Origin of the sequence: Bradyrhizobium elkanii USDA 76 (genome assembly GCF_023278185.1) — a bacterium.
In the GTDB taxonomy this organism is placed as follows: Bacteria; Pseudomonadota; Alphaproteobacteria; order Rhizobiales; family Xanthobacteraceae; genus Bradyrhizobium; species Bradyrhizobium elkanii.
This window is the reverse complement of record NZ_CP066356.1, coordinates 1-55,085: the sequence shown is the minus strand read 5'-3', so window position 1 is coordinate 55,085 and position 55,085 is coordinate 1. Positions and strand designations below refer to the sequence as shown.

Sequence of the window (55,085 nt, the reverse complement as noted above, 5' to 3'; positions counted from 1 at the left end):
CTCAATCACGCACCGGAACAGCCGACAAACCTTCGCGCGAACCGGTATCCACTTCGCTCGAAAACGCTCTGATAGCACATGATGGCGATCATGCCTCAGACGGTCTTTTCCGGCCATCGGCAGAGATCGTTGATCAGGCATACGTCGCAACGTGGACCACGGGCGAGGCAGGTGTAGCGGCCATGCAGGATCAGCCAGTGATGGGCGTGCAGCATGAACTCGGTCGGGATCACCTTTTCCAATCCCAGCTCGACTTCGAGCGGCGTCTTGCCGGGCGCGAGCCCGGTGCGGTTGCCGACGCGAAACACATGGGTGTCGACCGCCATCGTGTGCTCGCCGAATGCCATGTTGAGCACGACATTCGCGGTCTTGCGGCCGGCGCCGGGCAGCGACTCGATCTCGGCGCGCGTGCGTGGCACCTCGCCGCCGAACTCGGCGATCAGCTTCTGCGAGAGCGCGATGACGTTCCTCGCCTTGTTGCGATAGAGCCCGATGGTCTTGATGTAGTCGCGCACTCTGTCTTCGCCGAGCTCAAGCATCTTCTCCGGCGTGTCGGCGACCGCGAACAGCGCTCGCGTCGCCTTGTTGACGCCGGCATCGGTCGCCTGCGCCGACAGCACCACCGCAACCAGCAGCGTGTAGGGGTTGAGGTGCTCGAGCTCGCCCTTGGGCTCGGGATTGGCTTTGCGGAACCGGTCGAAAGCCTCGTAGACCTCCTCCGATGTCCATGGCTTGGGCTTTGCGGTTCGCTTGGCGGCCTTCTTGGCCGCCTTCTTTGCCCCGGGTTTGGGCAGCAGCGTTGCCGCTTTCGCGGCTTTCTTCTTCGGTGCGGAGCGAACGCTTGACGTGCTGGCGCGTTGAGAGCGGATGATTTTGGCCATGAACCGGATATACTGATACGTCATGACCGCAGGCAACGACTTTGATCCGGGCGAAGACCTCATGGCCGATGACCTTGCGGCTGATGCCGCTGAGGCCGAGCCCAAACTGTTCTCGGCATTGCTGACGCCGCACCGCTCGCTGAATCGCACCGGCTTTATCGTGCTGATGTCGTTCGTCACCGCGGTCAGCTTCATCGCCGGCGCAGTGTTCTGGTGGCTCGGCGCCTGGCCGATCTTCGGCTTCTTCGGCCTCGACGCGCTGGTGATCTATTGGGCGTTCAAGGTCAATTTCCGCACCGCCAAGGCGAGCGAGGAAATCACTGTCACGCCGTCGGAACTGCGGTTGCGCAGGATCAGCCATCGCGGTCATGTGGCGGAATGGGTGCTCAATCCGCTCTGGGTGCGGTTCGAACAGATCTCGCATGAGGAGTTCGGCATCGAGCGACTCTATCTGGTCTCCCGGGGTCGCCGGGTCAGCGTTGGCAGCTTCCTGGGACCGGACGAAAAGGCCAGTTTTTCCAAAGCCTTGACGGCGGCGCTCAACGCCGCGAAACGCGGTCCGACTTACAACCCCATCGCCTAGGTCTTGTTTGAGCATGATCTTTTCGGAAAACCGGTCTCCACTTTTCCGGATCATGCTTTGTCAGAAATCGGGTGGTTTGGACGCGCCATGGCTCCTAAATCAGACACCATGATGACACTCGCCATACACGACCAGCGCCTGGCCAAGCCAGGCCTCCAGAGCGCCGCGCTGCGCGACTATGACTCGGTTCGGCGCGCCATCGCCTTCATCTCGGAGCATTGGCGCACACAGCCGACCATCGAGGCGATGGCCGATGCCGCCGCCGTCACGCCGGATGAGCTGCACCATCTGTTCCGCCGCTGGGCCGGGCTGACGCCGAAGGCCTTCATGCAGGCGCTGACCCTGGACCACGCCAAGAACCTCTTGCGCGATTCCGCCAGCGTGCTCGACGCGGCACTCGACTCCGGCCTGTCAGGGCCGGGACGGCTGCACGACCTGTTCGTCACGCATGAGGCGATGTCGCCGGGCGAATGGAAGACCGGCGGCGGCGGCATGACGCTGCGCTACGGCTTCCACCCCTCGCCGTTCGGCACCGCGATCGTGATCGCAACGGATCGCGGGCTCGCGGGGCTTGCCTTCGCCGACCACGGCGACGAGCAGACCGCATTCGCCGACATGAAGCGGCGCTGGCCGAACGCGACCTATGTCGAGGACACCGACGGCACCACCGCATTGGCGCAGCGCGTGTTCGATACAAGGTTGTGGCGGGCGGACCAGCCGCTGCGCGTCGTCTTGATCGGCACCGACTTCGAGGTGCGGGTGTGGGAGACGCTGCTCAAGGTCCCGATGGGCCGCGCGGTCAGCTATTCCGACATCGCCTGCAAGATCAACAGCCCGAAGGCCTCACGCGCGGTCGGCGCGGCAGTCGGCCGCAATCCGGTGTCGTTCGTGGTGCCCTGCCATCGCGCACTCGGCAAGAGCGGCGCGCTGACCGGCTATCACTGGGGCATCACCCGCAAGCAGGCGATGCTGGGCTGGGAAGCGGGACAAGTGGGATTGCACTAAGCAACCGTTACCCGTCACCCTGAGGAGCGCGAAGCGCGTCTCGAAGGGTCGACGGCCACCAGCCGGGCCGTGCATCCTTCGAGACGCGCTTCGCGCTCCTCAGGATGACGGGTTGAGCGGTTGAGCGTTGTTTAGCCTGCCAGATCGACCTTCGATGCAACGGTGGAATCGGCATTGAGCCGATAGATCACCGGCGCGCCGGTCGCGAGCTCGCGCTTGAGGATCTGCTCCGGCGTCAGCTTCTCCAGCACCATGATCAGCGCGCGCAGCGAATTGCCGTGGGCGGCGATCAGCGTGCGCTGGCCGCGCAGCACGCCGGGCAGGATCTCCTGCACGTAATAGGGCAGCGTGCGCGCCAGCGTATCCTTCAGGCTTTCGCCGCCGGGCGGCGGCACGTCGTAGGAACGGCGCCAGATCAGGACCTGATCCTCGCCCCACTTCTTGCGGGCGTCGTCCTTGTTGAGGCCGGAGAGCTCGCCGTAATCGCGCTCGTTGAGCGCGAGGTTCTTCGTGGTCGGCAAACCGGTCTGGCCGATCTGCTCCAGCATCAGCTTCAGCGTGTGCTGGGCACGGATGAGATCGGAGGTGAACGCGACATCAAACGACAGGCCCTGCGCCTTCAGCTTGCGGCCGGCCTCCTTGGCTTCGTTGACGCCTTGCTCGGTGAGATCCGGGTCCTTCCACCCGGTGAACAGGTTCTTCAGATTCCAGTCGCTCTGACCGTGACGAACGAGCACAAGAAGACGATCACTCATTTCAGATTCCGTTTTCGCTTAGCTGGATTTCCGTCGAGCGGCGTCAGTCGCTCAACCCGAGGACGTCGGCCATCGAATACATGCCGGGCTTCTTGCCATGCGCCCACAGCGCCGCCTTCAGCGCGCCCTGCGCGAACAGCGCGCGATCTTCCGCATGGTGCGAGAGCGTGATGCGCTCGGAGGGGCCGGCAAAGATCACGCTGTGATCGCCGGCCGCAGTGCCGCCGCGCAACGAGGCAAAGCCGATATCGCCCGCGCGTCGCGCGCCGGTGAGACCATCGCGACCGCGCGCCGAATGCTGGTCGAGCGCGATTCCGCGTCCCGCGGCCGCAGCTTCACCGAGCATCAAGGCGGTGCCCGACGGCGCATCGATCTTGGACTTGTGGTGCATCTCGAGAATTTCGATGTCAAAACTCTGGTCGAGCGATTGCGCGACTCGCTTGACGAGCGCGGCGAGCAGATTGACACCGAGGCTCATATTGCCTGATTTCACCACGATGGCGCGGTTGGTCACGCTGCGGATCACCGCATCGTCGGACGGCGACATGCCGGTGGTGCCGATGACGTGAACGAGGCCGCGCTCGGCCGCGATCGCGACATTGGCGATGGTCGCGGCCGGCACGGTGAAATCCAGGATGCCGTCGGCGCCGGCCGACATCGACCACAGATCGGCCGACAGCTTGACGTCATTGGCGGGGAGGCCGGCGAGCACGCCGGCATCCTTGCCGAGCAGCTCCGAGCCCGGCGCTTCCAGCGCACCGACCAGCACCGCCCCCGGGGTCTCGGAAATCACCCGCGTCAGCGTGCGGCCCATCCGGCCGCCGGCTCCCGCAACAATCAGACGCATGTCAGCCATGGCTCACCTCTCCACGCGATATAGCGAGCCAAGGCTGTTCCGGCAACCGAACCGGCCACCCGCGATCAGGGCTACGGGCTGTCGTGCCCCTCAATGATGATGAGGTCGGCAATCGAATGCGGCTGCCGCACCTTGACGTTGGCCTGGTATTCCGGCGACTGGTAGCAAGCGAGCGCGGTCGCGTAATCGGGGAATTCGATCACGACGTTGCGCGAGCGGCTCTGGCCCTCCACGCCGGTGAACTTGCCACCGCGCACAATGAACTTGCCGCCGAATTTCTGGAAGATGGCAGGATTGGCCGCCATGTAGGGCTTGTAGCCCTCCTCATTGTGAACGTCGACGCGTCCAATCCAGTATCCCTTCGCCATCTCTGTTCTCCCTCTTGTTGTTCAGGCAAGCGCCTGGGCGATCTCGGTGTGAATGGCTTCGGCTGCGGCCTTCGGATCGGCGGCTTCCAGCACCGGACGTCCGACCACCAGATAGTCGGCGCCGGCGGCGATGGCGCGGGCCGGCGTCATGATACGCTTCTGGTCGCCGGTCGCCGAGCCCGCCGGGCGAATGCCCGGCGTCACCAGGTTCATCTGATCGCCGACGATCTTGCGCAAGGCGGCGGCCTCCTCGGGCGAGCTGACGAGGCCGTCGACACCAAGCGCCTGCGCCTGTTTGGCGCGCGCTTCGACGAGATCGGAGACGTTGAGGCGATAGCCCGCCGCATGCAGGTCGGTGTCGTCGTAGGAGGTCAGCACCGTCACCGCGAGGATTTTCAGGCCGGAGCCGGCGCGGGCCTCGACCGCTGCCTTCATGGTCTGCGGGTAGGCATGCACGGTGAGAAAGGTTGCGCCGAGCCCGGCGACGCTTTCGACCCCACGCGCGACGGTGTTGCCGATGTCGTGCAGTTTCAGATCGAGGAAGACCTTCTTGCCGCTGCCTGCAAGCTGCGTCGCCAGCGAAAGGCCGCCGGCATAACCGAGCTGATAGCCGATCTTGTAGAAGGTGACGGCATCGCCGAGCCGGTCGATCATCGCCTCGGCGCTGGCGACGGACGGCAGATCGAGCGCCACGATCAACCGGTCTCTTGGAGCGATCCTGGCTGGCTGCATGTCACCTCACATCATGCGTTGGGAATGGTCGATCAGCTGCCGCACCAGCGCGCGCATCGTGTCGATGTCGGCCTGGTGCTTCAGATGATCCATATCGTCGTAGGCCTGCTCGGCGAATGACAGCGCGAGCTGGTTCGGGATCACGGTGGCGTGGCACGCCGTCAGGATCAGCCGCAGCGCAGCCAGCGCGCGGGTGCCGCCGAGCCGGTTGCCGGATGCGGCTGAAATCGCGAACGCGCGGCCGTGGAACACCTGACCTCGCACCTCATGCGGATCCTGCACGCGGCTCACCCAGTCGATCGTGTTCTTCACCAGCGCCGGCACCGAGGAATTGTATTCCGGCGTCACGATCAGCACGCCATGATGGGCGCCGATCATCCGCTTCAGATTCACGGCATGCTGCGGCACGCCGGATTTCGCCTGCAGGTCGCCGTCATAGATCGGCAGCGGAAAATCGCCGAGCGAGATGCGGGTGACGTCGGCGCCGGATTGCGCCAGTTCGTACGCCAGCACGGCGGCGAGCTTCGCATTGAGCGAGCCTGACCGAAGCGATCCGGGGATCACGAGGATTTTCAGCGCGGACATTTTGAAATCGCAGGTATTCGTCGCACGCCCGGCGCGACGGGCGCTGGGTGGTTAGCCCTTGCGATACACCCAGACCCGCGCGGGCGGAAGGTTCATCCAGATCCGCTCGGAGGCCTCTGTGGACACGCCCGGCAGCGACTTCGGAATCGGAGGCACCACCGAATAGGTGAACTGAATGAACGGCGCGCCGGGTGCGAGCGCCAGGAAGGCGTCACGGACCAGCCTCAGGCGGGTCAGCATCGGCTTGGTGACGAGCGGCAGGCCGGAGACCACGGCTGAGGCGGGAGATTTAAGTACCTCCCACAGCGTATCGCGCAGCGTATAGGCATCCCCCTGGACGACCCTGGCGTGCGGATAGCGTTCGCGCAGCAAGGCGCAGAAGCCGGGATTGTATTCGACCAGGACGAGACGCTTTTGATCGACGCCGTGCTCGATCAACGCGTTGGTGATCGCCCCGGTGCCGGGTCCAAGTTCGACGACCGGCCCCTCGGCGTCGGGATCGACATATTGCGCCATGGTGCGGGCGAGCAGCCGTCCGGACGGCATCACCGCGCCCATATGCAGCGGCTTCTCCATCCATGAACGGAGAAATCGAACCTCGTCGTCGAGACGGAGGGGCTTCTTCGACGCACGCACGGACGATTGCAAAGGCATGTCGCTACCAGGCGGGGACCGCACAATCGAGCGGTTGTCAGAAAACAGTCACAAAGACGTATAGGTCGAAGTCGTTACGGTCAAGCATAACGACTGCGGCTAGACGGAGCGATTGCCAAAGAAGTCCTTGACCTTAGAGAAGAAACCCGCGGCCTCCGGCTGGGTTGCGCCGGACGACAGCTTTTCGAACTCCATCAGCAGTTCTTGCTGCTTCTTGGTCAGATTCTGCGGCGTTTCGACCACGACCTGGACATACATGTCGCCGGTCTGGCGCGAACGGAGCACCGGCATACCCTTTGATGCGATGCGGAATCGCCGGCTGGACTGGGTGCCGGCCGGCACCTTCACCTTGGTCTTGCCCTTGTCGATGGTCGGCACTTCGAATTCGCCACCGAGCGCTGCGGTCACCATCGAGATCGGCACGCGGCAATGCAGGTCGGCGCCGTCGCGCTGGAAGAACTGGTGCGTGGTCAGCGACAGGAAGATGTAGAGGTCACCCGGCGGTCCGCCGCGGACACCGGCCTCGCCTTCGCCGGCGAGACGAATCCGGGTGCCGTCCTCGACGCCCGGGGGAATGTTGACCGAAAGCGTGCGCTCGCGCGTCACCCGGCCGGAACCGGCGCAGGAGGTGCAGGCATCCTCGATCATCTGGCCGCGACCCTGACAGCCGGGGCAGGTCCGCTCCAGCGTGAAGAAGCCCTGGGCCTGCCGGACACGGCCGGCGCCGCCGCAATGCGAGCAGGTCTTCGGCTTGGTGCCGGCCTTGGCGCCGGTGCCCGAGCAGGATTCGCAGGTGACCGAGACCGGGATCTCGATCTGCGCGGTCTTGCCCTGGAAGGCCTCCTCGAGCGTGATCTCCATGTTGTAGCGCAGGTCGGCGCCGCGCTCGCGGCCGCCGCCGCGACGCTGCCCGGCCATGCCGAACAGGTCCTCGAAGATGTCGGAGAAGGATGAGGCGAAGCCGGCGCCGAAGCCGGGGCCGCCACCGCCCATGCCCTGCTCGAAAGCGGCATGGCCGAAGCGGTCATAGGCGGCGCGCTTGTCGCCGTCCTTCAGGACCTCATAGGCTTCGTTGATTTCCTTGAACCGGATTTCGCTGTTGGCGTCGCCCGGATTCTTGTCCGGATGCCACTTCATTGCGAGCTTGCGGAAAGCCGATTTGAGCTTGGTCTCGTCCGCGTTCCGCTCAACCTCGAGGGTCTCGTAATAGCAGCGCTTGGTGGACATCCTTCAATTCCGTCCGAAGTTCATCGCGATCGCCAAAGATTGCGCTGAGGATCGCGTCAAGGATTGCGCCTGTCTGGAAGATGCAGCGATCGCCTTAAAGAAAAATGACCCCCACTCCTCCGAGACGCGGCGCGTGCTCATTGGTGTGAGGGTCATGATCGCAAATCCGCTTAAGCAGACTTCTTGCTGTTCTTGTCGTCATCGACCTCGGTAAACTCCGCGTCGACAACGTCATCCTTGGCAGCGTCCTTGGCCGCATCGGCCTCGGCCTGCTGCTTGTACATGGCTTCGCCGAGTTTCATCGAAGCCTGCGCCAGCGTGTTGGTCTTGGCCTTGATCGCCTCGGCGTCGTCGCCCTTCAGCGCTTCCTTGAGGTCGCTGACGGCGTCTTCGATCGCGCGGCGCTCGGTGTCGGCGATCTTCGAACCGTGTTCGGCCAGAGCCTTCTCGGTCGAGTGAACCAGACCGTCGGCATGGTTCTTGGCGTCGACAGCCTCGCGGCGCTTCTTGTCCTCGGCCGCGTTGACCTCGGCGTCCTTGACCATCTTGTCGATGTCGGCCTCGGACAGACCGCCGGATGCCTGGATCCGGATCTGCTGTTCCTTGCCGGTCGCCTTGTCCTTGGCCGAGACGTTGACGATGCCGTTGGCGTCGATGTCGAAGGTCACCTCGATCTGCGGCATGCCGCGCGGAGCCGGCGGAATGCCCATCAGGTCGAACTGGCCGAGCATCTTGTTGTCGGCCGCCATTTCACGCTCGCCCTGGAAGACGCGGATGGTGACGGCGCCCTGATTGTCTTCGGCGGTCGAGAACACCTGGCTCTTCTTGGTCGGGATCGTGGTGTTGCGGTCGATGATGCGGGTGAACACGCCGCCCAGCGTCTCGATGCCCAGCGACAGCGGGGTCACGTCGAGCAGCAGCACGTCCTTGACGTCGCCCTGCAGCACGCCGGCCTGGATCGCAGCGCCGATCGCGACGACCTCGTCGGGATTGACGCCCTTGTGCGGCTCCTTGCCGAAGAACTGCTTCACGACTTCCTGGATCTTCGGCATGCGGGTCATGCCGCCGACCAGCACCACTTCGCCGATCTCGCCGGCGGTCAGGCCGGCATCCTTCAGCGCCTTGCGGCACGGCTCGATGGTCTTCTCGACGAGGTCGGCCACCAGCGCCTCGAACTTGGCGCGGGTCAGCTTCATCGTCAGATGCTTCGGACCGGTCTGGTCAGCCGTGATGAACGGCAGGTTGATTTCGGTCTGCGTGGTCGACGACAGCTCGATCTTGGCCTTTTCCGCAGCCTCCTTCAGGCGCTGCAAGGCAAGCTTGTCGTTGCGCAGGTTGATGCCCTGCTCCTTCTGGAATTCATCGGCGAGATAGCCGACCAGGCGCATGTCGAAATCTTCACCGCCGAGGAAGGTGTCGCCGTTGGTCGACTTCACCTCGAACACGCCGTCGCCGATCTCGAGGATCGAGACGTCGAAGGTGCCGCCGCCGAGGTCGTACACGGCGATCGTGCCCGACTTCGACTTGTCGAGACCGTAGGCGAGCGCGGCAGCCGTCGGCTCGTTGATGATGCGCAGCACTTCGAGGCCGGCAATCTTGCCGGCGTCCTTGGTGGCCTGACGCTGCGCGTCGTTGAAATAGGCGGGAACCGTGATGACGGCCTGCTCGACCTTCTGGCCGAGATGCGCCTCAGCGGTCTCCTTCATCTTCTGCAGGATGAAGGCCGAGACCTGCGAGGGCGAATAGGTCTTGCCATCGGCTTCGACCCAGGCGTCGCCGTTCGATGCCTTGACGATCTTGTAGGGAACGAGCTTCTTGTCCTTCTCGACCATCGGGTCGTCATAGCGGCGGCCAATGAGGCGCTTCACCGCAAAGAACGTACGCTCGGGATTGGTCACCGCCTGGCGCTTCGCCGGCTGGCCGACGAGGCGCTCGCCATCGTCAGTGAAGGCAACGATCGACGGCGTCGTCCGCATACCCTCGGCATTCTCGATCACCTTGGCGTTCTTGCCATCCATTACGGCGACGCACGAATTCGTGGTGCCGAGGTCGATCCCAATGACCTTACCCATGGTTTTGATATCCTCTTTGCTACGGCAGGTTGGTTGGGCCCTGACGGCGCTCCGTACCGAACCCCCAGACGTTCACATACTCGCGATATTGCGACGGTGAGCCTGATATAGGAGAGAGGGTCCTGCCCGCAAGGACTGGACGCAACGTTGAGGCCTGAAAAGACTGACGTTTGAAAGATTGTGTCAGCCCGGCTGCAGCGCCGGTTCAAGCCCGGTCCAAGTTAACAAATCGGCAATGATGCCGCCCGCCGTCGACCGCGAACATCCGCTACACGACGTCCGCGCTGTTGAGTGAATACTCACAAACGTCGTATGCGGGAGCGGCGCACAGGCCGAGGGCGCGCTGTTTGGCCGCTGGCGGCCGATCGTCGGAAACGTCGGGAAACTGGAAAGTGCCAGCCAATCGGGACGAAAAGCCCATGGAATCGGGCCTGCAGGCCCGGAGCGGGGCTTTGGTGGCCTGTTGCAGGGTCATCAAAACCGCTAAAAGCGGTCCGACTGAAAGAGGCCATCCAGCCCTGCACCGGCCCCGTTGCGCGGCCACCAAGCAAAACCGGTAGATCCCCATGACGCCTTTTCGACTTCTCGTTGCGGTTGCCTTGCTGCTTGCTGCCACCTGTCGTGGCTTTGCCGCCGACGTGGTGTTTCCGCCGGGCGCGCATGTCGGGATGAAGCCGCTGGTGGGTCTCAACCGCGCCAAGTCGTTCATCGGCTTCGAGACCGAGGACCAGGGCGTGAAGGTCTTGATCGCCGATCTGCCCGCGGACGCCTACAACGAGGTCGTGAGCGCCTTCAAGGCCAACCCGGCCGGTAGCGGAAACATCAAGCCGGAGAGCCTCGAGACGCCGGCCGGCCTTGCCTATTACACCGTGGAGAGCGCGCGTGACGGCACCACCAATGTGCGGCGCTATTCGATGATCCTGCCGGGACCGACCTTCTCAGGCTATGTCGCGGTGCAGGTGCCGGAGAACGCGAGCAAGATCTACACCGACGACGCCGTGCGGCAGATGTTCGCCACCGCCCAGATCCGCAACGAGGTGCCGGTCGACGAACAGCTCGGCATGATGCCGTTCAAGGTCACCGAGCTCAGCAGCTTCAAGAATGTCCGCATGCTGGCGCCGGGCGCGGCGCTGCTGATGGCCGACGGCGACGACAGGGGCCTTGAGACCAAGCCCTTCATGCTGCTTGGCATCATCGGCTCGGCCCCGGCCACACCGGATGATCGCGGCCGCTTCGCGCAGCAGATCGCCACCACGATCCCCGGCGTGCGCGACGGGCGGATCACCATGTCCGAACCGATCCGGATCGACGGCCAGCCCGGCTTCGAGACGCGGATCGACGCGGTCAGCGGCAAGGACAACACCCCGGTGACCATCGTGCAGTGGCTGCGGTTCGGCGCGCAAACATCGATGCGCATCATCGGCAGCTCCCCGCGCACCGATTGGGAGAAGGCCTTCCCGCGCTTCCGCGCGGTGCGCGACGGCATCCAGCCGCGCGGCTGACAGGCCCGCCGAAAAATCGGACTTTCGCAGCTCCACGAACGGAACTAGCCTCCTCGCACGGTTATCGGAGCGAGGAGGGGCGCGATGTTGGATCGACGACAGGTCGTTGCAGGACTCGGTACGCTGGCGCTTGCCGCGCTGGTTCCAAAACATCTCTGGGCGGCTGCGATCAAGCCCGACGATAGCTCCGCGCTGCTCGTGATCGACGTCCAGAACTGCTTCCTGCCCGGCGGCAGCCTCGCGGTGAAGGACGGCGAGCAGGTGGTGCCGGTGATCAACCGGATCGCCAGGAGCTTTGCCAATGTGGTGATGACGCAGGACTGGCACACGCCCGGACACATCTCCTTTGCCTCGACCCATTCCGGCAAGAAGCCGTTCGAGACCGTCGACCTTGCCTATGGCAAGCAGGTGCTGTGGCCCGACCACTGCGTCCAGGGTACCGATGGCGCTTCGCTGTCGAAGGATCTCGCGATCCCGCAGGCCGAGCTGATCATCCGCAAGGGTTTTCACAAGGACGTCGACAGCTACTCCGCCTTCACCGAGGCCGACGGCAAGACCACCACCGGGCTCGCCGCCTATCTGAAGGCGCGCAACGTCGAACGGGTTTTCGTGGCCGGGCTGGCCACCGACTTCTGCGTCGCATGGACCGCGCTCGATGCGCGCAAGGCCGGCTTCGAGACCTATGTGGTGGAAGATGCCTGCCGCGGCATCGACACCCAGGGATCGCTCGCCAAGGCCTGGGACGACATGGCCAAGGCCGGCGTCAAGCGCATCCAGTCCTCGGACATCGCGTAAGACGCAGCCTCGCGAGATCCGCATGGCCGCGTCTGCGTCACCCCTGGCATTCGATCTCGCGCAGCGCCTGCCATCGCCGCGCCTGGCGGGCCTGATCGTCCGGATCACCGGTTATCGCGAGACCGCGACGGGCCGGTTCGCACAACGGCAGACCGCGCCGCTGATCGTCCCGCTGATCATCAGTTTCGGCTCGCCGTTCCTGATCGCGCTGTCGCGCGAGCCCGGCGCGGCCGATCGTCAGCTCAGCTTCGCCGCCGGCCTGCATGCCGGGCCGGTTTACATCGAGTCCGACGGCCGCGCCGCCTGCGTACAGGTCGATTTCACCCCGCTCGGCGCCTACAGCTTCTTCGGCGGCGCCGTGACCGACCTGGTCGGGCGCATGGTCGATATCGACGATGTGCTGGGCCATGATGGCCGTCGTCTGCGCGAGCAGCTCGGCGCCGTGACGTGCTGGCAGCGCCGCTTCGACCTGCTCGAGGCGTTCGTGCTGCGCCGCGCCGGCCGCATGCCATCTCCCGAAGTCGCGTTCGCCTATCGAAAGCTGGCGCGTTCGGCCGGCGCTATCAGCATCACGGCACTGGCCGACGAGATCGGCTGGAGCCGCAAGCATCTGGCCAGCCGGTTTCGGTCCGAGCTCGGCCTCGCCCCCAAATCGCTGGCGCGCATGATGCGGTTTCACCGGGCGAGCCAGCTGGCACAAAGCCAAGCCGCGCTTGGCTGGGCGGGGATCGCGGTGGAAAGCGGCTATGCCGACCAGGCCCATCTCGCCCGCGAGTTCGTCGAATTCGCAGGCGAACCGCCAACCGCCTGGGCGCGCCGCCAGGCGCTGACCGACCGCCGGCTGGTTCACGCCGGCGATGGGCTGGCGGACTGGTAACAAACCTTCAAGCCGACGCCGCGCTGCCTCGTGCAGGATGGCGCCGTCAGCCAAGGAGGTGAGCGACCATGACGCACGACATCGAACCGCCCCGCATCTACCCGACCCTGCGCTGCAAGGACGCCGAGGCGATGACCAATTGGCTTACGACGGTGCTTGGGTTCACCGAACACGTCGTCTACCGCGATGGCGGCGTGATCCATCACGCCGAGCTCGCCTATGGTTCCTCGATGCTGATGCTGGGCCAGGGCCGTGACGATGCATATGGCAGGCTGGTCGGCGACCTCGACAACCGCCGCACGGACTCGATCTATATCGCCGTCGACGATCCCGACGCGCTGCACGCGAAGGTCAAGGCTGTCGGCGCAAAGATCGAGATGGAGCTGCGCGACACCGACTATGGCAGCCGCGACTTCGCCTGCCGCGATCCGGAAGGAAATCTCTGGAGCTTCGGCACCTATTGGCCGAAGGCACACGAAAAGCCGCGACCGTGAGCCCGCGCAATCCGCGAGCTCACAAACGGGCAGCCGGGAGCGGACAGATCAGGCGGTGATGTCGGCGCTCGGGGCGGCCTTGGCGCCGCCCTTCGAGACGCCGACCAGGGCCGGACGCAGGATGCGCTCGCCGATCATGTAGCCGGCCTGCACGACCTGCACCACGGTGCCCGACGGCACCGACGGATCAGGCACCTCGAACATCGCCTGCTGGAAGTTCGGATCGAACTTCTCGCCGATCGGGTCGAACTTCTTGACGCCGTTCTTCTCCAGCGCGTTGAGCAGCGAACGTTCGGTCAGCTCGACGCCTTCGATCAGCGCCTTCAGGCCGGGATCGGCGGCTTCCTTGGTCTCGGCCGGCACCGCATCGAGCGCACGCTGCAGGTTGTCGGCGATGTCGAGCACGTCGCGGGCAAAGCCGGTGATGCCGTAGGTCTTGGCGTCGGCGACCTCGCGGCGGGTGCGCTGACGGAGATTCTCCATCTCGGCCAGCGTGCGCAGCGTCCGGTCGCGCGCCTCGGCGAGTTCCTTGGTCAGCGCCTCTGCCGATCCGGCCTCGGGCTCGTCAGGCATGATGTAGGGCTTCGAGACCACGGGCTCACCCGTCGGCGCCGAATTCTCGGTGTTGTCATTGGCCCGGTTCGGATCGGTCATGGCTTGCCTTCTCGAAAACTCGCGTCGGTTCAAATCTTGGGGATTGCTTGCCGGGATATCGTGCTTTGGGCGGCGAAAATCAAGCGCAACATACCGGTCTCGGGAACTGGGATCTCCGGCCTGGGTGAAGAAAACCCGTCAAATGAAAGCGAAATCGCCCTCCGGTCAGCCGCCCAGCATCTTGCTGACGATGCGCGCGGCATAATCGACGGTCGGGATCACCCGCGCATAGTTCAGCCGCGTCGGTCCGATCACACCGAGGACGCCCACGATCCGGCCCTGGGCGTCGCCGTAGGGCGCGATGATGGTCGAGGAACCCGACAGTGAGAACAGCTTGTTCTCCGAGCCGATGAAGATCCGCACACCCTCGCCGCGTTCGGCGCGGCCGAGCAGATCGATCACGCCGCGCTTGGTTTCGAGATCGTCGAACAGCGACTTGATGCGCTCGAGATCGTCGAGCGCATGCAGGTCCTCGAGCAGATTGGCGTGACCGCGCACGATCAGCTGACGGTCCTCGTTCTCGCCGCCGGACCAGCTCGCGATGCCCGCCGCGACCACTTTTTGCGTGAGCTGATCGAGCTCGGCGCGGTTTTGCGTCAATGCCGTCTCGAGCTCGAGCCGCGCTTCAGCCAGCGTCCGGCCGCGGATCCGCGCATTGAGGAAGTTGGTCGCCTCGGTGAGGGCCGAGGATGGAACACCCGGCGGCAGCGCCAGCACGCGGTTTTCGACCTGGCCGTCTTCGCCGACCAGCACGACCAGCGCCTTCTCCGGCTCCAGCCGCACGAACTCGATGTGCTTCAGCCGCGCATTCGACTTTTGCGTCAGCACCACCGCCGCGGCACGGGTCAGCCCCGACAGCCGCGTCAAGGCTTCGCCGAGCGCGGCCTCGACGGATTGCGCGCGGCCGACGGCAGCAAGCTGGGTCTGGATCGATTGACGCTCGGCCTCGGTGAGGTCGCCGACCTGCATCAGCGCATCGACGAAGAAGCGCAGCCCGAGTTCGGTGGGTAACCGGCCGGCGGAGGTATGCGGCGCATAGATCAGGCCGAGCTGCTCGAGATCCGACATCACGTTGCGGACCGAGGCCGGCGACAGCGGTAATGCGATCAGGCGCGAGATGTTGCGCGAACCGACCGGCTCGCCGGTCGCGAGATAGCTTTCGACGATTTGACGAAAAATGTCGCGCGAACGCTCGTTGAGCTGGGCGAGCCCGGCATGCGGCGCAATCAGGCCAATCGGATCGTGGTGAGTCACACTCCAGTCCCTCACAATTACTGCATAATTTGTCGATCCGGGAGGCCGATGACAAGCATGCATTCGGTCCCCTCGTACCGGACCATACCGGGGCCGAAAACCCTTGCCGCTGCCCCTTCCCGCTCCTACAAGCACGGCCAGCCAATTTTCTCGGATTTCTGGAGGATTTCATGCGGCCAAGCCGCCGTGCACCCGATGAACTGCGTCCCGTGTCGCTGGAACGCGGCGTCGTCAAATATGCCGAGGGTTCCTGCATGGTGAAGTTCGGCGACACCCATGTGCTGGTGACCGCCACGCTGGAAGAGCGGTTGCCGCCGTGGCTGAAGGGCCAGGGCCGCGGCTGGGTCACCGCCGAATACGGCATGCTGCCGCGTGCCACCCTGGAACGCACCCGTCGCGAGGCCTCGGCCGGCAAACAGGGCGGCCGGACGGTCGAGATCCAGCGGCTGATCGGCCGCTCGCTGCGCGCGGCCGTCGATCTCGAGGCGCTCGGCGAGCGTCAGATCACGGTCGATTGCGACGTCATCCAGGCCGACGGCGGCACCCGCACCGCCTCGATCACCGGTGCCTGGGTGGCGCTGGCCGACTGCATCAACTGGATGAAGACCCGCAACATGCTGAAGACCAATGTGTTGCGCGACAACGTGGCGGCGATCTCCTGCGGCATCTACCAGGGCACGCCGGTGCTCGATCTCGACTATGCCGAGGATTCCGAGGCCGACACCGACGCCAATTTCGTCATGACCGGCGACGGCCGGATCATCGAGGTGCAGGGCACCGCCGAGAAGACGCCGTTCTCGGAAGGCGAGTTCCTGGCGCTGATGGCGCTGGCGCGCAAAGGTGTCGCGCGTCTGGTCGACTTGCAAAAGATCGCGGTGGCGTAGTCAGATTGGTCATGCATCGCCGAATCACCGGAAGGCTCGTCATCGCCACCCATAATCCCGGCAAGCTTGCCGAGATGCGGGAACTGCTGGCGCCGCACGGCGTGGAGGTGGTGTCGGCTGGCGAGCTTGACCTCACCGAGCCCGAGGAGACCGGCGACAGTTTTCGCGCCAACGCGGCGATCAAGGCGATCGCGGCGGCGAGGGCGACCGGGCTGCCCGCCTTCGCCGACGATTCCGGCATCGTGGTCAACGCGCTCGACGGCGCACCCGGGATCTACTCGGCGCGCTGGGCCGGCGAGGGCAAGGACTTCATGGCGGCGATGACGCGGATCGAGCGGCTGCTGCAGGAACGCGGCGCCACCGCACCGGACCGGCGCAAGGCACATTTCGTGTCGGCGTTGTGCGTGGCCTGGCCCGACGATCATCTCGAAGAGGTCGAGGCCCGCGTCGATGGAACCCTGGTCTGGCCGCCGCGCGGCACTGCCGGCTTTGGCTACGATCCGGCCTTCCTGCCCGACGGTTACACGCGGACCTTCGGCGAGATGACCAGCATCGAGAAGCACGGCCTGCCGCCGCTCGGGCTCGGCCTGTCGCATCGCGCCCGCGCCTTCGTGAAGCTCGCGGAGATCTGCCTTGAGCCACGCTGACCGAGAAGCCTTCGGCGTCTACGTGCACTGGCCGTTCTGCCTGTCGAAATGCCCGTATTGTGATTTCAACAGCCACGTGCGGCATGCGCCCGTCGACGAGGATCGTTTCGTGCGCGCATTCGCCCGCGAGATCGAGACGACGGCCGCGCGCGTTCCGGGGCGGCAGGTGTCCTCGATCTTCCTCGGCGGCGGCACGCCGTCGTTGATGCAGCCGCAGACCGTCGGTGCCGTGCTCGATGCGATCGGCAAGCACTGGCAGGTCTCGCGCGATGTCGAGGTCACGCTCGAGGCCAATCCGACCAGCGTCGAGGCAACGCGCTTTCGCGGCTATCGCGCAGCCGGCGTCAACCGCGTCTCGCTCGGCGTGCAGGCGCTCGATGACGCCTCGCTGAAGGCGCTGGGCCGCCTGCACACCGCGCGCGAGGCGCTCGACGCGGTCGCGATCGCGCGTTCTGCATTCGACCGTTATTCGTTCGATCTGATCTATGCGCGGCCCGACCAGACGCCGCGGATGTGGGCCGATGAACTGAAGCAGGCGATCTCGGAAGCGGCCGAGCATCTGTCGCTCTACCAGCTCACGATCGAGGAAGGCACGCCGTTCTTCGGGCTGCATGCCGCCGGCAAATTGCAGACGCCGGATGAAGCGACCGCGCGCGCGCTCTACGACGTGACGCAGGAGGTCTGCGCCCGCGAGGGATTGCCGGCCTATGAGATCTCCAATCACGCCCGCGCCGGCGCCGAGTGCAAGCACAACCTCGTCTACTGGCGCGGTGAGGAATATGCCGGCATCGGCCCTGGCGCACATGGAAGGCTCGACATCGATGGCGTCAGGCACGCGACCGCAACGGAGCGGCGCCCCGAGGCGTGGCTGTTGAACGTCGAGGAGCGCGGCCATGGCGTCGTCAGCGATGACAGCCTCAACAGCGAAGAGCGCGCCGACGAGTTTCTGCTGATGGGGCTGCGGCTCGCCGAGGGCATCGATCCCAAGCGCTATGCGAAGCTCTCCGGCCGCCAGCTCGATCCGCACCGGATCGCGATGCTGCGCGAGGAAGGCGCGATCGCCGTCGACGCCGACGGACGACTGCGCGTCACGAAGTCGGGATTTCCGGTGCTCGACGCGGTGGTCGCGGATCTCGCCGCCTAGACTGAAGCGCGATGAGATTAGGTTGAGCTGGAACGGCGTCGAAATTTCACCTCTCCCTTGGGAGAGGTCGATTTGCGCAGCAAATCGGGTGAGGGGTTACGGTCTATCGAGAGAGCAAGAGCCCTCACCCGGATTGCTTTGCAATCCGACCTCTCCCCGACGGGGAGAGGTGAACTGAACCCGCGGCAAGCCGATTCAACCAAAAATCATCCCGCTCTGGGTGCACGGCGCCAAAATATCGAAAACAACCCCATGCACAGTAGCTGGCGGGTGCTTTAAAGCGATTTCAGGCCCGCGCCCGACGAAATTAAGCGCCAAAACTCTTCGGCGAGCCTGCGACCGGCGTGCTGCCGCCTGAGGCCACCTTCATGACCGCAAGGCCGCGCTCATTGGTGCCGTCGGAGCGGAAGCGGAACAGACCGTCGATGCCGGCGAAGCCGGACGGATTGGTCAGCGTCTCCGGCGCAAAGCGCTGCGCGCCTTGCGTGCGCGCGAGCGCCGCCATCAGCGCCACGGCATCATAGGCGAGCGTCGCGGTGCGCACCGGCTCGCCGCCATATTTGCTGCGGTAGCGGCCGGCGAAGCTGCGGAAGCCGGACGGATCGGGCGCGGCGTAGAGGCCACCCTGCAAGACCGGGCTCGCGAACACCCGCGGATTGTCCCACAGCCCGGTGCCGAGCAGCTGGATGTTGCGCAGATTGGCGCCGGCTGCGGTCAAGGCATCGGCGGTCGCGACCACCGAATCGCCATCGTCGGCGATCAGCAGCGCGTCGGCCTGGCCGAGCGCCTGCGCCACGGTTCGCGCCGGCGTCGCGCGATCGGCGCCATATTTCTCGAATGCGACGACGCGGCCGTTCTTGCGGCCGACCGCCTGCTTGAACGCGGCCTCGACCACATTGCCATAGGCATTGTCCGGCACCATCGCGGCGAACGAGCGCTTTCCGATCCCCGCCGAGTAGTCGACGATGCGATTGATGTCGGATTCCGGCAGGAAGCTCAGCAGATAGACGCCGCGCCCGGCGACGCTCGAATCGGTGGAGAACGCGATCACCGAGGTTCCGCGCGGCCGCGTCAGCTGCGCGACGGCCGGCACCGAGCCTGCGAACAGCGGTCCCAGAATGATTTCGGCGCCTTCGGACAGGGCCTGCTGGGCACCCTGCGATGCGCCCTGCGGGCTGCCGCCATCGTCCTTGATCAGGAGCTGGATGTTCGGGTTCTGAAATTCCGCCAGCGCCATTTCGGCCGCGTTCCGCATCGACTGGGCGGCAAGCCCGGCATTGCCGGAAGCCGACAGCGGCAGGATCAGCCCGATCTTGACCTGCCCGGTGCCGACCGCCTGCGGCTGCTGCTGCGGACCGGCAGGACCGCCTTCCTGGTTGCCGCTAGAAAACTGGCTCAAGCTCTGCTGCACGCCGGAACAGGCCGTCAGCAGCGGCGCGCCCACGATGAGGCCGAGCGCGGTCCGCCGGGTGGCGCCCGACGGCGGGGACTTGCGGTAATGCGGGCCTTCCATCGTCTCTCTTCTCTTGGCCGACCGTGATCAGCCAGGACTCCATCCAGCTCTGATGAGGCGGGTGGATTCAGGCATATTCTCGGCGAATAGTTAACTAAAACAAAAGGATTATGGCCCCGCGGCGCCCTTGCCGCGGCCTCCATTCCCCTCCCTCAGGCAGCGTTCCGTCACCGCCCTTTGCGGATGTGGCGCTAGCGCCGCCATCCCTCTAGAGCTTATCCCGTTCCGATTGAATCGGAACGGGGCTCTAGATTCTCGGTTTGACGCGTTTTCTTCACGCGAACCGGTACCCACTTCGCTCGAAAACGCTCTAGATTGGCATTATGCGCGCAAAAGCCAGTTCCCTCCACCATTCGGATGCCACAACAGGCGCTGCCGCCAAAACCTTTTCGATCGGCGGCCAGCAGCTGGCCGCGCCAAGGGCCGCACCCGGGCTCCATCTGGTCGCGACCCCGATCGGAAATCTCGCCGACATCACCCTGCGCGCGCTGGAAACGCTGGCCGGTGTCGACGTCATCGCCTGCGAGGACACAAGGATCACCCGCCGGCTGACCGAGCGTTATGCGATCGCCGCCGAGCTCGCGCTCTACCACGAGCACAACGCGGCCCAGGCCCGCCCCAAAATCCTGGAGCGCCTGGCGCAGGGCGCCGCGATCGCGCTGGTTTCCGACGCCGGCACGCCGCTGATCTCCGATCCCGGATTCAAGCTGGTGCGCGACGTCTGCGCCGCCGGGCATGCCGTGATCGCGGTGCCGGGGCCATCGTCGGTGCTGACCGCGCTGTCGGTCGCGGCATTGCCGACCGACCGGTTTTTCTTCGAGGGATTTTTGCCGGCCAAGGAGCACGCGCGCCGCGCACGGCTCAATGAGCTGGCGAGGGTCGATTCGACGGTCGTGATGTTCGAATCGGGCAATCGCGTGCAGGACACGCTGCGCGATCTCGCCGCGATCATGGCCGGCCGCGATGCCGCGATCTGCCGCGAGCTGACCAAGCTGCACGAAGAGATCACGCGCGCGCCGGTCGCCGAGCTGGCGGCCAGCGCGGACGCGCTGGAGACACGCGGCGAGTTCGTGCTGGTCATCGGACCGCCGGCCGATGATGCCGGGGTGATGGACCAGGATAAACTCGACGATCTGCTGCGGGCGCAGCTCGCCCGCGGCAGCGTCAAGGACGCGGTCGCCCATGCGGTCGAACTGTCGGGCCGGCCGCGCCGCGAGGTCTATGCCCGCGCCCTCGAGCTTGCGAAGACCACCGGGGACGGCAATGGCGAAGACTGACAGCGCCTCGCCGGAGCGCGTCGCGGCGTTCCGGACCGGTATCTCGGCGGAGAGCCGCGCCGCAGCCCTCCTGATCGCCAAGGGCTATCGCATCCTGGCACGACGCTTTCGCACCCCCTTTGGCGAGATCGACTTGGTCGTGCGCCGGCGCAACTTGCTGGCCTTCGTCGAGGTCAAGGCCCGTGCCAGCCTCGACGACGCCGCCTATGCGGTGACGCCGCGGCAGCAGCTGCGCATCATCAATGCCGCCCAGGCCTGGCTGATGGCGCATCCCGAACATGCCGAATTTGACCTCAGATTCGACGCCGTGCTGATTGCGCCGAAGAGCCTGCCGCGCCATCTGTTAGCGGCATTCGACGCCAGCCCTGATTAACCTCAAGACCTCGCGGGACACGCTTATGAAATTGAAGATCGCCGTCCAGATGGATCCCATCGCGCGCATCAATATCCGCGGCGATTCGACCTTCGCGCTGCTGCTCGAGGCGCAGAAGCGCGGCCACGGCATTTCCTACTACACGCCCGACAAGCTGTCGCTGCGCGGCGAGGAGCTGGTGGCGCCGGTGCAGCCTCTCACCGTGCGCGACGAGGTCGGCGATCACTTCATGCTGGGCGAGGCGAAGCGCGAGCCGCTCAACGGCTTCGACGTCGTGCTGCTGCGGCAGGATCCGCCGTTCGACCTCGCCTACATCACCTCGACCCATTTGCTCGAGCGCATCCATCCGAAGACGCTGGTCGTCAACAACCCGGCCAGCGTACGCAACGCGCCGGAAAAGCTGTTCGTGATGAATTTCCCGCAGCTGATGCCGCCGACCCTGATCTCGCGCGATCTCGACGAGATCAACGCATTCCGCGACCAGCACGGCGCCGTCGTCATGAAGCCGTTGCACGGCCATGGCGGCGCCGCCGTCTTCCGCGTGATGCCGCAGGACATGAATTTCGGCTCGCTGTTCGACATGTTCTCCGTCACCTTCAAGGAGCCCTGGGTGATCCAGCGCTTCCTCCCCGAGGTGAAGCATGGCGACAAGCGCATCATCCTGGTGGATGGCGAGTTCGCCGGCGCCGTCAATCGCGTGCCGGCAGCGGACGATCTGCGCTCCAACATGGTGCGCGGCGGCGCGGCCAAGGCGACCGAGCTCTCGGATCGCGAGCGCGAAATCTGCGCCACCGTTGGGCCCTCGTTGCGCGAACTTGGTCTGATGTTCGTCGGCCTCGACGTGATCGACGGCAATTTGACCGAGATCAACGTCACCTCGCCGACCGGCATCCGCGCAATCCAGCGGCTCAATGGCCCCGACGTCGCGGCGATGATCTGGGATACCATCGAGAAGAAGCGCGCCGCCAAGTAACCCTCCCTTGTGCGCCGCACAGCCGGCTGAAATTCAGCCGGCGTGCGATCGCGCATGCGTTCTCCTTATTCTTCTTGCCAGCTTGCGCGGGCGAGGGCAGCATCTTCTTGCCTGCGTCAGGTCAAGCGGCGGGTCAACGCGCGGGCAACAACGCGAAAATATCATAAAAATTGTGGAGGAAGACGTTATGACGCTCAATGTCTCACGACGATCCTTGCTCGCGCTCGGTGCCGGTCTCGGCGCCAGTACCCTGCTCGGGGGCACCGCACAGGCACGCGCGCCGAAGCTCGGCACGCAGACACCCTATTGGCACCGCTTCATGCTCGGCGAAGCCGAAGTGACCGTCGTATCCGACGGGCCGCTTCCGCTCGGCGACCCCTCCGGCACCTTCACCGGTGTGCCGAAGGAGGAGGTGAAGAAGATGCTCTCCGACAACTTCCTCTCGCCCGACAATGTCGTGCTCGAGCAGAATTCGCCGATCGTCAACACCGGCGACAAGCTGATCCTGTTCGATAGCGGCATGGGCACCTCGAAGGCCTTCGGTCCGACCACCGGCCGGCAGCAGAAGAGCATGAAGGAAGCCGGCATCAAGCCGGAAGACATCGACGCCGTTGTGCTGTCGCACGCGCATATCGACCATATCGGCGGCATTGTCGGCGCCGACGACAAGCCGCTGTTTCCGAATGCACAGTACTACATCGCCCAGAGCGATCTCGAGTTCTGGACCGACGAAGGCAAGATGGGCAGCCCGTTGAAGGATTTCATCGTGCATGCCCGCAAGAACCTGCTGCCGGTGCGCGACCGCATCGTGTTCTTCAAGGACGGCCAGGAATTCCTGCCCGGCGTGACGGCAATCGCAGCGCCCGGCCACACCGTGGGACACACCATCTTCATGGTGAGCTCGGGCGGCAAATCCTTCGCCTTCCTCGGCGACCTGTCGCATCACGCGGTGCTGCTGCTGGAGCGTCCGCGGATGGAGTTCTCCTACGACACCGATCCGAAGCAGGCGGCGAACTCGCGGGTCAAGCTGCTGGAGATGCTGGCCGCGAACAAGACCGCCGTGATGTCCTATCACTTCGCCTGGCCGGGCTACGGCCACGTCGCCAAGGTCGGCGAAGGCTTCCACTACTATCCGGAGCCGATGCAGATGAACCTGTGACGGACTGATTGCGAAGACGGACTGCCTCGGGAGCGGCCGCCGCCGCTCCCGAATGCATTTGCCGCCCGGTGCAAGGAGCCCACCGGGCGCCCGACCTATTCCGCCGGCGCAAGGCGGCGCTCGGGGCGTGTGCGCACCGTCTCTCGCGCGCAAATCCGCGCACGACGTTTGCGCCACCAGATCACGACGCCCGTCACCGACAGCGCCGCAACCACCAACCCCGTCAGCGAGATCAGGATGCGCCCGGGCAAGCCGGCGATCCGGCCGGAATGCAGCGGAAACTGCATCTGCACGAACACGTCGGCCGCGGTGCCGACCCATGGCAGCCGCTCGCCGAGCGGACGGCCGTCCTCGCTGTCGTAGTAGAGTTGCGCCGGCCCGACGCCCGCGGCGCCATGTTCGTCGCCCGGCTCGAAGAACGCGACCGCATAGACGCCATGGGCCGGACCATAATTGATCGAACCGATCGGTGCGGTCCAGCCGCGCGCCTTGCCGTCGGCCGCGGCCCGCGTGGCGATCTCCGCATAGGTCATCTTCGGCTCGATCGGATCGTCGAGATGACGGTATGGCCGCTGCTCGTAGGGTGTCGGCGTGTAGTTGGACACGGTCTTCATCAACGGCGAGAACACCTCGAAATAGAGGTTCAGCGAGAATGCCGTGAACGCCATCACGAACAGCAAGGCCCAGGTCCACAGGCTGAAGGCGCGATGAATGTCGAAATTGATTCGATAGGCACTGCCTGAGGTCTTGATCTTCCAGGCCGGTGCCCAGCGGCTCCAGAAACCCTTGCCGCGCGAGCCCGATATCGCCGACGCCCGCTCCACCCTTGCGCGCCGCCGCGACGGCAGGGTCAGGTAGAAGCCAACGAAACAATCGATCGTCCAGATCACGGCGATGACGCCGAGGAAGCGCATGCCCCAGCGATCGCTGCCCCAGAATTCGGGGATATGCATCGTGTAGTGCAGCTTGTAGAGGAACGAGACGAAGTTTTCGCGGGTCACCGGCCAGACCGCACCCCAATAGCGGCGGCCGAGCTCGACGCCGGTGTTGGGATCCAGGAAGACCTGGTTGTAGTCGAGCGTGTAACGTTTGCCGGTCGCCGGATCGATCCGCGGCAGCACGAAGAACCACAGCGACTCGCCTTTCTCCGCCGTCATGAACATGTGGACGACGCGGGCGCGGGGATCGCGCTGCTCGATCAGCCGGGCGAGCTCGACCGACGGGATCGCTGGTCCGGAGCTCGTCACCTCGAGCAGCTTCCTGTTGAGCACATCGTCGATCTCGTGGTCCCACGAGATGATCGCGCCGGTGACGCCCGAGAAGAACAGGAAGGCCGCGGTGAGAAGACCCGCCCAGCGATGCAGTCGTCCGAAGATCGGTCTCATGGGGATTTCAGCAGATTGTCTGGGGTGATCACCAGCGATAGGTCAGCTTCGCGATCGCCTTGCGGCCCTCCGCGTAGAAGCAGCTGGTGTTGCCGTAGCAGGCTGCCACGTAGCGCGTATCGGCGAGGTTGGTGACGTTGAGCGAGAGGCGATAATTGTCCCTGGTATAGGCGACGAGCGCATCGACCACCGTCGATGCCGGCACCTTGAAGGTGTTGGCGTCGTCGCCGAACGTCGATCCGACATAGCGGACACCAGCCCCGAACTGGACGCCGGCGAGCGGGCCACCCTGAACGGTGTAGTCGCCCCACAGCGAGAAGCGGTTGAGCGGGACCGTGGTCGGCGCCTTGCCGACATTGACGGGATCCTTGGTGACGACCGCGTCGACATAGGCGTAGCCGCCGCGGATGTTGACGCCCTCGACAAGCGTCGCGGTGCCTTCGAGCTCGATGCCGCGCGACCTGATCTCGCCGGTCTGCTCGGCGAAATAGGACGGCGGGGCGTAGGTGACGACGTTTGATCGGGTCAGGTCGAAGGCGGCCAGCGTGATCAGCGCATTGATGCCGACGGGCTGGTACTTGACGCCGACTTCGTACTGGACGCCGGACTCCGGCTTCAGCAGTTCGCCGGCGGCGTTGATGCTCAGCACCGGCAGGAATGATTCCGAATAGCTGAAATAGGGCGCGATGCCATTGTCGAAATTGTACATGACGGCGGCGCGGCCGGTGAATGCCGAAGCATCGGTCGAGGTCGACGTCTTCGCGAGATTGTTGTCGAGGTCGGTGGTGACGAAATCCTGCCGCCCGCCGAGCAGGAACGACAGCCGTCCGAGCCTGATCTGGTCCTGCAGATAGAGGCCGGCCTGCGACTGCTTGATGCCGGTGTCGTCATACGGTCCGTTGTTGATCCAGCTGTTGGTATAGACCGGCGCGAAGACGTTGAGCTTGCCGGTGCTGTAGCTCGAGGCCATGTCGCGGAACGAGGTGTTGCGGTAATCGACGCCGAACAGCGTCGTGTGGCTCAGCATGCCGGTGACGAACTTGCCCTGCAGCTGGTTGTCGACCCCGAAGGAATCGATCGTCGAGCTGCCGCCGGCGCCGCCGCGCGACAATAGGCCCGCGGCTTCGTCGGCCGCCGACGCATAGCCGGTGCCGTAGAAGCTCTTCTGCTCGTTGTGCATCCACGAATAGCGCAGGTTCTGGCGGAAGGTCAGCGCCTCGTTGAAGTCGTGCGACAGCATGTAGCCGACCGAGGACTGCTCGGTGTCGAACTGGTTGAAGCCGGGTTCGCCGACGAAGCGCGTGTTCGGAATGTAGCGGCCGTTATTGGCCCAGACGGTGCCGGACGGCGGCAGGAATTGCAGGCTCCAGCCGGTGCGTTCCTTCTGGTAATTCGCAAGGAAGGTGATCGTGGTGTCCTCGTTCGGCTTCACGGTGACGGCGGGCGCGATGAAGACGCGATTGTCCTTGGTGTAGTCGACCTGGGTCTCGCCATCGCGCGCGACGCCGGTCAGGCGCCACAGCACCGTCCCTTCCTTGTTGGCGCGGCCGCCGATATCGAACTCGCCCTGATAGCGGTTGAAGCTGCCGCCCGAGAGCGACACTTCCCCGAACTCGCGCGCGGTCGGCAGCTTGCTGACATAATTGAGGATGCCGCCGGTGCCGCTGCCGCCGAACATCGCCGAGGACGGTCCCTTCAGGACCTCGAGGCGCTCGGCGCCGTACGGATCGAGCCCGAGGAAGTGCACATAGTTGCTGCTCGGCAGCCGCAAGCCGTCGAGATAGAGGCCCGGCATCGTCATGTCGAAGCCGCGGATCTGCAAGCCGCCGAAGCGGGTGTCCGAGCCGCCATTCACGTCGCCGCTGACGCCCGCGGTGTAGCGCAATGCCGCGCCCACCGATTCCGCACCCTGGTTCCTGATCTGGTCCGTCGTGACGACCGAGATCGATTGCGGAATTTCGATCAGCGGCGAGTCGGTCTTGGTCGCCGTGCCCGAACGCGTGGCAACGAACCCGACCACCGGACCGCCGGCTCGCTCACCGGCGCCGGCACCGGATCGTGCCGCCGCTGGCGGCGTCGCCTGCCGGGATCGAGCCACGCGATTGGCGCGGCTCGCGCGTGCGGTCACCGGACGACGAACCGGTTTTGCATTCGCAGCTGCCGCGCGTTGCTGAGGCGCGTCCACGCTCACCGGCGGCAGTTCCGATTGCGCGTCGGCGCGTTCGATCGTGACTCCTGCGGCAAGGACGGCGGCGGTACATAGACCGATCGTTCGCAGTCGCGGATGTTGACGGGTGGAATGCGAAGCAAGTCGATCGATCACGCGAAGGCGCCCCTGATATCAGCCTGGATGGATTTGTGATCCGGCTCTACAGCGCGGGGCTCGCGAGTACAGACCTCGGCAGTTGGAATAGATCGAGACTGCGCGCGCGATCAGCGTGCGATCGCTGAAACAGCAAGGAAATCGGCGACACGCTGCGACAATAAGCGCGATGCTCGTGCGTGCTGGAATGATTCTTGAAAATGATTCCTGCAGTTGTCGACGACGCGAGCTGTGTTCGATCGCGCGAGGCGCGCGTCATCGCGAGCGACGCCCGACGCTTCCGCACCGGCCGGGAGCGGATGTGCCGCGCGGTGAATTGGTACCGGACGAGCCGAGCCAGCTGACCCGAATGTTCCTGTAATGTTCTTGCACTCGCCGGGTAATGCCTCAGTTTGAAATTCGGGCCTCTTGACCGGCCTCTCTCCTGATCTTCTCCCCGTGGTATCCTACATCCTGACAAACAGGATGATTTGACCTCATGCCCAAAGGCCCCAAGGGCGAGAAGCGCCACGCCGACACCGTACAGAACGCGATACTGATCGGCCGCATTGCGACCGGCGAGGTTGAGGACACGCATCTCGTGAAGAATCAGACCGCTTCAGAGCTTGGCCGCAAAGGTGGCCTCAAGGGTGGCCGCGCCCGTGCGGACAAGTTGACTCCAAAGGAGCGCGCCGAATCAGCGAGGAAAGCCGCCAAGGCTCGCTGGAAAGGCGAGAAATAGACGCGAGCAAAACCTTAAAAGAACTCCACATGTTTTCTCCAATGTAAAATGTCAACATAATCAAATATATAGTATGTGCTTCTGCGCGGCTATAAACAGAGTTTGCGTCAGGCGTTGCAAGTTCCGCCGCTTTGCCATAGATTGTCTGCACTCCACCCCGGGGATGCAGAAATGGCTGACGACCCTGTAGTTACAAAAGCGCTCGAAAAAATCCTCTTCCATCAGAGCGAGGCCGCGCGCCTTAAGCGCTGGGTGAACGATTACGACGAAATGTCGGGTGCGGAACCCAGGTTCGGCGATGTGGAGACCGCTACTACGACCGCCAGCGTGGTCGGATCGCGTCGCACTCCCAAGCAGTTCCAGCCCGGCGAATTCCTTGGCAAGCCGTTTGCGACCGCCGTGCGGGTCATCATGGAGGCCCGCGCCGAAGCGGCTGGCAACTCTCCTTCCCCCGTTTCCGTCGAAGACATTCAGGAAGCTCTGATCCAAGGCGCCTTCGACTTTGGCACGACAAATTCAGAAAGTCAGAAACAGAGCATCCGTATCTCTCTTGGAAAAAATACCGTGACGTTCGTGAGGATTCCGAACACGGATCTGTTCGGGCTTCTTGAATGGTATCCCGGCCTCCGTAAGGCCGGGAAACCCCGCAAAAACGGGGAAAAAGATCAAGCAGCTTCATCGACCGCCGACAACACCGACAGTGTTGAAGGAGGCAGTGAAGAAGCAGCCGCGTCACCGGCTGCTCCAAACGACATCATGGGTTGATGGAGGATAGGTAGTGAAAAGAAGAGATTGATGCCCAACAACTCGCTCACGGGCACCTTCTAGAGCGAGACGGTCAGGCTAGGCGTTACAGCGCCCAGACCTGACCGGAAGGCGAGAGCCATCAATTCCCGCGCTCGTAGCTCAACTGGATAGAGCAGGTCCCTACTAAGTTCCCGGTTGCCAGTTCGAATCTGGCCGAGCGCACCAAATTCTTCTTAACGCCGGGCAATATAGGCCCGGCGTTTTATTTTGTGAATCCCCCAAATTGTTAAATATTGACAATGCGTGAGCGCTCACGCATATTATCATTATGAATAAATTGCCCATTGAGACGCGCGCTCAAATCCTCCAGATGCTCTGCGAGGGTTCTTCCATGCGCTCCATCTCGCGGGTGGCTGACGTTTCCCTGAACACCGTGACCAAGCTGCTGGTGGACGCGGGTCTCGCGTGCAGCGCCTTCCATGACGCGACCGTCCGCAACGTCAGTTCACAGCGCGTCCAGTGCGATGAAATCTGGAGTTTCGCCTACGCTAAGCAGAAGAACGTCCCAAGCGCGAAGGCAGCGCCTATCGGCTCCGGCGACGTTTGGACGTGGACGGCAATTGACGCGGATACCAAGTTGATCTTGTCGTGGCTTGTCGGTGATCGCGACGCGCACGCCGCAAATATGTTCATCGATGACCTAAAAGGTCGGCTAGCTAATCGCGTTCAACTCACCACTGACGGGCACCGCCCGTACCTTGTAGCCATTAGTAATGCATTCGGCCCGGATGGGATCGACTACGGAATTCTGCAAAAGCTATATGGCAAAGAACCGGAAGGCCAGAAGCGCTACAGCCCGGCAAAGCTGATCGGCGTTGACCGCGATCTGGTTCTCGGTTCGCCTGACATCAAGCATGTCTCCACGTCATTCGTGGAACGTCAGAACCTCACCATGCGCATGTCAATGCGCCGCTTCACGCGCCTGACGAACGCCTTCTCTAAGAAGGTCGAGAACCACTATCACGCGCTGGCGCTATATTTCGTTTGGTATAACTTCATTAAGCAGCACAAGACGCTGCGCATGACGCCAGCGATGGCGGCTGGGTTGGTTTCCTCGCCCATGGAAATGGCCGATATCGTGACGCTGATCGACAAGCGGGAAGGAGCGCCGAAGAAGCGCGGACCGTATAAGAAGCGTCTCGAAGGCGCAAATCTCAGCTAAGCGCCAGAATAGGAACGCATTCTAGCCTTTTGCTTTGGAAGGACTGGAAAGGAAATGGGGATAATGCCGCGGTATTACTTCGACCTAAAGGACGGCAGCGGCACCGCCGTCGATGAGGAAGGCATAGACCTTCGGGATGTGGATGCCGCGCAGAGCGAGGCGGCGCAGTCGCTTGGCGCGATGGCTCGGGATGCGGCCATCACCACTAAAGGCAGAGGGACTGACCAAATGGAGATCGAGGTACGGGACGAAGACGGTCCCGTTATGACGGTTCGTTTTTACTTCGAGATCAGCCGCAAGAAAGTGAGCTAATTTCAAACTGAGGCATGACCACTCGCCGCCAGGTTCCGCTACCTTCGATTGCGGAAGAATAGGGGCAGCATGGTTCAGCGCGTTTCCACCGTCGCATTCGAGGGGATCGAGGCCCGCGCGGTCGACGTGCAGGTGCAGGTCGCGCCGGGATTGCCGGCATTCGCGATCGTCGGCCTGCCCGACAAGGCGGTGTCGGAAGCCCGCGAACGGGTGCGTTCGGCGCTGATCGCCTCCGGCCTCGCGCTTCCTGCCCGCCGCATCACCGTCAACCTCGCACCCGCCGACCTGCCCAAGGAGGGCAGCCATTACGACCTGCCGATCGCGCTCGGCCTGATGGCGGCGATCGGCGCGATCCCGCCGGATGCGCTGAACGGCTTCACCGTGCTCGGCGAGCTCGGGCTCGACGGCTCGATCGCAGCCGTTGCGGGCGTGCTGCCCGCGGCAATCGGCGCCAATTCGCGCGACGAGGGATTGATCTGCCCGGCCGCCTGCGGCTCGGAAGCCGCCTGGGCCAGTCCGGACGTCCAGATCATCGCGGCGCACTCGCTGATCCAGATCGCCAACCACTTCAAGGGCACGCAGGTGCTGTCGCGGCCGCAGCCGAAGGTGCATGAGCGCGAGGAAACGCTTTTGGACCTGCGCGACATCAAGGGCCAGGAGAGCGCGAAACGCGCGCTCGAGATCGCCGCTGCCGGCGGCCATCATCTGCTGATGATGGGCTCGCCCGGCGCCGGCAAATCGATGCTGGCGGCGCGACTGCCCTCGATCCTGCCGCCGCTGTCGCCGTCGGAGCTGCTCGAAGTCTCGATGATCGCCTCGGTTGCCGGCGAGATCCGCGACGGCGCCTTGACCGCGCGGCGCCCGTTCCGCAGCCCGCATCATTCCGCCAGCATGGCCGCGCTGACCGGCGGCGGCACGCGCGCCAAGCCGGGCGAGATCTCGCTCGCGCATCAGGGCGTGCTATTCCTCGACGAATTGCCGGAGTTCGATCCGCGCGTGCTGGATTCGCTGCGCCAGCCGCTGGAGAACGGCGAGGTTTCGGTGAGCCGGGCCAACCACCGCGTCACCTATCCGGCGCGCTTCATGCTGGTTGCGGCCATGAACCCGTGCCGCTGCGGCCATGCCTATGAGCCCGGCTATTCCTGCAAGCGCGGCCGGCTCGACCGCTGCACCGCCGACTACCAGATGCGGATCTCCGGCCCGCTGATGGATCGCATCGACCTGCGGATCGAGGTGCCCGCCGTGACCGCGGCCGATCTGATCCTGCCGCCGCCGGCGGAGGGATCGGCCGAGGTTGCCGCCCGCGTCGCGGCCGCGCGCGACATCCAGCTCGCGCGCTATGCGGCTGCCGGCATGCCGCATGTCCGCACCAATGCGGAAGCGCCGAGTTCGCTGCTCGAGACCATCGCGCAGCCCGACGCGCACGGGCAGAAGCTGCTGCGCGAGGCCGCCGACAACATGCACCTCACCGCGCGCGGCTATCACCGCGTGCTGCGGGTGGCGCGCACGCTTGCCGATCTCGACGGCGCCGAGACGATCGGCCGGCTGCACCTCGCCGAAGCGTTGTCCTATCGTGCATTGGCCGACGATTTGCGCCGCGCCGCCTGACCGAACCTAAGCCCTGTCCCGATTCGTGCCGCAATGCCCCGCGTCAACGCGGCGGTAACGAGTTTTGTTTACGCTCCGCAAACCATAAGCACCGCGATCCGCGGCAAGCTTGGGTCGAGCGAGTTGTGTCATGTTGCGTTTGAAGATTTTGACGTCAGTGGTCCCCCTTGCCGTGGCCGCGGTCCTTGCCCGCGCCGAATTCTTGCCGGGCCCGCGGCCCTGCATCGAGGTGGGTGGCGCCACGATGCAGATCGCATCGATCCCCTGGCTGGCGCAGCTTCACGTCAGCTTCACCGACGACCCCAGCCAAGCCACCGTCCGGGTCCAGATCGCCGACAGCGCCGACGCCGCCGACTTCACCGTGATCGACGACATCGACGATGCCGAGGCCGGCGCCTGCGAGCGCAGCGCGGCGGCGCAGCTGATCGGGATTTCCAGCGATGCCTCGGCGACCGGCCCCGTCATCTATCTGACGCATGATGACGGTCCGTCCGACTACCGTGTCTTCGTGCAGTCGAAGACCTTCTCAGTGCGCGATGCCGCGGCCCTGATCGTCAGTGCCCGCGGCGGACACCGCCGCCTCGAAGCCGCATCGCCCGAACCTGACGCGCGCGTCCCGAACCGGGTCATGGCGGAGTTAACCCCCCGCTAACCTTGTTCTGAGGGCGGCGCGAAATGGCCACCAACTTCAAGCACTTTGCAAGCTGGCCGACGCATCGTCAGCGCCAGATCAAGCTGTCTCAGGGTCACCATTGATGGGGCGTTTCTTCCGGATCAAGTTGCGCCTTCGCCGCTTCGTCCGGCGCCATTCCTGGGTCGCGACGATCGTCCGTTCGTTCACGATCTTCTCCGTCGCATTCGGCAGCGCCTTCGGATTCATTTCGGGCGCGCTCTCGCAACAGAGCGGCTACGATCCCAATGCATTCGCGATCGGGGTCAGCTTCCTGTTCGCGCTCGCCTGCCTTTGGATCGTGACGCTCGGCATCCGCCTGCGGCTGATGCGCAAGCGGCTGCGCACCATCGCCATGCACAATGAAGCGATGGCCGACCGCAACTGGGAACTGCAGGAGGCCGAGCAGCGCGCCTCGACCCTGTTCGAGGCGCAGGACGATCTGATCGTGCTGCGCGACCTCGACGGGCTCATCACCTATGCCAACGACGCCTATTGCGAGCTGGCGCAGAGGCCCCGCAGCGAATTGATCGGCAGCACCGCAACGCTGAAGGTGCTCGAGCAAGGCGACACCGCGCTCGAATCCAACGGCACGCGGGTCTACGACCAGAAGATCGAGGGACCGCTCGGGCCGCGCTGGATCGCCTGGCGTGAAGGCCTCGTGCGCAACGATGCCGGCGCGCCGGCGGAGATGCAGAGCGTCGGCCGCGACGTCACCGACCGCACCGAGAGCGAGCACGCGCTCGCCGAAGCGCGCGATCAGGCCGACGCCGCCAACCGCGCCAAGTCGCGCTTCCTCGCGATGGCGAGCCACGAGATCCGCACTCCGCTGAACGGCATCATCGGCATGAGCGGATTGCTGATGGATACGCAGCTGACGCCGGAGCAGATGACCTACGTCAAGGCGGTCAAGACATCGGGCGACGCGCTGCTCGCGCTGATCGAGGAGCTGCTCGATTACTCCAAGATCGAAGCCGGCAAGATCGATCTCGAACATCGTGCCTTCGCGCTGTCCGGCCTGATCGAGGACATCACCGAGCTGCTGGCGCCGCGCGCGCAGACCAAGGGCATCGAGATCGCCGCCTATGTCGACGAACGGCTGCCGACGCAGGTGACCGGCGACGCCGCGCGGCTGCGTCAGGTGCTGCTCAACCTCGCCGGCAACGCCATCAAGTTCACCGCGACCGGTGGCGTGGCGCTGATCGTCGAGCCCGGCATCTGGCCGAACGAGATCAGCTTCCTGGTCCGCGACACCGGGATCGGCATCGCGCCGGAAGCGCAGCAGCGTATCTTCCGGGAGTTCGAGCAGGCCGACGACCGGATCGCGCGCAGCTATGGCGGCACCGGCCTCGGCCTCTCGATCAGCGACCGCATCGTCAAGCGGATGGGCGGCCGCATCACGCTCGCAAGCACGCCGGGCGCAGGCTCGACCTTCGAGGTGTCGATCCCGCTCGTCGCCGCCGATACCGGCGAGGCCAGCGGCTTCGCCGCGCCCGACTTGACCGGACAATCGATCATGCTGGTCGCGCCGCACAGCATCGAGGTCTCGCTGATCTCGCGGCGGTTGCAGCGCTGGGGCGCGCAGACCTGCATCGTGTCGGATGCCAACGTCGCCGAGGCATTGCTGCCGGAGCGGAGCTGGCAGGCGGTGCTGATCGACCACACGCTCGGCACCCCGGCGATGGAGGCGTTTGCCGAAGCCGCCCGCCTCCACGCGACCCATCGCATCGTGATGTTCACGCCGGCGACGCGGCTGGATCTTTCGGCCTCCGAGTCGGCCATGTTCACCGGTTACCTGGTGAAGCCATTGCGCGCGTCGTCGCTCGCCGCACGCCTGACCGCATCGCCGGAAATTGCTGCGCCGAGCCTCGCGATCGAGGCGGCCGCCGGGTCCGTGCCCACCGCGCCCGCTTCCGCGCTGCCGGACAAGGGGCTCTCGATCCTGGTCGCCGAGGACAATGAGATCAACGCGCTGTTGATGCGCTCGCTGCTCACCCGGCTCGGCCACAACGTGGTCATCACCACCAATGGCGAGCAGGCGATGGAGTCCTGGCTGTCGGCGACCTCTGCCGGCACGCCCTACGATCTCGTGCTGATGGACATCCAGATGCCGCGCCTCAACGGCATCGAAACCACCAAGCAGATCCGCGCCCATGAGGCGGCGCACTCCGTCCGCCGGACCCCGATCCTGGCACTGACGGCAAATACGCTGATGGAAGACCGCTACGCCTGCTTCGAAGCCGGCATGGACGGTTTCCTGATCAAGCCGCTCGACCGCGAGAAGCTGGAAGAAGCGCTCGCGGGCCTCGCCGCCGCGCGGCATATCGCGGCGTAGCAGCCGCAAACTCCGCGTCGTCCCGGCGAAGGCCGGGACGACAGCACTGATGCGGTCAGCTTTGGCGGATCAAACCTACAGCCGGCGCAGCGCGACCGACTGCACCACGTGATCGGCACCCTTCTTGAGGATCAGCGTCGCGCGCGGGCGGGTCGGCAGGATGTTGTCCTCGAGATTGGCGAGGTTGGTGCGTTCCCAGATCGCGATCGCAGTCGCCGTGGCTTCCTCGTCCGACAGCGGCGCATAGCGGTGGAAGTAGGACCTTGGATCGGTGAACGCGGTGTCGCGCAGCGCCAGGAAGCGCTTGATGTACCACTCCCTCAGCACGGCCTCGTCGGCGTCGATATAGACCGAGAAGTCGAAGAAGTCGGAAACGAACGGCACCGCCTTGCCGTCACGCGGCAGCCGCCCGGTCTGCAGCACGTTGACGCCCTCGACGATCAGGATGTCGGGCTGGTCGATCTCGACCCATTTGTTCGGCACGATGTCGTAGGTCAGATGCGAATAGACCGGCGCGCGCACGCGGCGCCGCCCCGCCTTGATGTCGCTGAGGAACGACAGCAGCGTCGGCAGGTCGTAGCTCTCCGGGAAGCCCTTCTTCTGCATGATGCCTTGCCGCTCGAGCACCGCATTCGGAAACAGGAAACCGTCGGTCGTGATCAGGTCGACCTTCGGCCGCGGCGACCAGCGCGCCAGCAGCGCCTGCAGCACGCGTGCCGTGGTCGACTTGCCGACCGCGACGGATCCGGCGACGCCGACGATGTAGGGCATCTTGCGGTCGCGGATGTTGAGGAACTGGCGCTGCGAGTAATACAGCCGCTGGGTCGCATCGACATAGATCGAGAGCAGCCGCGACAGCGGCAGGTAGATGTCCTCGACCTCCTGCAAATCGAGGCGGTCGTGCATCGAACGCAGGCGGTCGAACTCGCCCGGCTCGAGCGTCATCGGCGTATCGTCACGCAGATGCGACCATTGCTGGCGCGTGAAGATGCGGTAGGGGTTGTACTGTTGATCTGGTGCCCGGATGTCCATGAGGCTGCCCCTCTCGATGCGCTCGATCATTTGCGCTAGTCGCGCTTGCGCGACGCCTTCTCTTCCAGTCCCGACATCGAGGTGCGCTTCTCCAGCGCGGCCTCGACATCCTCCAGCTTCACGCCGCGTGATTTCAACAGAACCAGCAGGTGAAACACGAGATCGGCACTTTCCGCGATGAGGTGATCGCGGTCATTCTCGACCGCGGCGATCACGGTCTCGACCGCTTCCTCGCCCAATTTCTTGGCGCAATGCTCCGCGCCCTTGTCGAGCAGCTTACGGGTGTAGGACGCCTCGCCGCCCATTGCAGCGCGGGCGTCGATGGTGGCGGCCAGATCGTGGACCGTGAAACGCGACATCAACTCAACTCAAGCATGCACAGCGGCACCGCACGGGTGCCATCCCTTAGGTGGGGACTTAGCATTTTTGTGACAAGGAGTCCTCAACCACTCCATTTGAGCGTGGTCTTTTCGGAAAACCGGTTTCCCCTTTTCCTGACCACGCTCGCGCTAGGGATCGAGCCGCATCGGCAGGCCGGCGCGCACCATGTGATCCTTGGCCTGACGGATGGTAAATTCCCCGAAGTGGAAGATCGACGCGGCCAGCACGCCGGTGGCGTGACCCTCGCGGACGCCGTCGATCAGGTGATCGAGATTGCCGACACCACCGGACGCGATGACCGGTACGGGGACACTGTCCGCGATCGCCCGGGTCAGCGGCAGGTCAAAGCCCTGCCTGGTGCCGTCCCGGTCCATCGAGGTCAGCAGGATTTCGCCGGCGCCGAGCGCGACGACCTCCTGGGCATATTCGATGGCGTCGATCCCGGTGGCATTGCGTCCACCATGGGTGAAAATCTCCCAGCGGTCCGAGCCGCCGGCGCGCTTGACCCGCTTGGCGTCGATCGCGACCACGATGCATTGCTCGCCGTATTTCTCGGCCGCTTCCTTGACGAATTCGCGCCGGCTGACGGCCGCCGAATTGATCGAGACCTTGTCGGCGCCGGAGCGCAGCAGGGTCTTGATGTCGTCGACGGTGCGGACGCCGCCGCCCACGGTCAGCGGCATGAAGCAGGCTTCCGCCGTCCGCCGCACCACGTCCAGCATGATGCCGCGGTTTTCATGGGTGGCGGTGATGTCGAGGAAGGTGAGCTCGTCGGCGCCGGCGGCGTCATAGGCGATCGCGGCCTCGACCGGGTCGCCGGCGTCGCGCAGATCGACGAAGTTGACGCCCTTGACCACGCGGCCGTCCTTGACGTCGAGGCAGGGGATCACGCGAACCTTGAACATGGTCTCCTCCTACGCGCCGCGGATCAGCTGAAGGGCAGCGGCCGGATCGAGCCGTCCGTCATACAGCGCGCGGCCGACGATCGCGCCGGCGAGCTTTTTGGCACGCGGCTGCAGCAGCGCCTTGACGTCGTCGATCGAGGCGAAGCCGCCGGAGGCGATCACCGGAATCGAGATGCGGTCGGCAAGCGCAATGGTCGCGTCGAGGTTGAGGCCCTTGAGCAAGCCGTCGCGGGCGATGTCGGTGAAGATGATCGCGGCGACGCCGGCATCCTCGAAGCGCTGTGCGATCTCGAGCGCGGTCACATGCGAGGTCTCGGCCCAGCCTTCGACCGCGACCTTGCCGTCGCGCGCATCGAGGCCCACGGCCACGCGACCCGGGAATGTCTTCGCCGCGCCCTTCACCAGCTCGGGATCGCGCACTGCGGCGGTACCGATGATGACGCGCGTGATGCCCTTGTCGAGCCAGGCTTCGATGGTCTTGAGGTCGCGGATGCCGCCGCCGAGCTGCACCGGCATGGTGACGGCCTTCAGCATCGCCTCCACCGCATGCGCATTCATCGGCTTGCCGGCGAAGGCGCCGTCGAGATCGACGACGTGGAGATATTCGAAGCCCTGCGCGGCGAAGCTCGCCGCCTGCGCCGCCGGATCGAGATTGAACACGGTGGCGCGCGCCATGTCGCCCTGCTCCAGGCGCACGCACTGGCCGTTCTTCAGATCAATCGCTGGAAAGAGAATCACGGCTTCCACTTCAAGAAATTGGCGATCAAAGCGAGGCCGAAGCGCTGGCTCTTCTCGGGGTGAAACTGGGTGCCGATCGCGGTGTCCTTGCCGACGATCGCGGTCACCGGCCCGCCATAATCGGCGCGCGCCAGCACGTCCGCCTCATTGGCGGCGTTGAGGTGATAGGAGTGCACGAAATAGGCGTGACGTCCCTTCGGCCCGAGCGGCAGCCGCTCCAGCACCGGATGCTCGCGCACCATGTCGAGCGTGTTCCAGCCCATATGCGGGACCTTCAGGCTCTCGTCGCGCGGCTCGATCTTCTCGACATCGCCGCCGATCCAGTTGAAGCCCTCGGTGATCACGTGCTCCTTGCCGCGCGTCGCCATCAGCTGCATGCCGACGCAGATGCCGAAGAACGGCCGCGCCTTGACCCGCACCGCCTCGGTGAGCGCTTCCAGCATGCCGTCGACCGCGTCGACGCCGCGGCGGCAATCGGCAAACGCGCCGACGCCGGGCAACACGATCCGATCGGCGCGATACACCGCATCGGGATCGCGCGTCACCTTGATGGCTTGTGTATCCTCCATGCTGCGCGCGGCGCGCTCGAAGGCCTTGGCCGCCGAATGCAGATTGCCGGAGCCGTAATCGATGATTGCAACGGTCATCGCGATCCTCCTGGCTCTGGAAACAATCCGATGATGCCGCCCTGCGGCATCATTGGGGGTTTTGAGAATGACTGACCCGGAACGTCTCGGGTTGGCGGCGGCCCGCCGCGATCGACCGACCGCTGATCATTGACGGCGCCGCGATGCCGCGCGGTCCAGCGCGCGAAGAAGCGGCGCTCGGCGGCCTCTGCATCGTCGCCCACGACGATGTCGATCTGGCGCCACCTGCGCCGCGACAGCGTCCAGCGTTGCAAGCTCGCCGCTTCGAGCCCGAGCAACACCATCAGCACCAGGTCGACGAAGAAGATCGCGCTGCGGCCGACGCCAAGCTTGGTCAGCGCGTAATCGATCGCGAAAGTAAGAACGAGCCAGCCGATCAGTGCCAGCCAGAGCCGATGCCAGGCCAGCCAGATTACGCCCGCAACCGCGGCCCAGAAATGGAAACCGTCGCGCACGAAGACGAACTTGTCGGCCGCCGCGAGATCGGCGCCGTTGGCCACGGGGGCATGCACTGTATAGACCGGCATCGAAGGCTCCGCCGAGGATGGACTCTTATTTAAAGCACGAACTTTCGGAAAACCGGCATCCACTCTTCCGGATCATGCTCCAGAGATCAGCCGCCGAGCTGACCCTTGGTCGAGGGCACTTCGCCCTGGGCGCGCGGATCGATCGCAATTGCCGTCCGCAGCGCCCTCGCCAGACCCTTGAAACAGGATTCGGCGATATGATGGCTGTTCTCGCCATATAGGGTCTCGACGTGCAGAGTCACGCCGGCGTTCATCGCGAAGGCGTTGAACCACTCGCGCACCAGCTCAGTGTCGAACTCACCGATCTTGTCGCGCGGGAATTCGGCCTTGAACACCAGCACCGGGCGGCCGGAAATGTCGATCACGACGCGCGACAGCGTCTCGTCCATCGGCATGTGGATCGAGGCGTAGCGGGTGATGCCGGCCATGTTGCCGAGCGCCTGCTTCACGGCCTGTCCGAGCGCGATCCCGACGTCTTCGGTGGTGTGGTGGTAATCGACATGGAGATCGCCATCCGCCTTCACCGTGATGTCGATGCGCGAATGCCGGGCCAGGAGGTCGAGCATATGATCGAAGAAGCCGATCCCGGTCGAAACCGTGGATACGCCTGCTCCGTCGAGGTTGACCGTCACCTCGATGTCGGTCTCCTTGGTCTTGCGCTTGATGGTTGCGGTGCGCATGAAAATTGAGCTTTCCCGTGCCGAAAACGCCGGTCTTTTAACAGGCTGATGTCACCTTCGCTACTGCGGGATGACCCCGAAACGCCCTAACTTCGGGCCATGATGACCCAAATTCCTTGCCAAATCGCCCGATTGTAACCCCCTGCCCGACCGCCTAAATCTGCCCGGAAGAGAGGTAACCTATGCAAGCATCCCCAAATGAGCTGCCGGTCTGGCATGGCACCACGATCTGTACGGTCCGCAAGGGCGGCAAGGTGGTGATCGGCGGCGACGGGCAGGTCTCGATCGGCCAGACCGTGATCAAGGCCAATGCCAAAAAGGTCCGCCGGATCGGCAAGGGCGACGTGATCGGCGGCTTTGCCGGCGCCACCGCCGACGCCTTCACCCTGTTCGAGCGGCTGGAAAGCAAGCTGGAGCAATATCCGGGGCAGCTGACCCGGGCGGCCGTCGAGCTCGCCAAGGACTGGCGGACCGACCGCTACCTGCGGCGGCTGGAGGCCATGATGATCGTGGCCGACAAGGACGTTTCCCTGGTGCTGACCGGCACCGGCGACGTGCTGGAGCCCGACTCCGGGGTCATGGCGATCGGTTCCGGCGGCAATTACGCTCTCGCCGCGGCCCGCGCGCTGGTCGATACCGACAAGGACGCCGAGACCATCGTCCGCCGCGCGCTGGATATCGCCGCCGATATCTGCGTCTACACCAACCGGAACGTGACGATCGAGACGATCGGCGGCTGAGCATGGCCAGCCCCTATCATTTCCGCCCGATGACGCCGGCCGACCTGCCGCAGATCAAGCAGTGGCTGGCGTTGCCGCATGTCCGGGAATGGTGGGGCGATCCGGCCGAGCAATATGCGCTGGTCAGCGGCGACCTCGACGAGCCGGCCATGGACCAGTTCATCGTCGCGGCCGATGCGTCCGATTTGGGCTACATCCAGTGCTACGACCTGACGGCCTGGAATTCCGGCTTCGGGGTCCAGCCGGAGGGCGCGCGCGGGATCGACCTCTTCATCGGCGAGCCCAGCATGATGGCAGGTGGCCACGGCTCGGCGCTGATCCGCGCCTTTGTCGATGACCGGCTGGCGCAGGGCGCGCCACGCATCGTCACCGATCCCGATCCGGCCAATGCGCGCGCGATCCGCGCCTATGAGAAGGCGGGTTTTCGGAAGATGGGTATGGTCGATACGCCGGACGGGCCGGCGCTGCTGATGGCGCGCGACGCATGACGATCGCGCACAAGCCCATCACCGGCGTTTCAGCGTGGCATTGGCTGGCGATCGCCGCAGCGCTGCTCCTGCTGCAGGCGGCGCTGCTTTATGCGATGGGCCGTTTGCCGATCTGTGCCTGCGGCTATGTCAAGCTCTGGCATGGCACGGTTCAGAGCTCGGAGAACTCGCAGCACATCGCCGATTGGTACACGCTGTCGCATGTGCTGCATGGCCTGCTGTTCTACGGTCTGACCTCCCTCGCGCTGCCACGCCTCGCCTGGCCCGGGCGGCTGATTGTCGCGATGCTGATCGAAGGCAGCTGGGAGCTCGTCGAAAACTCCAACTGGATCATCGAGCGCTATCGCGCAGGCACGATCTCACTCGATTATTACGGCGACACCATCGTCAATTCGGTGTCGGACACGCTCGCGATGGTTGTCGGCTTCCTGCTGGCGCGCAAGCTGCCGATCGCCGCGACGGTCGCGCTCGGCGTTTTGTTCGAGACCGTGTTGCTGCTTCACATTCGCGACAATCTGACACTGAACATCATCATGCTGATCCACCCGTTCGAGGCGATCCGGCAGTGGCAGGTCGGGCCGCCGATCCTTTAGGGATCACGCCCTGGAGGACTGCCGCTTGCCGAGACCGCGATTCCAACCTAGCTAGAGCCAATGACTCACTTCTCTCCCCGTGAAATCGTTTCTGAACTCGACCGCTTCATCGTCGGCCAGACCGACGCCAAGCGCGCCGTCTCGATCGCGCTGCGCAACCGCTGGCGGCGGCTGCAGCTCGCCGGTTCCCTGCGCGAGGAGGTTCTGCCCAAGAACATCCTGATGATCGGGCCGACCGGCGTCGGCAAGACCGAGATCGCGCGACGGCTGGCCAAGCTCGCCGGCGCGCCGTTCCTCAAGGTCGAGGCCACCAAGTTCACCGAGGTCGGCTATGTCGGCCGCGACGTCGAGCAGATCGTCCGCGACCTCGTCGAGGTCGCGATCGCGCAGACCCGCGAGCGCAAGCGCAAGGACGTTCAGGCCCGCGCCCAGCTTGCCGCCGAGGAACGCGTGCTGGACGCGCTGGTCGGCCCGGGATCGAGCCCGGCGACGCGCGAGTCGTTCCGCAAGAAGCTGCGCGCCGGCGAGCTCAACGACAAGGAAATCGAGATCGAAACGCAGTCGGGCGGCAGCGGCATGCCGATGTTCGAAATCCCCGGCATGCCCGGCGCCCAGATGGGCGCGATCTCGCTCGGCGACATCTTCGGCAAGATGGGTGGACGCAGCAAGACCCGCCGCCTGACGGTGGAGGGCTCGCACGAAATCCTCGTCAACGAGGAATCCGACAAGCTGCTCGACACCGATCAGCTGGTACAGGAGGCGATCAACGCGGTCGAGAACAACGGCATCGTGTTCCTCGACGAGATCGACAAGATCTGCGTGCGCGAGAACCGCGCCGGCGGCGACGTCTCCCGCGAGGGCGTGCAGCGCGACCTGCTGCCACTGATCGAGGGCACCACGGTCTCGACCAAGCACGGCGCCGTCAAGACCGACCACATTCTGTTCATCGCCTCAGGTGCGTTCCATATCGCCAAGCCGTCGGACCTTTTGCCGGAGCTGCAGGGCCGCCTGCCGATCCGCGTCGAGCTGCAGGCGCTGACCCGCGACGACATGCGCCGGATCCTGACCGAGCCGGAGGCGTCGCTGATCAAGCAGTATGTTGCGCTGATGAAGACCGAGGGCGTCACGCTCGACATCACCGACAACGCCATCGACGCGCTGGCCGATGTCGCCGTGGCGGTGAATTCCACGGTCGAGAACATCGGCGCAAGGCGGCTGCAGACCGTGATGGAGCGGGTGCTGGACGAGATCTCCTTCACCGCGCCCGATCGCCACGGCGAGACCATCCAGGTCGACGCCGACTACGTCACCAAGCATGTCGGCGACCTCGCCAAGAACGCCGATCTGAGCCGGTTTATTTTGTAGGCGGCCACCGTAGTCGTCCCGGCGAAAGCCGGGACCCATAACCCCGACAGTCCGCGGTGACAAAGACTCGGGCCGACATTCCTTCTAGAACTACCTTCGGTGGTTATGGGTCCCGGGTCGCGCTTCGCTTGCCCGGGACGACGAGAGTGGGCGATCGATGAATCTGCGGGTGTGGCAAAACCCCTGGCGCTTGATGCTGGCCGTCAATGCGGCCGTGCTGGTCGGCGTGTTCCTGCACAAGATCGCGCTGCCGCCCTTCGTTCCCTACATCCATCTGCTGGTCGACTATCATTACGGCTTCACCAAGCGCGCGCTGGTCGGGGCGATCGTGTCGCTGTTCACCGACAAGGTGCCCGTATGGCTGGTGTTCGCGCTGGCCGGCGCGATCTGGCTGGTGACGCTCGGACTGTTCATCAAACTGTTCCGCCGCACATTCGGCTTCAACGACGCACATTGGCCGTTGTTCGTCTTCATCGCGGGCTCGCCGTTCTTCCTGAAGAACTTCATGCACACGCTCGGCCATTTCGACATCTATGGCTGTGCGCTGACGATCGTGCTGCTGCTGATCCCGGCGCGCTCGGTGGTGTATGTGCTGATTGCCGCGCTGTTCTCGATCCTGCTGATCCTGGTCCATCACATCTTCGTCCTGATGTATGTGCCGACCATAACGGCGATCGTGGTGCTGCGCTTTTATCTGGTGCAGGGCGTGACGCCGCGGAACGCCGTCTTCGGCCTCGCGGCGCTCGCGGGGGTCGGCATCCTGTTCCTGGTCGCGCAATTCGCCGGCACGGTCGACGTGCCCTATGACGAATTCATCCGTCATCTGCAGAGCCGGATGGCCGATCCGTCGCGCACCGACCTGCTTCAGTTCGGCTACATCTGGTACCAGCCGCTGTCGAAGGAGTTCGCCGACACCTGGGCGCGCATGCCCTCGAACATCCTGGGCGTTCCGGTGTTTGCGCTGCTGATCTGGCTGCACACGCCGCTATGGCGCTATTTCGCGCGACTGATTGGTGCGCTCGCGAGCGACCTGCATCGCCGGATCGTGCTCGGCGCACTCGTTGTCATCAGCGCCGGCTATTTCGTGATGTTCGTGACCGTGTTCGACTATTCGCGCTGGATCTCGAACTGGGCGGTCTGCATGTTCCTGATGCTGCATGCCACCAGGATGCTGCCGGCGTCGAAGGACGTGCCGGCGATCCCGGCGGACGATAGCAAGTCGACGATCTTGGGCTGGATCGTGACGCTGATCCCGCGCGTCGGGATCGTCAGGCCATTCTAACATTTTCGTTGAGCATGCTCATCGCGCGCGCCGAACACGCACGTAAAGCGCGCCCTCGCCGCCATGGCCGATATGCGCTTCCTCGAAGCCGACGACCAGCGAGCGGAATTCCGGCAGGCTGAGCCATTCCGGAACCTGGCGCCGCAGCACGCCGCGTTCGGAATCGAGCCCGCCGACCTTGCCCTTGCCGGTGATGACGAGCACGAAAGTGAGCCCGTCGCTGTGCGCGCGCTGCAGGAAGGTGAACAGCACGCGATGCGCGCGCAGCTGGGTCATGCCGTGCAGATCGAGCCGCGCATCGATCTCCTGCCGGCCGCGCGAGAGCTTTGCACGTTCGCGACGGCCGATCGGCGCCAGCGGCGGCACGTGCGGGCGCTGTGCCGGCGCGGCTTTGACCGCTGCCACCGGCTTGACCGGGATGGGTTTGGCAATCGCGTGATGGGTGGCCGGATCAGAGGCGACGGCGTGGGCCTTCGCGGCGACCGGCCGCTTGCGCAGTGGCTTGACCTGCTTTGCCACGCTCTCCCAGAGCGCACGCTCCTCTTCGCTCAGCGCGCGCTTGCGCCGCGACGGAGCTGACAGATCGGGGATCGGCGCGGGTCGTTTCATTGATCGCGGTGATGGCGATAGCGCCGGAAGCGCCGCTTCTCCGGTTGCGGAATATCTGGCCGGGCAACCGGCAACGGCACCGGTTCTGCCACAGGCGCGGCCTGCGCGACAGGGGTGGTTGCTGCCGGCGCTGCGGGCGCGACATCCTTCGCGGCCGGGTTCTTGGCGGCGCTATTGCCTGAGTCTTTCGCCGCGCTCTTGGCGATGCCGGCGGTCGGCATATCCGCGGCCTTCGCCGCCGGCTTGTCCTTCGGCGGCTCGGTTTGTGGAAACAGCTTTGCGATCTTGGCCGAGGGCCGCTCATCCGGAACAGGCAGCTTGTGGCCGCGCGCGACGGGATCGAGGCCCTTCGGCACCAGCATGACGAACTGCATGTTGTGCCGCAGCCGGCCCGAGACTTTTCCGGCATCCGCGCCGGCGCCGAAATAGAGATCGGCGCGCGCCGGACCGACGATCGCAGAGCCTGTGTCCTGCGCGATCATCAGCCGGTGGAACGGCGTCTTCGACTGCTCGGATTCGATCGGCAGCTCGCCGGCGATGAAGAACGGCGTGCCGTAGACATGCAGCGCCTTGTCGACCGCGATCGAGCGGCCCGGCGTCAGCGGCACGCCCTGCGCGCCGACGGCCTCGTCCTTGTCGGACAGCGGGACCTCGCGGAAGAAGACGTAGGAGCGGTTCTGTCGGCGCAGATCGTTGGCGCCGTCAGGGTTCTGCTCCATCCACTCCCTGATCTTCTGCATCGACATCTGATCCTTCGGGATGATGCCGCGGTCGATCAGGACGCGTCCGACCGGCGTATAGGGATAACCATTATGCGCATCGTAATTGATGCGCAGCGTGGTGCCGTCCTCGAGCTTGATCCGCGCCGAGCCCTGGATCTGAGCGAACAGGAGATCGGTCTGGCTCTTCAGCCAGCAGATCTCGAGCCCGCGGCCGGCGATCGCGCCGTCCTCGATCTGGCCGCGGTCGTAATAGGGCACGAGCTTGCGCCGGCCGATCTTGCGATACACCGCGCCGCCATTGGGCAGGCCGACCGAATTCTGCGTCTTGCCGCGCACGAACAGGTTGGACGGGCGGCGATAGACCGGCACGTTGTAAACGTCGGTCTGAGTCCGCGATCCATTGAGCACCGGTTCGTAGTAACCGGTGACGAAGCCGGCGTCCTCGCCGAGCCGCGAGATGCGCAGCGGCACGAAATTCTGCTCGAAGAAGTCCTTCGCCTTGACGCCGTCGCTCAGCGCGAGTCCCTTGGCGATCCGGCAGGGATCGCGCAGCGAGCTCCCGAGCGCTTTCGAATCCGCGGGCGCACCCTGCTGGGCCGCGATCGGCTTGCAGCTGGCGCGAAACGCCTTGTAGGCCGCGAGATGATCGTCGGCGCTCCAGCCCGCGACGTTGGACCAGGCGAGCGGCTCATACTGGCTGCCGCTGACCTGCAGCGGCATTTCCAGATTGGGATAGGGAATCGGGTGGCTACGCTCGTGTCGCGGCGGAGGGTGCCGGCTTGACCTGTAGCGCGCCGCGATCGCTGCGGTGGAGCACAGCACCGCGAGCGCGCAGCACGCGACCGCGAGCCGCCCGTAGCTGAGATGCTTAGTGAGCGCTTCCAGTGCCAACCAGCTTCCAATTCGGATCGCGGGAAGTCGAGTCGCGGGCGAATGTCCAGATATCGGTGATGTCGGCGACCTTGTCCGGGCTGCCGTCGACGATGGTGCCGGCCTTGTCGCGCGTGACCGAGATCATCTGTGACACGAAGCGGACGGTGAGCTGGGTCGAGCGGTCGCGCGTCTCCGCGCTGACGATCTCGGCCTTGTCGATCGAGACGAACCGCGTCTCGGTCTTCTGCTCGTGCTTCTCGCGATCCTTGATCGCGGCCTCGAAGCTTTCATAGACCTCGGTCGACAGCAGGTCGCGCAGCGCGCGGCGATCGCCATTGGCGAAGGCCAGCACGATCATTTCATAGGCCGAACGGGCGCCTGAGAGGAAATGCCGCGGATCGAACGAGGAATCCTGGGCGGCCACCGCGTCGAGACCCTGCGCCAGCGCCGTGCCGGGCTCGGCGATGCCCTTCCAGCGTTCCGTGGGCTCGACCGGCTCGGCGGGCGCGGCCGAGGCCGGCTGGTCGATCACCGATCCCGGGATCGGAACGACGTTGTTATCCTGACCGCGCTGCACGACGTTGGGCGCGGCGCGATCATAAGGCGGCCGCTCGCTTCCCGTGCGCTGTCCGAGAACGCTGCGCAGGCGCAGGAAGATAAACACGGCCAGCGCCAGGAAGATGATGGTGTAAATATCCACGTCGAATTCGCTTTCTGGTCTCTGCCGGCAACGGGCCGGCCGTCAAAGCGTTCCCGGTCGGGAACAGCAGAGATTACATCACCGATAGAGTCCGCAGATGTAGGCACGAAACTATGCCCGGCCAATGGCGCTTTTTGGCACGGGCAAGTGTAGCGCGTTTTGACCCCCGGGGGAAACCGTTCCTTTCAGGAAATCGCGTATCTTCAATAATTTAGGAAGCTGTTAAGAGATTGGACAGACTCACGCGCGCCGCCCTTTGCCGGGAGAACTTGCCGCCGGCCCGCCGGAACGCGCCCGTTCGTCGTCCTTGTGGACCGAGCCGGGCCTATGATAGCCACTCGCCCGGCATCGGCATTCTCAACACCTTAACGCGTGCCGTCGGACACTCTGTCCATCGAGCGCTGCTCCAGGAGACATTTTCATGACCAATGGCAACGGCGCCCCCGTCGAACAACCCGCTCCCCAGCTCAACGTGTTGGCTCAGTACACCAAGGACCTGTCGTTCGAGAACCCGAATGCGCCGGCCTCGCTCGGCCAGCAGCAACAGCAGCCGGCGATCAACATTCAGATCAACGTCTCCGCCAACAACCTGTCGGAGAACGAGTACGAGGTGATCCTCTCGATCGAGGGCAAGGCCGAGACCGCAGGCAAGGTGATGTTCAGCTTCGACCTCGCTTATGCCGGCGTCTTCCGGATCGTGAATGTGCCGAAGGAGAACCTGCACCCGCTGGTCATGATCGAGTGCCCGCGGCTGCTGTTCCCGTTCGCACGCGAGATCGTCGCGACCTCGGTCCGCGACGGCGGCTTCCCGCCTTTGTTGCTCGACCCCGTCGATTTCCTCGGTCTCTACCGCCAGAACATGGAGCGGCAGGCGGCCGCCCAGGCTGCTCCCGGCGTCAAGCCGAGCTGAGTTCTAGACCCGGGAAAGTGTAACACGCGGGGAAGTGTAATCCGTCATCCTGAGGAGCCCGCACTTGCGGGCGTCTCGAAGGATCGACGGCCACCAGCCGGGCCGTGCATCCTTCGAGGCTCGCAAGAGCTCGCACCTCAGGATGACGGAACTACGCCCCGACCTATTTTGATCAAGCCGCCGGTGCTGCAGCAGGCGCTGGCGGCGGCAGGTAATCGTTCCAGATCGGCTTGTCGCCGAGCGTGGCAATGAAGGCCCGGTGGGCCTCCCGATCGGCGTCAATGACCCGCGCGAGCAGCGGGGTCTCGCGTTGCCGCCGCGGCGTATCACCACTATGGCCGCCCGCGCGCGCATCCGACGTTTCCGACGCCAGGATCAGCTGCGACTGCCGCGCTCCGATCAGGTCGATATAGACCTCGGCCAGCAGTTCGGCGTCGAGCAAGGCGCCGTGCTTGGTGCGGCGGGAATTGTCGATCTGATAACGCGAGCAGAGATCGTCGAGCCGGTTCGACACGCCGGGATGCTTGCGCCGTGCGAGCAGCAGCGTATCGACCAGCTGGTCCTTCGGGATCGCCTTCCGCTTGATGCGGTCAAGCTCGGCGTTGATGAAGCTGATGTCGAACGACGCGTTGTGGATCACCAGCGGTGTATCGCCGATGAAGGCCAGGAACTCGTCGACCACCTCGTTGAACAGCGGCTTGGAGGCCAGGAACTCGGTCGACAGCCCGTGCACGGCGAATGCTTCCGCCGGCATGTCGCGCTCGGGATTGATGTAGACGTGGTAGGTCTGTCCGGTCGGCATGCGGTTGAAAATCTCGACGCAGCCGATCTCAACCAGCCGGTCGCCGCGCAACGGGTCGAGGCCAGTGGTTTCGGTATCGAGAACGATTTCGCGCATGACCTGAAGGAATCCGAAAAGGCGGGCGAATCAGGCGCGCCGCTTCGGCATCTTAACAACCTCGGCCAGAATGTCGCGGATGCGCGCCTGCACCGGATCGAGTCCGTGCGAGGTATCCACTATGAAATCCGCGCGCTTGCGCTTCTCGGAGTCCGGCATCTGCTTGGCGATGATGGCGTCGAGCTTGGCCGCATCCATCGTGCCGCGGGCCAGCACCCGCTCGCGCTGCAGTTCCGGCGAGGTGGTGACGACAACGACGGCATCGACACGCTTCTCGCCGCCGGTCTCGAACAACAGCGGCACGTCGACAACGACGACCGGGTGACCTGCGGCTTCCGCATCGGCGAAGAATTTCTGGCGCGATGCGCCGAGCATCGGATGCACGATCTGCTCGAGCTGTTTCATCGCAGCAGGATCGTGCACCACGCGCGCCGACAGTTTCGCGCGATCGACCTTGCCGCCGGCGGTGGTGCCGGGAAAGGCGGCCTCGATCGCCGGCGCGGCTTCGCCTTCGTAGAGCTGATGCACGGCCGCATCGGCGTCGTACACCGGCACGCCGGCCTCCATGAACAATTTGGCCGTGGTGGATTTCCCCATCCCGATCGAGCCGGTCAATCCAAGAATCAGCATCGCATCAACATCGGTTCAGCATCTCTCCCGTCACCACGCCTCCGCGCCTCACACCGCGAGTAGTTTCTCTGCACGCAGGAACGCCAGCAGCGACAATAGCGGCAGGCCGAGGATGGTGAAATGGTCACCTTCGATCCGCTCGAACAGATGCACGCCGAGGCCCTCGAGCTGGTAGGCCCCGACGCTGGTCGTCACCGCCTCCCCGGCATGGTCGAGATAGCTCTCGATCTCGCCGGCAGCGAGCCGCCGCATCGTCATGCGGGCCACGCTCACATCGCCGAACAGGATCTTTCCATCGCGCGCGACCGAGACGGCGGAATGCAGCTCATGGGTCTGTCCGGCGAGCAGGCTAAGTTGCTCGGCGGCCTGGGTGCGGCCGGCGGGCTTGCTGAACATCCGTTGCCCCAGCGCCAGCGTCTGGTCGGCGCCGACGACATATTGACCGGGCCTCTGCCTGGAGACGAACAACGCCTTCTCGCGCGCCAGGAGCAACGCGATCTCGCCCGGCGCCGCAAGGCCCGAATTCTTCTGCACTGCGCGTTCGTCGATGTCGGCCGGCAGCGCCTCGAAATCGAGGCCGGCGTTTTCAAGCAGCATCTTTCGCGCGCGGCTCTGCGACGCGAGGATCAGCTTCTGTGGGCCGCGCCAGATGCTCATGACGTGAGAATCATTCCGACGGCCGCGCGCGCTGGCGGTCGTTGAAGAGCTTCATCACCGCGGCCGCCGTCTCCTCGATCGAACGCCGCGTGACGTCGAGCAGCGCCCAGTTGAATTTCGCGCTGAGGCGCCGGGCAAAGGCGACCTCGTCGGCTACCGACTGCTTGTCGATGTAGGTATCGTTGTCGCGGTCGCCCATGGTGAGCAGGCGGTTCTGCCGGACCTGGATCAGGCGTTCGGGCGTCGCATGCAGGCTGACCACCAGCGGCTTCTTCAAGGTCTCGAGCTGATGCGGCAGCGGGATGCCCGGCACCAGCGGCACATTCGCCGTTCTGATGCCGCGGTTGGCGAGATAGATCGACGTCGGTGTCTTCGAGGTGCGGGATACCCCGACCAGCACGACATCGGCCTCCTCGAGGCCTTCGACATGCTGACCATCGTCATGCATCATCGTGTAGTTCAGCGCATCGATGCGGCGGAAATATTCCGCGTTCAGCACGTGCTGCGCACCGACGCGCCCGGTCGTCGCGGCACCCAGATACGCCTCGAACAGCTGCATCACAGGCCCGATGATCGACAGGCTCGGAACGTTGATCTCCTTGCACTTGCCCTCGAGCCGGCCGACCAGATCCTTCTCCAGCAGCGTGAACAGGACGATGCCGGGCGATTCCTCGATCTCGTCGAGCACGCGATCGAGCTGCTTCTGGCTGCGCACCAGGGGATAGACGTGCTCGACCGCGGTCACATTGGCGTATTGCGCGGCGACCGCGCGCGCCACGGTAATCAGCGTCTCGCCGGTCGAGTCCGACACCAGATGCAGGTGGAAATAATTGGAAGTCGTCGGCACCAGAGCCCCTGTCTAACCTGTGAATCCCTGTGGAGGTCGAGGAGAAGAATCCGGGTTCGCCGCCCGGGCTCTGTATATCCCGTGCCTTTCTTCACAGCACCCCGCAATAGGATAAGTCGACGTCACAGGCAGGATGATAGTGAACCCGTGTGGATTTGTCTCTTCATAAGCTGGCCACAGACGCGCGCAACCAATTGAGTCCTGCGAGAGATTCCGGATATCCGCCGCTGTCGAGCGGAATGTTGAGGGATGTGAACAAGCCCGCAAGAACCGCTGGACCGGATTGCATGAGTCAAATTCACTGCCATTAAGACTCAAACCTTAGATTCTAAAATTAATTAGGTTTAGGAGAGCCGTGTGTGCGGATATGTATCCGTCCCTCGCTGGCGAAGCCTTGCGCGCAACGCTGAGTCCTCCCGAACTGTTCCCCGAAAGGCGTCACTGCGATGTTCGACTGGATCAACGCCCTGCCGATCTATGCCTGGGTCAAGGCCCTGCACATCGTCGCCGTGATCTCGTGGATGGCCGGCATGCTCTATCTGCCGCGGCTGTTCGTGTATCATTGCGAGGCCGAGGCCGGCTCCAGGCAGTCCGAGACGTTCAAGGTCATGGAGCGGCGGCTTTTGAAGGGGATCATCAACCCCGCGATGATCGTGACCTGGCTGGCCGGGCTTTTCCTGGTCTGGGCCGGACACTGGTACCTGTCCGGCTGGTTTCACGTCAAATTTGCGCTGGTGCTCGCCATGTCGGGTATCCACGGCTTTTTGTCCCGCTGCGTGAAGGATTTCGCCGCCGACCGGAATCAGCGTAGCCAGAAATTCTATCGTATTATCAACGAGGTGCCGACGGTCCTGATGATCCTGATCGTGATCATGGTGGTGGTGAAGCCGCTCTAGACATCACGATGCTCAAGACGCAGGCTTCAGTCCTTCTTGCGAAGGACGAATCGATTTTCTATATAGGATTTATCCCACCCCACGCAGGCGGATGTGGTCGCGTTCCGGTTCTTTTCGGACCGGCGCCGCATCAGGTTTGAAAGCCCAAACGGCACTTTCCTGGCTGAGACCTGCGGACCTTCCTTTGGCGTCCGCTTTTTCCAGAGCCACCTCGCACCCCTTCCCTACTTACTTCCTCACAGGACGACCCCAATGCGGGAAATCAAACTCCAGGACCTCAAATCGAAAACGCCGGCCGAGCTCGTCTCGTTTGCGGAAGAGAATGGGGTCGAGAATGCCAGCACCATGCGCAAGCAGGAGCTGATGTTCGCAATTCTCAAAAACCTCGCCGCCGCCGAGACCGACATTGTCGGCGAGGGCGTCGTGGAGGTGCTGTCCGACGGTTTCGGCTTCCTTCGTTCGCCCGACGCGAACTACCTGCCCGGCCCCGACGACATCTACGTTTCGCCGTCGCAGATCCGCCGTTTCGGCCTGCGCACCGGCGACACGATCGAAGGCCATATCCGCAGCCCGAAGGAAGGCGAACGCTATTTCGCGCTGCTGAAGGTCAACACGCTCAATTTCGAGGATCCGGAAAAGTCGAAGCACAAGGTCAATTTCGACAACCTCACGCCGCTGTTCCCCAATCAGCGTTTCCGCATGGAGCTCGAGGATTCCACCAAGAAGGACCTTTCCGCCCGCGTGATCGATATCGTCGCGCCGATAGGCAAGGGCCAGCGCGCGCTGATCGTGGCGCCGCCGCGCACCGGCAAGACGGTGCTGATGCAGAACATCGCGCACTCCATCACCGCGAATCATCCCGACTGCTATCTGATCGTGCTGCTGATCGACGAGCGTCCGGAAGAAGTCACGGACATGCAGCGCTCGGTGAAGGGCGAGGTGGTGTCGTCGACCTTCGACGAGCCTGCGGTGCGTCACGTCCAGGTTGCCGAGATGGTGATCGAGAAGGCCAAGCGCCTCGTCGAGCACGGTCGCGACGTCGTGATCTTGCTCGATTCGATCACGCGCCTTGGCCGCGCCTACAACACCGTCGTGCCGTCATCCGGCAAGGTGCTGACCGGCGGTGTCGATGCCAACGCGTTGCAGCGGCCGAAGCGCTTCTTCGGTGCCGCGCGCAACATCGAGGAGGGCGGTTCGCTGACCATCATCGCGACCGCGCTGGTCGATACCGGCAGCCGCATGGACGAAGTCATTTTCGAAGAGTTCAAGGGCACCGGTAACTCCGAACTGATCCTCGACCGCAAGGTTTCGGACAAGCGGACCTTCCCGGCGATCGATATTGCCCGTTCCGGCACCCGCAAGGAGGAGCTGATCACAGATCCGCAGGTGCTCAAGAAGATGTACGTCCTGCGCCGCATCCTCAATCCGATGGGCACCATGGACGCCATCGACTTCCTGCTCGACAAGCTCCGCAACACGAAGAGCAACTCGGAATTCTTCGATTCCATGAACACCTGAGGCCACGGCCGAAAAGACACAGGGCGCTCCGCACAAACGGGGCGCCTTTTTTCATGCTGCGGATTTGCTGCAGCGAAGTGCAGCATAAATGGAGCCGCCTTCTGAGCTGATTTTTCATTTAACCATCTGATATTATTTATATTTATATATTAGATTTGTGATCCAGCTGGACGACACTGCAGCAGAATTGCTGCGCGGCTGTTGCAGTGAAATCAGGCTATGCTGCGTTGCAACATTCTGCGGGATGGGGTGCGGAATCGGCGCGGCATTGCCTTTACCGATTTGCTGGAAGAAATAGGCGATGCATCCACGCGACCAGACCATCTTCGCGTTATCCTCAGGGCGGCCGCCGAGTGCGATCGCCATCATCAGGCTGTCTGGTCCAATGGCCCAGTCGGTCATTGTAGGACTGGCGGGCAAGACGCCGATGCCGCGGCTGGCAACCCGCGCGCTGCTCCACGATTCGAACCATCAACCGATCGATGACGCTGTCGTGCTGTGGTTTCCAGGCCCGGCCAGTGCGACCGGCGAAGACGTCGCCGAATTTCATGTCCATGGCGGACGCGCGGTGTTGTCGGCGATGTTCGATGCGATCGCGGCATTCGACAACGTGCGGCCGGCCCAGCCGGGCGAATTTACCCGGCGGGCCTTCGAGAACGGCAAGCTCGACCTGACTGAGGCTGAGGGCCTGGACGACCTGATCCACGCCGATACTGACCGGCAGCGGCGCCAGGCGTTGCGCCAGCTGAAGGGGCTGCTCGGCGACCGCGCGCGGGACTGGCGCGAGCGGATCATCGCGGCGTCGGCGCTGATCGAGGCCGGCATCGATTTCTCCGATGAAGGCGATGTGCCGGCCGAGCTGATCACGCCGGCGCTCGAGAAGATCCGCGCGCTGCATGATGAGATCAAGCAAGTCCTTGCAGGGCAGGGGCAAAGCGAGCGGCTGCGCGACGGCCTCGTGGTCGCGATCGCCGGTCCGCCGAATGTCGGCAAATCGACCCTGATCAATCAGCTCGCCAAGCGCGAGGTCGCGATCGTCTCGCCGCATGCCGGCACGACCCGCGATGTGATCGAAGTGCAGCTCGACCTCGACGGCTATCCGGTGACGGTGATCGACACCGCCGGCATCCGCGAGACCGACGACCCGGTCGAGCAGGAGGGTGTCCGCCGCGCCCGAGCCCGCGCCGCGGAGGCGGACCTGGTGCTGTGGCTTGCCGACAGCGGCGATGCGAAGGCGGGACATGGCGGCGCGACGCCGACCTGGCTGGTGCGGAACAAGATCGACCTCGTCAGGACCACGATGGGTGAGGGCGGCAGTTATCCGGAATTCAGGATCTCGGCTGCTCGTGGCGACGGGTTGTCAGAACTCATCGCAGCGTTGGTCGGGTTCGCTCAGGACTATTTTGGAACCAGCGAAGGCGGCTTGATCAGTCGGACGCGGCAGCGTGGTTTGCTGCAGGAGACCGTCGAATCTCTCCAGCGCAGCATCGATGTGGTCGGGCAGGGCGAAGAGCTGGCGGCGGAGGAACTCCGCCGCGCTGCCTATTCACTCGGTCGTCTGCTCGGCCGGGTGGACGTTGAAGACATCCTGGATGTCATCTTCCGCGAGTTCTGCGTCGGGAAGTAGCGGCCGCCCATCTGTTTCACGTGAAACATGGTTTCGATCGGGTTAAGGAACCCTCGTCCTGTTTCACGTGAAACAATTGCCGGTCAGACAGCCGCACTGTTTCACGTGAAACAGCTCCATCCGTCGTTGCGAGAGAAGCGAAGCAATCCATATTTGCCTCGGGCTTCGGTCTCAGAGAGACGATCCCAACTTCGTTCTTCCGGCTTTCATGACTCCACGATAGAAGTCCCGCC

At 64.4% G+C, this 55,085-nt stretch carries 58 protein-coding genes and 1 tRNA gene; 30 read left to right on the top strand and 29 right to left on the bottom strand.

All coding sequences use genetic code 11. The annotated features are described in order from the left end of the window. Positions 1–95 precede the first annotated feature (95 nt). Complete coding sequence (gene nth / locus JEY66_RS00295; protein WP_026192048.1) at positions 96–881, bottom strand: endonuclease III; 786 nt, start codon at positions 879–881, stop codon at positions 96–98. A 22-nt stretch (positions 882–903) separates the two neighbouring features. Between nth and JEY66_RS00290 the strand changes: the two genes are divergently transcribed. Both JEY66_RS00290 and JEY66_RS00285 read left to right on the top strand, forming a co-directional pair. Then, on the top strand, positions 904–1,464 hold the full coding sequence (locus JEY66_RS00290) for a DUF2244 domain-containing protein (RefSeq protein ID WP_016841514.1): 561 nt from the start codon (positions 904–906) through the stop codon (positions 1,462–1,464). Positions 1,465–1,572: 108 nt separating this feature from the next. After that, a complete protein-coding gene (locus JEY66_RS00285; protein ID WP_016841513.1) occupies positions 1,573–2,469 on the top strand; it encodes a methylated-DNA--[protein]-cysteine S-methyltransferase in 897 nt (298 codons plus the stop codon). A 131-nt stretch (positions 2,470–2,600) separates the two neighbouring features. Here the strand turns inward: JEY66_RS00285 and JEY66_RS00280 are convergent, their stop codons facing one another. From JEY66_RS00280 to dnaK, 8 genes are all read right to left on the bottom strand, one after another. Then, positions 2,601–3,224, bottom strand: coding sequence for a 2,3-bisphosphoglycerate-dependent phosphoglycerate mutase (locus JEY66_RS00280; RefSeq protein WP_026192050.1), 624 nt, complete (start codon positions 3,222–3,224; stop codon positions 2,601–2,603). A 43-nt stretch (positions 3,225–3,267) separates the two neighbouring features. Continuing rightward, positions 3,268–4,080: a 4-hydroxy-tetrahydrodipicolinate reductase gene (gene dapB / locus JEY66_RS00275; RefSeq protein WP_016841511.1), complete on the bottom strand. Its 813-nt coding sequence runs from the start codon at positions 4,078–4,080 to the stop codon at positions 3,268–3,270. Between the two features lie 71 nt (positions 4,081–4,151). Next, positions 4,152–4,448, bottom strand: a complete 297-nt coding sequence (locus JEY66_RS00270; RefSeq protein ID WP_016841510.1) for a DUF1330 domain-containing protein — start codon at positions 4,446–4,448, stop codon at positions 4,152–4,154. A 21-nt stretch (positions 4,449–4,469) separates the two neighbouring features. Further along, entirely contained in the window at positions 4,470–5,180 is a 711-nt protein-coding gene (gene pyrF, locus JEY66_RS00265; RefSeq protein ID WP_026192051.1) for an orotidine-5'-phosphate decarboxylase, read from the bottom strand. Positions 5,181–5,186: 6 nt separating this feature from the next. Beyond that, positions 5,187–5,765: an NADPH-dependent FMN reductase gene (locus tag JEY66_RS00260; protein WP_016841508.1), complete on the bottom strand. Its 579-nt coding sequence runs from the start codon at positions 5,763–5,765 to the stop codon at positions 5,187–5,189. Between the two features lie 51 nt (positions 5,766–5,816). Next, the gene (locus JEY66_RS00255; protein ID WP_026192052.1) at positions 5,817–6,419 is read right to left on the bottom strand and encodes a class I SAM-dependent methyltransferase; all 603 of its coding nucleotides are present in this window, start codon (positions 6,417–6,419) and stop codon (positions 5,817–5,819) included. Between the two features lie 99 nt (positions 6,420–6,518). Next, a complete protein-coding gene (gene dnaJ / locus JEY66_RS00250) occupies positions 6,519–7,646 on the bottom strand; it encodes a molecular chaperone DnaJ (protein WP_018269310.1) in 1,128 nt (375 codons plus the stop codon). A 170-nt stretch (positions 7,647–7,816) separates the two neighbouring features. Next, complete coding sequence (dnaK, locus tag JEY66_RS00245; protein ID WP_026192053.1) at positions 7,817–9,718, bottom strand: molecular chaperone DnaK; 1,902 nt, start codon at positions 9,716–9,718, stop codon at positions 7,817–7,819. A gap of 566 nt (positions 9,719–10,284) precedes the next feature. Here dnaK and JEY66_RS00240 point away from each other — a divergent pair. The 4 genes from JEY66_RS00240 to JEY66_RS00225 all read left to right on the top strand — a co-directional run bounded on the left by JEY66_RS00240 (position 10,285) and on the right by JEY66_RS00225 (position 13,386). After that, positions 10,285–11,220 (top strand): hypothetical protein, encoded by a 936-nt coding sequence (locus JEY66_RS00240; RefSeq protein WP_016841503.1) that lies wholly within the window; start codon positions 10,285–10,287, stop codon positions 11,218–11,220. Positions 11,221–11,304: 84 nt separating this feature from the next. Continuing rightward, complete coding sequence (pncA, locus tag JEY66_RS00235) at positions 11,305–12,015, top strand: bifunctional nicotinamidase/pyrazinamidase (protein ID WP_016841502.1); 711 nt, start codon at positions 11,305–11,307, stop codon at positions 12,013–12,015. A 22-nt stretch (positions 12,016–12,037) separates the two neighbouring features. Then, positions 12,038–12,892, top strand: coding sequence for an AraC family transcriptional regulator (locus JEY66_RS00230; protein ID WP_016841501.1), 855 nt, complete (start codon positions 12,038–12,040; stop codon positions 12,890–12,892). A gap of 68 nt (positions 12,893–12,960) precedes the next feature. Then, positions 12,961–13,386: a VOC family protein gene (locus tag JEY66_RS00225; RefSeq protein ID WP_018269312.1), complete on the top strand. Its 426-nt coding sequence runs from the start codon at positions 12,961–12,963 to the stop codon at positions 13,384–13,386. 48 nt (positions 13,387–13,434) lie between these two features. Here the strand turns inward: JEY66_RS00225 and grpE are convergent, their stop codons facing one another. Together grpE and hrcA are read right to left on the bottom strand one after the other, a co-directional pair. After that, entirely contained in the window at positions 13,435–14,040 is a 606-nt protein-coding gene (grpE, locus tag JEY66_RS00220) for a nucleotide exchange factor GrpE (protein WP_016841499.1), read from the bottom strand. A gap of 165 nt (positions 14,041–14,205) precedes the next feature. Continuing rightward, positions 14,206–15,294, bottom strand: a complete 1,089-nt coding sequence (gene hrcA, locus JEY66_RS00215) for a heat-inducible transcriptional repressor HrcA (protein WP_016841498.1) — start codon at positions 15,292–15,294, stop codon at positions 14,206–14,208. Between the two features lie 170 nt (positions 15,295–15,464). On the opposite strand from hrcA, the gene rph reads away from it, so the two are divergent. From rph to hemW, 3 genes are read left to right on the top strand one after another with little or no spacing between them, the layout of a single operon-like run. After that, on the top strand, positions 15,465–16,178 hold the full coding sequence (gene rph / locus JEY66_RS00210; RefSeq protein ID WP_016841497.1) for a ribonuclease PH: 714 nt from the start codon (positions 15,465–15,467) through the stop codon (positions 16,176–16,178). Positions 16,179–16,189: 11 nt separating this feature from the next. Continuing rightward, positions 16,190–16,825 (top strand): RdgB/HAM1 family non-canonical purine NTP pyrophosphatase, encoded by a 636-nt coding sequence (rdgB, locus tag JEY66_RS00205; RefSeq protein WP_016841496.1) that lies wholly within the window; start codon positions 16,190–16,192, stop codon positions 16,823–16,825. Further along, complete coding sequence (gene hemW / locus JEY66_RS00200) at positions 16,812–17,969, top strand: radical SAM family heme chaperone HemW (protein ID WP_018269313.1); 1,158 nt, start codon at positions 16,812–16,814, stop codon at positions 17,967–17,969. Before rdgB ends, hemW begins: the two co-directional genes overlap by 14 nt. A gap of 307 nt (positions 17,970–18,276) precedes the next feature. Here the strand turns inward: hemW and JEY66_RS00195 are convergent, their stop codons facing one another. Further along, positions 18,277–19,482 (bottom strand): penicillin-binding protein activator, encoded by a 1,206-nt coding sequence (locus JEY66_RS00195; protein ID WP_016841494.1) that lies wholly within the window; start codon positions 19,480–19,482, stop codon positions 18,277–18,279. A 323-nt stretch (positions 19,483–19,805) separates the two neighbouring features. On the opposite strand from JEY66_RS00195, the gene rsmI reads away from it, so the two are divergent. From rsmI to JEY66_RS00175, 4 genes are all read left to right on the top strand, one after another. Next, positions 19,806–20,759 carry a 16S rRNA (cytidine(1402)-2'-O)-methyltransferase gene (gene rsmI, locus JEY66_RS00190; protein ID WP_016841493.1) on the top strand — a complete coding sequence of 318 codons (954 nt, stop codon included), beginning with the start codon at positions 19,806–19,808 and terminating at the stop codon, positions 20,757–20,759. Further along, a complete protein-coding gene (locus tag JEY66_RS00185; protein WP_016841492.1) occupies positions 20,746–21,132 on the top strand; it encodes a YraN family protein in 387 nt (128 codons plus the stop codon). The genes rsmI and JEY66_RS00185 overlap by 14 nt, the downstream gene beginning before the upstream one ends. Positions 21,133–21,157: 25 nt before the next feature. Next, positions 21,158–22,105, top strand: a complete 948-nt coding sequence (gene gshB / locus JEY66_RS00180; RefSeq protein WP_016841491.1) for a glutathione synthase — start codon at positions 21,158–21,160, stop codon at positions 22,103–22,105. Positions 22,106–22,292: 187 nt separating this feature from the next. Further along, positions 22,293–23,264 carry an MBL fold metallo-hydrolase gene (locus tag JEY66_RS00175; RefSeq protein WP_018269314.1) on the top strand — a complete coding sequence of 324 codons (972 nt, stop codon included), beginning with the start codon at positions 22,293–22,295 and terminating at the stop codon, positions 23,262–23,264. Between the two features lie 95 nt (positions 23,265–23,359). Here the strand turns inward: JEY66_RS00175 and fsrB are convergent, their stop codons facing one another. Both fsrB and JEY66_RS00165 read right to left on the bottom strand, forming a co-directional pair. Beyond that, positions 23,360–24,649: a siderophore utilization protein FsrB gene (gene fsrB, locus JEY66_RS00170; RefSeq protein WP_018269315.1), complete on the bottom strand. Its 1,290-nt coding sequence runs from the start codon at positions 24,647–24,649 to the stop codon at positions 23,360–23,362. 28 nt (positions 24,650–24,677) lie between these two features. Then, positions 24,678–26,669, bottom strand: coding sequence for a TonB-dependent siderophore receptor (locus JEY66_RS00165; RefSeq protein WP_018269316.1), 1,992 nt, complete (start codon positions 26,667–26,669; stop codon positions 24,678–24,680). A gap of 781 nt (positions 26,670–27,450) precedes the next feature. Here JEY66_RS00165 and JEY66_RS00160 point away from each other — a divergent pair. From JEY66_RS00160 to JEY66_RS00125, 8 genes are all read left to right on the top strand, one after another. Next, positions 27,451–27,693 (top strand): hypothetical protein, encoded by a 243-nt coding sequence (locus JEY66_RS00160; RefSeq protein ID WP_018269317.1) that lies wholly within the window; start codon positions 27,451–27,453, stop codon positions 27,691–27,693. Positions 27,694–27,864: 171 nt separating this feature from the next. Next, the gene (locus JEY66_RS00155; RefSeq protein ID WP_018269318.1) at positions 27,865–28,458 is read left to right on the top strand and encodes a hypothetical protein; all 594 of its coding nucleotides are present in this window, start codon (positions 27,865–27,867) and stop codon (positions 28,456–28,458) included. Between the two features lie 130 nt (positions 28,459–28,588). Beyond that, a tRNA-Ser gene (locus tag JEY66_RS00150) sits at positions 28,589–28,665 on the top strand. 103 nt (positions 28,666–28,768) lie between these two features. Further along, positions 28,769–29,662, top strand: a complete 894-nt coding sequence (locus JEY66_RS00145) for a DDE-type integrase/transposase/recombinase (RefSeq protein WP_018269319.1) — start codon at positions 28,769–28,771, stop codon at positions 29,660–29,662. A gap of 63 nt (positions 29,663–29,725) precedes the next feature. Further along, positions 29,726–29,974, top strand: coding sequence for a DUF6894 family protein (locus tag JEY66_RS00140; RefSeq protein WP_026192055.1), 249 nt, complete (start codon positions 29,726–29,728; stop codon positions 29,972–29,974). A gap of 69 nt (positions 29,975–30,043) precedes the next feature. Further along, entirely contained in the window at positions 30,044–31,582 is a 1,539-nt protein-coding gene (locus JEY66_RS00135) for a YifB family Mg chelatase-like AAA ATPase (protein WP_018269321.1), read from the top strand. 130 nt (positions 31,583–31,712) lie between these two features. Further along, the gene (locus JEY66_RS00130) at positions 31,713–32,234 is read left to right on the top strand and encodes a hypothetical protein (protein ID WP_050994103.1); all 522 of its coding nucleotides are present in this window, start codon (positions 31,713–31,715) and stop codon (positions 32,232–32,234) included. Positions 32,235–32,337: 103 nt separating this feature from the next. Continuing rightward, positions 32,338–34,587 carry a PAS domain-containing hybrid sensor histidine kinase/response regulator gene (locus JEY66_RS00125; protein ID WP_018269322.1) on the top strand — a complete coding sequence of 750 codons (2,250 nt, stop codon included), beginning with the start codon at positions 32,338–32,340 and terminating at the stop codon, positions 34,585–34,587. 75 nt (positions 34,588–34,662) lie between these two features. Here JEY66_RS00125 and coaA read toward each other — a convergent pair whose 3' ends face one another. The 7 genes from coaA to hisB all read right to left on the bottom strand — a co-directional run bounded on the left by coaA (position 34,663) and on the right by hisB (position 39,497). Beyond that, the gene (coaA, locus tag JEY66_RS00120; RefSeq protein ID WP_026192056.1) at positions 34,663–35,619 is read right to left on the bottom strand and encodes a type I pantothenate kinase; all 957 of its coding nucleotides are present in this window, start codon (positions 35,617–35,619) and stop codon (positions 34,663–34,665) included. 35 nt (positions 35,620–35,654) lie between these two features. Then, entirely contained in the window at positions 35,655–35,978 is a 324-nt protein-coding gene (locus JEY66_RS00115; RefSeq protein ID WP_016841481.1) for a phosphoribosyl-ATP diphosphatase, read from the bottom strand. 150 nt (positions 35,979–36,128) lie between these two features. Continuing rightward, complete coding sequence (gene hisF / locus JEY66_RS00110) at positions 36,129–36,905, bottom strand: imidazole glycerol phosphate synthase subunit HisF (RefSeq protein WP_016841480.1); 777 nt, start codon at positions 36,903–36,905, stop codon at positions 36,129–36,131. Between the two features lie 9 nt (positions 36,906–36,914). Continuing rightward, positions 36,915–37,643 carry a 1-(5-phosphoribosyl)-5-[(5-phosphoribosylamino)methylideneamino]imidazole-4-carboxamide isomerase gene (gene hisA / locus JEY66_RS00105; RefSeq protein WP_026192057.1) on the bottom strand — a complete coding sequence of 243 codons (729 nt, stop codon included), beginning with the start codon at positions 37,641–37,643 and terminating at the stop codon, positions 36,915–36,917. Further along, positions 37,640–38,290, bottom strand: coding sequence for an imidazole glycerol phosphate synthase subunit HisH (gene hisH, locus JEY66_RS00100; RefSeq protein ID WP_016841478.1), 651 nt, complete (start codon positions 38,288–38,290; stop codon positions 37,640–37,642). The genes hisA and hisH overlap by 4 nt, the downstream gene beginning before the upstream one ends. Then, positions 38,287–38,817, bottom strand: coding sequence for a DUF2628 domain-containing protein (locus JEY66_RS00095; RefSeq protein WP_018269324.1), 531 nt, complete (start codon positions 38,815–38,817; stop codon positions 38,287–38,289). Before JEY66_RS00095 ends, hisH begins: the two co-directional genes overlap by 4 nt. 86 nt (positions 38,818–38,903) lie before the next feature. Next, positions 38,904–39,497 (bottom strand): imidazoleglycerol-phosphate dehydratase HisB, encoded by a 594-nt coding sequence (gene hisB / locus JEY66_RS00090; RefSeq protein ID WP_016841476.1) that lies wholly within the window; start codon positions 39,495–39,497, stop codon positions 38,904–38,906. A 182-nt stretch (positions 39,498–39,679) separates the two neighbouring features. On the opposite strand from hisB, the gene hslV reads away from it, so the two are divergent. The 5 genes from hslV to JEY66_RS00065 all read left to right on the top strand — a co-directional run bounded on the left by hslV (position 39,680) and on the right by JEY66_RS00065 (position 43,965). Further along, a complete protein-coding gene (gene hslV, locus JEY66_RS00085; protein ID WP_016841475.1) occupies positions 39,680–40,237 on the top strand; it encodes an ATP-dependent protease subunit HslV in 558 nt (185 codons plus the stop codon). 2 nt (positions 40,238–40,239) lie between these two features. Further along, positions 40,240–40,725, top strand: coding sequence for a GNAT family N-acetyltransferase (locus tag JEY66_RS00080; protein ID WP_016841474.1), 486 nt, complete (start codon positions 40,240–40,242; stop codon positions 40,723–40,725). Continuing rightward, positions 40,722–41,318 (top strand): DUF2585 domain-containing protein, encoded by a 597-nt coding sequence (locus JEY66_RS00075; RefSeq protein WP_016841473.1) that lies wholly within the window; start codon positions 40,722–40,724, stop codon positions 41,316–41,318. The genes JEY66_RS00080 and JEY66_RS00075 overlap by 4 nt, the downstream gene beginning before the upstream one ends. 60 nt (positions 41,319–41,378) lie before the next feature. After that, entirely contained in the window at positions 41,379–42,683 is a 1,305-nt protein-coding gene (gene hslU / locus JEY66_RS00070) for an ATP-dependent protease ATPase subunit HslU (protein WP_016841472.1), read from the top strand. A gap of 157 nt (positions 42,684–42,840) precedes the next feature. Continuing rightward, on the top strand, positions 42,841–43,965 hold the full coding sequence (locus JEY66_RS00065; protein WP_016841471.1) for a hypothetical protein: 1,125 nt from the start codon (positions 42,841–42,843) through the stop codon (positions 43,963–43,965). 18 nt (positions 43,966–43,983) lie between these two features. Here the strand turns inward: JEY66_RS00065 and JEY66_RS00060 are convergent, their stop codons facing one another. From JEY66_RS00060 to JEY66_RS00050, 3 genes are all read right to left on the bottom strand, one after another. After that, entirely contained in the window at positions 43,984–44,574 is a 591-nt protein-coding gene (locus JEY66_RS00060; RefSeq protein ID WP_016841470.1) for a Smr/MutS family protein, read from the bottom strand. Then, positions 44,571–46,016 carry a murein transglycosylase A gene (gene mltA, locus JEY66_RS00055; RefSeq protein WP_016841469.1) on the bottom strand — a complete coding sequence of 482 codons (1,446 nt, stop codon included), beginning with the start codon at positions 46,014–46,016 and terminating at the stop codon, positions 44,571–44,573. Before mltA ends, JEY66_RS00060 begins: the two co-directional genes overlap by 4 nt. 148 nt (positions 46,017–46,164) lie before the next feature. Beyond that, positions 46,165–46,869: a Tim44/TimA family putative adaptor protein gene (locus JEY66_RS00050; protein WP_018269325.1), complete on the bottom strand. Its 705-nt coding sequence runs from the start codon at positions 46,867–46,869 to the stop codon at positions 46,165–46,167. A gap of 421 nt (positions 46,870–47,290) precedes the next feature. Between JEY66_RS00050 and secB the strand changes: the two genes are divergently transcribed. Then, complete coding sequence (secB, locus tag JEY66_RS00045) at positions 47,291–47,779, top strand: protein-export chaperone SecB (RefSeq protein WP_016841467.1); 489 nt, start codon at positions 47,291–47,293, stop codon at positions 47,777–47,779. Between the two features lie 172 nt (positions 47,780–47,951). Here secB and dnaQ read toward each other — a convergent pair whose 3' ends face one another. From dnaQ to JEY66_RS00025, 4 genes are read right to left on the bottom strand one after another with little or no spacing between them, the layout of a single operon-like run. After that, positions 47,952–48,677 carry a DNA polymerase III subunit epsilon gene (gene dnaQ / locus JEY66_RS00040; protein WP_016841466.1) on the bottom strand — a complete coding sequence of 242 codons (726 nt, stop codon included), beginning with the start codon at positions 48,675–48,677 and terminating at the stop codon, positions 47,952–47,954. 30 nt (positions 48,678–48,707) lie between these two features. Further along, positions 48,708–49,307: a dephospho-CoA kinase gene (coaE, locus tag JEY66_RS00035; protein ID WP_018269326.1), complete on the bottom strand. Its 600-nt coding sequence runs from the start codon at positions 49,305–49,307 to the stop codon at positions 48,708–48,710. Positions 49,308–49,355: 48 nt separating this feature from the next. After that, positions 49,356–49,964, bottom strand: coding sequence for a Maf family protein (locus JEY66_RS00030; RefSeq protein ID WP_016841464.1), 609 nt, complete (start codon positions 49,962–49,964; stop codon positions 49,356–49,358). A gap of 10 nt (positions 49,965–49,974) precedes the next feature. Further along, positions 49,975–50,811, bottom strand: a complete 837-nt coding sequence (locus JEY66_RS00025) for a pyruvate, water dikinase regulatory protein (RefSeq protein WP_016841463.1) — start codon at positions 50,809–50,811, stop codon at positions 49,975–49,977. Between the two features lie 473 nt (positions 50,812–51,284). Between JEY66_RS00025 and hemJ the strand changes: the two genes are divergently transcribed. Further along, positions 51,285–51,707, top strand: a complete 423-nt coding sequence (gene hemJ, locus JEY66_RS00020; protein ID WP_026192058.1) for a protoporphyrinogen oxidase HemJ — start codon at positions 51,285–51,287, stop codon at positions 51,705–51,707. 252 nt (positions 51,708–51,959) lie between these two features. After that, positions 51,960–53,225 carry a transcription termination factor Rho gene (gene rho / locus JEY66_RS00015; protein WP_016841461.1) on the top strand — a complete coding sequence of 422 codons (1,266 nt, stop codon included), beginning with the start codon at positions 51,960–51,962 and terminating at the stop codon, positions 53,223–53,225. 132 nt (positions 53,226–53,357) lie between these two features. Here the strand turns inward: rho and JEY66_RS00010 are convergent, their stop codons facing one another. Further along, the gene (locus tag JEY66_RS00010) at positions 53,358–53,627 is read right to left on the bottom strand and encodes a hypothetical protein (RefSeq protein ID WP_240536768.1); all 270 of its coding nucleotides are present in this window, start codon (positions 53,625–53,627) and stop codon (positions 53,358–53,360) included. On the opposite strand from JEY66_RS00010, the gene mnmE reads away from it, so the two are divergent. After that, on the top strand, positions 53,527–54,852 hold the full coding sequence (gene mnmE / locus JEY66_RS00005) for a tRNA uridine-5-carboxymethylaminomethyl(34) synthesis GTPase MnmE (protein ID WP_026192059.1): 1,326 nt from the start codon (positions 53,527–53,529) through the stop codon (positions 54,850–54,852). The genes JEY66_RS00010 and mnmE overlap by 101 nt on opposite strands. The last annotated feature ends 233 nt before the right edge of the window (positions 54,853–55,085 follow it).

What these genes read in the sequence shown, in the direction of transcription:
- hisB (WP_016841476.1), bottom strand. Translation starts at nt 39,497, where the DNA reads ATGCGCACCGCAACCATCAAGCGCAAGACCAAGGAGACCGACATCGAG.
- JEY66_RS00155 (WP_018269318.1), top strand. Translation starts at nt 27,865, where the DNA reads ATGGCTGACGACCCTGTAGTTACAAAAGCGCTCGAAAAAATCCTCTTC.
- JEY66_RS00080 (WP_016841474.1), top strand. Translation starts at nt 40,240, where the DNA reads ATGGCCAGCCCCTATCATTTCCGCCCGATGACGCCGGCCGACCTGCCG.
- JEY66_RS00140 (WP_026192055.1), top strand. Translation starts at nt 29,726, where the DNA reads ATGCCGCGGTATTACTTCGACCTAAAGGACGGCAGCGGCACCGCCGTC.
- coaA (WP_026192056.1), bottom strand. Translation starts at nt 35,619, where the DNA reads ATGGACATCCGGGCACCAGATCAACAGTACAACCCCTACCGCATCTTC.
- secB (WP_016841467.1), top strand. Translation starts at nt 47,291, where the DNA reads ATGACCAATGGCAACGGCGCCCCCGTCGAACAACCCGCTCCCCAGCTC.
- JEY66_RS00060 (WP_016841470.1), bottom strand. Translation starts at nt 44,574, where the DNA reads ATGAAACGACCCGCGCCGATCCCCGATCTGTCAGCTCCGTCGCGGCGC.
- rdgB (WP_016841496.1), top strand. Translation starts at nt 16,190, where the DNA reads ATGCATCGCCGAATCACCGGAAGGCTCGTCATCGCCACCCATAATCCC.
- JEY66_RS00185 (WP_016841492.1), top strand. Translation starts at nt 20,746, where the DNA reads ATGGCGAAGACTGACAGCGCCTCGCCGGAGCGCGTCGCGGCGTTCCGG.
- hslU (WP_016841472.1), top strand. Translation starts at nt 41,379, where the DNA reads ATGACTCACTTCTCTCCCCGTGAAATCGTTTCTGAACTCGACCGCTTC.
- JEY66_RS00130 (WP_050994103.1), top strand. Translation starts at nt 31,713, where the DNA reads ATGTTGCGTTTGAAGATTTTGACGTCAGTGGTCCCCCTTGCCGTGGCC.
- pncA (WP_016841502.1), top strand. Translation starts at nt 11,305, where the DNA reads ATGTTGGATCGACGACAGGTCGTTGCAGGACTCGGTACGCTGGCGCTT.
- JEY66_RS00255 (WP_026192052.1), bottom strand. Translation starts at nt 6,419, where the DNA reads ATGCCTTTGCAATCGTCCGTGCGTGCGTCGAAGAAGCCCCTCCGTCTC.
- JEY66_RS00145 (WP_018269319.1), top strand. Translation starts at nt 28,769, where the DNA reads ATGAATAAATTGCCCATTGAGACGCGCGCTCAAATCCTCCAGATGCTC.
- JEY66_RS00195 (WP_016841494.1), bottom strand. Translation starts at nt 19,482, where the DNA reads ATGGAAGGCCCGCATTACCGCAAGTCCCCGCCGTCGGGCGCCACCCGG.
- JEY66_RS00290 (WP_016841514.1), top strand. Translation starts at nt 904, where the DNA reads ATGACCGCAGGCAACGACTTTGATCCGGGCGAAGACCTCATGGCCGAT.
- nth (WP_026192048.1), bottom strand. Translation starts at nt 881, where the DNA reads ATGGCCAAAATCATCCGCTCTCAACGCGCCAGCACGTCAAGCGTTCGC.
- dnaK (WP_026192053.1), bottom strand. Translation starts at nt 9,718, where the DNA reads ATGGGTAAGGTCATTGGGATCGACCTCGGCACCACGAATTCGTGCGTC.
- grpE (WP_016841499.1), bottom strand. Translation starts at nt 14,040, where the DNA reads ATGACCGATCCGAACCGGGCCAATGACAACACCGAGAATTCGGCGCCG.
- JEY66_RS00175 (WP_018269314.1), top strand. Translation starts at nt 22,293, where the DNA reads ATGACGCTCAATGTCTCACGACGATCCTTGCTCGCGCTCGGTGCCGGT.
- dnaQ (WP_016841466.1), bottom strand. Translation starts at nt 48,677, where the DNA reads ATGCGCGAAATCGTTCTCGATACCGAAACCACTGGCCTCGACCCGTTG.
- pyrF (WP_026192051.1), bottom strand. Translation starts at nt 5,180, where the DNA reads ATGCAGCCAGCCAGGATCGCTCCAAGAGACCGGTTGATCGTGGCGCTC.
- dnaJ (WP_018269310.1), bottom strand. Translation starts at nt 7,646, where the DNA reads ATGTCCACCAAGCGCTGCTATTACGAGACCCTCGAGGTTGAGCGGAAC.
- JEY66_RS00075 (WP_016841473.1), top strand. Translation starts at nt 40,722, where the DNA reads ATGACGATCGCGCACAAGCCCATCACCGGCGTTTCAGCGTGGCATTGG.
- JEY66_RS00240 (WP_016841503.1), top strand. Translation starts at nt 10,285, where the DNA reads ATGACGCCTTTTCGACTTCTCGTTGCGGTTGCCTTGCTGCTTGCTGCC.
- JEY66_RS00125 (WP_018269322.1), top strand. Translation starts at nt 32,338, where the DNA reads ATGGGGCGTTTCTTCCGGATCAAGTTGCGCCTTCGCCGCTTCGTCCGG.
- JEY66_RS00160 (WP_018269317.1), top strand. Translation starts at nt 27,451, where the DNA reads ATGCCCAAAGGCCCCAAGGGCGAGAAGCGCCACGCCGACACCGTACAG.
- JEY66_RS00065 (WP_016841471.1), top strand. Translation starts at nt 42,841, where the DNA reads ATGAATCTGCGGGTGTGGCAAAACCCCTGGCGCTTGATGCTGGCCGTC.
- JEY66_RS00260 (WP_016841508.1), bottom strand. Translation starts at nt 5,765, where the DNA reads ATGTCCGCGCTGAAAATCCTCGTGATCCCCGGATCGCTTCGGTCAGGC.
- JEY66_RS00270 (WP_016841510.1), bottom strand. Translation starts at nt 4,448, where the DNA reads ATGGCGAAGGGATACTGGATTGGACGCGTCGACGTTCACAATGAGGAG.
- hslV (WP_016841475.1), top strand. Translation starts at nt 39,680, where the DNA reads ATGCAAGCATCCCCAAATGAGCTGCCGGTCTGGCATGGCACCACGATC.
- JEY66_RS00280 (WP_026192050.1), bottom strand. Translation starts at nt 3,224, where the DNA reads ATGAGTGATCGTCTTCTTGTGCTCGTTCGTCACGGTCAGAGCGACTGG.
- JEY66_RS00225 (WP_018269312.1), top strand. Translation starts at nt 12,961, where the DNA reads ATGACGCACGACATCGAACCGCCCCGCATCTACCCGACCCTGCGCTGC.
- JEY66_RS00010 (WP_240536768.1), bottom strand. Translation starts at nt 53,627, where the DNA reads ATGACCGACTGGGCCATTGGACCAGACAGCCTGATGATGGCGATCGCA.
- mltA (WP_016841469.1), bottom strand. Translation starts at nt 46,016, where the DNA reads ATGCCGCTGCAGGTCAGCGGCAGCCAGTATGAGCCGCTCGCCTGGTCC.
- dapB (WP_016841511.1), bottom strand. Translation starts at nt 4,080, where the DNA reads ATGGCTGACATGCGTCTGATTGTTGCGGGAGCCGGCGGCCGGATGGGC.
- JEY66_RS00230 (WP_016841501.1), top strand. Translation starts at nt 12,038, where the DNA reads ATGGCCGCGTCTGCGTCACCCCTGGCATTCGATCTCGCGCAGCGCCTG.
- hisF (WP_016841480.1), bottom strand. Translation starts at nt 36,905, where the DNA reads ATGTTCAAGGTTCGCGTGATCCCCTGCCTCGACGTCAAGGACGGCCGC.
- JEY66_RS00115 (WP_016841481.1), bottom strand. Translation starts at nt 35,978, where the DNA reads ATGTCGCGTTTCACGGTCCACGATCTGGCCGCCACCATCGACGCCCGC.
- hisH (WP_016841478.1), bottom strand. Translation starts at nt 38,290, where the DNA reads ATGACCGTTGCAATCATCGATTACGGCTCCGGCAATCTGCATTCGGCG.
- rph (WP_016841497.1), top strand. Translation starts at nt 15,465, where the DNA reads ATGCGGCCAAGCCGCCGTGCACCCGATGAACTGCGTCCCGTGTCGCTG.
- coaE (WP_018269326.1), bottom strand. Translation starts at nt 49,307, where the DNA reads ATGCTGATTCTTGGATTGACCGGCTCGATCGGGATGGGGAAATCCACC.
- JEY66_RS00030 (WP_016841464.1), bottom strand. Translation starts at nt 49,964, where the DNA reads ATGAGCATCTGGCGCGGCCCACAGAAGCTGATCCTCGCGTCGCAGAGC.
- JEY66_RS00095 (WP_018269324.1), bottom strand. Translation starts at nt 38,817, where the DNA reads ATGCCGGTCTATACAGTGCATGCCCCCGTGGCCAACGGCGCCGATCTC.
- mnmE (WP_026192059.1), top strand. Translation starts at nt 53,527, where the DNA reads ATGCATCCACGCGACCAGACCATCTTCGCGTTATCCTCAGGGCGGCCG.
- JEY66_RS00285 (WP_016841513.1), top strand. Translation starts at nt 1,573, where the DNA reads ATGATGACACTCGCCATACACGACCAGCGCCTGGCCAAGCCAGGCCTC.
- JEY66_RS00135 (WP_018269321.1), top strand. Translation starts at nt 30,044, where the DNA reads ATGGTTCAGCGCGTTTCCACCGTCGCATTCGAGGGGATCGAGGCCCGC.
- gshB (WP_016841491.1), top strand. Translation starts at nt 21,158, where the DNA reads ATGAAATTGAAGATCGCCGTCCAGATGGATCCCATCGCGCGCATCAAT.
- rho (WP_016841461.1), top strand. Translation starts at nt 51,960, where the DNA reads ATGCGGGAAATCAAACTCCAGGACCTCAAATCGAAAACGCCGGCCGAG.
- fsrB (WP_018269315.1), bottom strand. Translation starts at nt 24,649, where the DNA reads ATGAGACCGATCTTCGGACGACTGCATCGCTGGGCGGGTCTTCTCACC.
- rsmI (WP_016841493.1), top strand. Translation starts at nt 19,806, where the DNA reads ATGCGCGCAAAAGCCAGTTCCCTCCACCATTCGGATGCCACAACAGGC.